Below are 57,671 nucleotides of genomic sequence, written 5' to 3'. Positions count from 1 at the left end.
GTGCAGGTTGGCGGCGAACACCGGCAGCAGGAATCCGCCCGAGGCGTGGTCGGGTGACAGGCCGGCGTGCAGCAGCCAGGGAGCCCACAGCCGGTCCACGTCCGGGCCGGTGAACTCCCGGCGGCACCAGGACCGGCCGCTGGTCGCCAGGTCCCGCAGCCGGGCCTCCGCGGCGGAGACCCCGGTGGAGCGCAGCAGCGCGAAGGCGGTCCGCGCAGCGGACAAGGACCACAGCTCCCCGGCCATGAGGGCGCCGATCTCGGCCCCGTGGTCCAGAGCCCACTGGACGTGCCGCCGGTATGCGCGGCCGTCCTCGACGCAGCCGAATCCCGCCGCGGTCTTGCGGACGCTGCGGTAGGCCATCGTGACGTCGCCGTCGTCGGTGACCGAGGCGCACAACGCGTCGTCGGTGTTGCGGTAGTCGAGACCGCACTCGTGCAGCGCCGGACCGAGGAGCGCGTACGCCCCGCCGGAGACGAACTGGGGATGCCACGACGAGTAGGTGTCGTGGAGGTACCCCGGCTCAGTGCGCTCCTCGGTGGCGATGAAGCCGCCGATCTGCTGGTTTCGCTCGATCAGCGCCACCGTCCAGCCACCGAGTGCCAGTTCCGCCGTGGCGACCATCCCGTTGATGCCGGAACCGATCACCACCGCGTCGAACGACCGCTGCATTCGTGGCCTCCTGTTCTCCCCGCGGTCGGTACGTGCGACCTCGCGGGACTTCGTCCGCCGGCATCACGGTGGACCGGCGACCGCGGCGAGCGCACCCGCGCACCGCGGGGATCGAGCTGCAGCAGCTGCGGTCCGACGGTCGGGTGCTGCGGGGACGGACCATGGCGACCAGGCCGGCGGATGACCCGACACCGAGGTGTCGGCGGAGCAGCTGCCGGTGCGAGTCCGGGAACCGCCGCCCCGCCACCCGGTCGCCCACGGCGAGATGAGCCTTCAGGAGCGCGCGTCCTGCGCTCTCCCGCAGCGGTTCCGCCGCGACGGCGGCCATCGCGACGTCGACGGCCTCAGCACAGCGGCCCATCGCGCACAGCCGGCGGGTGTGCGGCCTCGAGGTCGGGCCGCGACGTCGCACTCATGGGCGAACTCCTCGCTCGTCACAGCGTGACGACGGTAGACGGATCGACGTCACCGTTCCGTCACGTCGGCGAGGACGGGCCATCCGGGCCCGCCATCCCGAAGCCGGGAGGACGCCCTGCGGGGTGCGCAGCACGTCCGCGACGTCCCCGGACTCCCCCGCCGTCTCGCGGCGTCGCTCGCTGATGTCGGGGGTGAGCAGGACCCGGTACCGCAGGCGCACGCCCTCCCTCTGGACGCGCAGAGGCAGACCCCCGTCAGGGACGGCGTCACCGGATCGTGCGCCCACCGGCGTCCGTCGGGTCGTCCCATCGGAACCGTCCCCGTGTCTGATCCGGTCCCCCGGTTCGGTCACGGTGCCCGGTACCGGCCGCGCTCGTCGCGGTAGGGCTGGCGTGCCGTCCCACGCCGGGGAGGACGACGCCGACGGTCCTCTCCCTCGGCCCCGCTCGGCGGCGTCCCCCCGTAGCCCGGCTCGGGACGAGGTTCCGGTTCGGGCTCCGGCTCGGCGCCGGGGCCCGGCCCGGTCTCGTACTGCTGGGAGGGCCGCTCGCCGTACCCCTCGGGGGGTCGCTCGCCGTAGGGCTGCGGGGGCCGTCCGCCGTAGGGCTGCGGGGGCCGCTCCCCCTGCCCCTCGGGGGGTTGCTCGCCGTAGGGCTGCGGGGGCCGCTCGCCGTACCCCTCGGGGGGTTGCTCGCCGTAGGGCTGCGGGGGCCGCTCGCCCTGCCCCTCGGGGGGTTGCTCGCCGTAGGGCTGCGGGGGCCGCTCGCCGTACCCCGCCGGGGGTTGCTCGCCGTACTGGCTGGCCGGCTGTCCGCCGGAGTACTCGCCCGCCTCGCCCTCGCCGTCCTCACCGCACAACCGGATGTACTCGGCGAGCACCTCCGCGACCGTGTCGGTCGCCAGCCGGTTGCAGGCCTGCTGCCACGCGGCCCGGTGGCAGGCGTGGATGGCGGCCTTGCGTGTCAGCTCAGCGATCGCCGCGTGCCCCTTGACCATGCAGGTCAGCGTCGCAGCGAGGCAGTCCATGTAGTCGTTCACGGTCCGGAATCCGCGGTAGACGCCCTTGAGGCGCCGGCGGGCGACGAGGATCCGGGCGTACAGCTCGATGGGGTCGGTGGCGCCGGCGTCGATGGCCGCCACGATGTCGTCCACCTCGGCCCGCCGGGCGGTGACCCGGTCGGGCAGGGCCGGAGCCGGCTCCTTGATGAGGTCGGCGAAGCAGGCGGCGGCGTCCTGGGTGCGCCGGCTGATGTCGGCGATGAGGCCGGCGACCTCGTCGGGCTCGCAGCGGTGGACGTCGTCGTCGTAGTCGCACTCGCCCTCCCAGCAGCAGCCCTCGTTGTCGCCGCACCTCCTCAGCCGGTCCGCGACCCGGTCGTACGCGCGGGCGAGGCAGTCCCGGTCGGCCTCGTCGATCCGGCACGTCACGCGGTCGACGCACTCCTCGAGCTTGTCCCGGGCCTGCTGGACCAGTGGTTCGGCGGTGGCGCGGGCGGCGCTGTAGGCGGCACGGGCCTGGTCGTAGGCCGCCTGGGCCTCGTCCAGCGCCGGGCCTTGGGCCTTGTTGTAGTCGGCCTGGGCCTGGACGCCCTGGGCCTGGCACTTCAGGTCGTCGAGCAGGTCGCGGCTGCCGCCGCGAGCCCGGCGGGGGCGGTCGGCGGAGGCGGAGCGCGCGGCAGTGGTCATGGTGTCCTCCCTGGGTGGCTGGCTGCATCCTCGGGCGGGACTGTCACCGCACCGTTACCCGCGAGCCGGGCCAGGAGGGCCTGCGCCTCACCGGCGTGGGCACCGTCGGCGACGAGGCGCTGCAGCTCGTCCGTGGCTTCCTCGAGGGCGCCCACGAGGACGTGCAGGACGGCGAGGTGGTAGCGGGCGTCGGGATCGCCCGGCTCGAGGTCCAAGGCGGTGAGCAGTGCCTCCCCCGCGGTGCCGTGGTCCTGGCGGACGAGGGAGACGACGCCCAGCTGGGTCCAGGCCCGCGCCGAGGCGGGCGCGAGAGCGGTCGCCCGGTGCAGGACCCGCACCGCCTCACCGGTCCGGTTCTGCGCGGCCAGCGCGGTCGCGAGCGCGATGTGCAGGTCGGCGTCCTCCGGCCGGGCAGCCACCGCGGCCGCCCACGCGACCTCGGCCTCGTCAGCGCGTCCGAGGGCCAGCAGGGTGCGGCCCATGGCGTCCCAGGCCCAGTGGTTGCCGGGATCGAGGCGGACGGCGCTGCAGAGTGCAGCGAGCCCGTCCTCGACGTCCCCGGCGGCGATCTGCGCCATCCCGCGGTGCGCCCAGGGGGCGCTGCGCTGCGGCTCCAGGGCGATCGCCCGCTCCGACTCGGCGATCGATTCGGCGTGCCGGCCGGTGGCCGCCAGCAGGTAGCCGAGGTTGGCGTGAGCCGTCGCGTTGTCCGGATCGAGCGCCGCAGCCCGGCGGAAGAGGTCCTCGGCCTCGGCGACGTCGCCGCGGGCCAGCGCCAGGCTCCCGCGGTTGACCAGCGGCTTGGCCGGCGATTCGGGAGAGGTGAACACCGGCGTCCTCCTAACCGACCAGTTGCTTCATCAGGCCGCCCAGGACGTCGCCCGGGTTGATCTGCGGATAGGTCCACTGGATCTGGTCGAACGACAGGTCGAACGGCTTGCCGGACTCGTAGTGCAGCGGGAACGCGAGCCCGAACCGGAGGTTGGACCCGTACTCGAAACCCGCGAGCTTCCACGTCCTGCGGTAGAGCTCGACCTCGGTCACCAGCAGGTCGGCCGAGACGTCGACGAAGGCGTCGATCCCGAAGCGGAACTTGGGCTCCACGAAGAGCTCGCCGCGGGCGTCGAGGACGATGCCGGTGCGCGGGGTCCAGTTGATCGCGGCGCCGGCGGAGGCCGCGCCGGCCACGCCGACCTCGCCGTAGACGGACACCCCTGCGGTTGCACTGACCACTGGGATGCCCGCCCCGATCCCGCCGTCGACCTGCAGCCGCATGCCGGCGCGGGCCGGCACCACGAACGTCCCGGACCCGGCGACGGTCGTGTCGTCGGGACGGGCGGGGTTGTAGGTGACCTCCAGCGCGACGTCCCGCAGCTGGCCCGGCCCCACGCCGGCGCTGACGGTGACCCCGCCCCTGATGGTGGCGAAGATGCCGATCCGCTGGCCGGCGACGGCGACCCCCACGATGGGGATGTCGATCCCGACGGACAGGATCTGCCGCTCGACCAGCTTCTCGGGGAAGACGTCGAACTGCGGCGGCAGCGCCACCTTGCCGCTGACCTCGATCTCGCCCTTCGGCGTCAGCCGCAGGCCCACGGTGCCCTGCAGCCAGGGGGTGATCGCCAGGGTCACGGTGCCGCTGCCGTAGGCGGTGAGCGAGCCGTCCCTGGCGATCTCCCCGGTCGGCCGGCCTTCGGCATCGAGCGTGCGGTTGGTGAGCCCCGCCTTGACCGTGCCCTTGGCCTGGCCCCGCTCGTAGCCGAGGTCGGCCTCGACGCTGAACGCCCCGTCGGCGTAGCTGCCGGTGACGGTGCCGGTCAGTCCGGGGACGTCGGGCTCGGCGGTGACCGCGCCGGCCAGCGACCAGCCCTCGGTGCCTTCCTTGACCGTGGCCGCGAGCTTGCCGCCCTTGATCCCGGGGATGCCCTTGCCGAGCAGGATCTCGCCGGTGATCGCCATGCCTGTGGCGGGGTCGTAGGTGAAGCCGAGGGTCCCCTTGTCGACGCCCTTGAGGCTGGTCTCGAACTCGCCGGTGGCGGTGACCGTCTCATCGGTGACCGTGACGTCGACCGAGGCGCGCTTGATCCCCTTGACCTTGTCCGGGCCGACGCCGAGCCGCCCCTTCAGATCCCAAGCCCCCTTGGCGTACGACCCACGGATCTGCGCGTCGCTGAAGATCTTCTTGTCGAAGTCGAGCCCCGCCTCCAGGGCGAAGTCCGTGCTCGTCGCGGCCTTCGCGCGCAGGAATCCGGTCGCGAGCCTCTGGATCTCGAAGAAGACCTGTCCCTCGACGGACAGGCCGGAGAACCCCGCGCTCAAGGTCAGTGATCCGCCGGAGATGGTGAACGGGCCCGGGAGCTTGAGGTCTCCCCCGGCCATAACCGCTTCCAGCCGGAGGTCACCGTCGAGGACCGCAGCGATCTCCACGTTCTCCAGGAGCTTCAGCGAGGGTTTGGGGATCACTCCGCGGCCGACGAAGCCCTTGGCGATGTCGAACTCGAGCTCGGGGAAGGTCATGGGGCTGAAGACCTTGGCCCGCCAGTGGTCGATGCGCCCAGGGGTGACCGCTCCGCCCCAGGGCACCCCGCGGATCCGCTTGATCGGCACGTGGAAGTCGGCCTGCTCGGCCAGGGCGTGGTCCTTGAACGCGATGCCGTTCAGCTGCCCCTGACCCTTGCCGGCCGCATTTTCCTCGGTGAACGTGATGCTGGTGAAGTCGAACAGCGGGCTCTTGGCGGCCGGCGGGGTGTGCCAGTCGGCGATCGGGCTCGTGTCGTCGGTTCGGGGAAGCCGCCGCAGCCCGCCGCCCAGCACCCGGTCGTAGACGGACAGTTGCTCCTTGCTGCCACGCAGCCTCTCGACGTCCTTGGGTGGTGCCAGCCGGAGCGGCGCGACGAGTTCCTTCGTGCCGCCTTTGACGTCCTGCTCGCTCCAATAGTCCTCGTCGGTGACGTCGGCCCCCGTCCCCTTGACGTCCCGGAACGTGATCTTCCAGCTCTTGCGCGCCGTGGCCTCCGATGGCACGTCGGCCGGGTCGACCTGCTTGGGTGCCGTGTTGGCCAGGAATCCGCGCAGGGCGGCGTCGATGTTCTGCCGGATCGTGGAACCCGCGGACCGGTTCTTGGTGCTGTCGAGCAACCAGAGGTTCGGATCCGGGTCCTCGTCCTTGCCGCCGAGTTGCGCCTCGCGCATGTGGTCGATGTCGAAGGAGTGCAGATTCCCCTTCTTGTCCCATGGGGGGATGCGCAGGTCGTTGGCGATCGACTCCGGTGTTCCGATCACGAAGTGCTGCTTGGTGCCCAGCTGCAGATACCAGACCGGGTCCCCGGTCTGGGTCGCGTCGGGCCCGGACAGCTCCTGGATCCGTGCGGTGATGAGCTTCTGGAGCGGCTCCTTGGCTCGCCGACGCCAGACCTGGGCCTGCTTCGTGGGGTTCTCCTCGCGGGTCCCCTCACGCAGCTCGAACGGCTTGGTCCCCATCCGCCCGGCCTTGAAGGTGGGCACGGTGAGGTGGTCGATGGTGATGGTCTTGGCGTCCTTGTCGATCGTCCCCGGCACGGCTGCGGGCTTCTTGTCCGTGGCGGTGCCGGCCGCTGCCGGGGCACGGCGGACGACGGCGCCACCGAGGCCGGGCGTCGTGCGGTTCACACCCGGCCGCTGCTGGACGACGTGCGCCAGCTCGTGCGCGAGCAGGCGCTTGCCCTCCGGGCCGACCGGGTCGTAGGCGCCGGCACGGAAGTAGATGTCGTTGCCGCGGGTGAAGGCCAGCGCACCGATGGCGCGGGCCGCCTCGTCGGCGCTCCGGTCGTCGTGCAGCCGGACGTCGTCGAGCGGGCGCCCGTAGGCGGTCTCGAACGCCCGCCGCGACGCCTCGGGCAGCGGTGACCCCTTGCCGCGGCTGGCCTCCAGGTAGTCCTGGACCTCGTTCGGGACCCGCGGTGTCTCGCGCGCGGGCGCCTCCCCCTCCGGCGCGGGGGGTTCCGGCTCCGGCGCCGGGGTGCCGGACTCCACCGGCCCCGGGCCGGACGGCACCGACGGGGCCACGACCGGGGCCTCCCCCGCGGGCGTCGGCACCTCGGCCATCACCGAGTCCGCGGCCGGCGGGGCTCCGGCGGCCGCCGGGGTGGCCACCGGTCCGGGATGCCCGGCGGGCGTCGTGGTGTCCGGGACGACGCCGGCGCCCGGACGCCCGCCGCCCGAGCGGGTCGGCGTCGCCACCGGCGCGCCCGGCAACCGCTGCTCGGCCGCCGGGTCCACCGCTCGCCGCACCGGCTGGACGGTCCCGGGAGCAGGTGCCGGGGCGGGGGCCGGCGCGGGTCCGGTCGCCGCGACCGCCCGCAGCACCCGGTCCGCCGCCGAGTCGGCTGCTCGCTCGGCGGGGTCGTCGACCGCGCCGAGCGCGGCGTTGCCGGGTGCGGCCTTGGCCCGCAGCTGCCGAGCGCCGAGCCCGCCGGAGGGGGCGGCCGCCGCCGCGGCCTCGCCGTCCGCCTTCTCCTCGAGGGCCTTCGGCCGACCGTCCGGTTCGCGCTCGGTGTCGGCCGAGGCCACGTCCGTCGCCATGGCTCACTCGATCGGCCGTGGGAGGACGACGAGGTAGAGCCGGCCGACGGGGTCCTCCTCGCCGCGCTCGAACCCGACCACGCGCGCCGGCTCGTCCAGCTCGAGGTCCTGCAGCTCCACCTCCGCGCGGAGCAGGGTGACGACCCGCTCGGCCAGCTCGTGCACCGCCGTCCGGTCCGCGTCGGGGAGGGACTCGTGCACCCACTCGACGGCCCGCAGCCGCCTGTTCGACCCGACGTCCTCCCGGAACAGGAAGGAGCGCGCCTCCTCCGCGATGCGCGCGAAGGCCTCGTCGGCGGATCCGGCGTGGACGGTGTTCAGCGCGGCGAAGGAGTCCTGCTCCTCCTGCACCGTGGCCGCGGTGCCCTCGGTGATCGCCTCGTACACCGGGTCGTCGACCGCCTCGAAGCGCGCCATGCGGACGTCGAGCAGCTGCTGCACCTCCGGATCGGGGTCCACCGTCACCAGGAACGCGCTCCCGTCCGTCCCCAGGAGCAGGCGCGGTCCGGGCGGGTTCTGCGCGAGGTCCGCGGCTCCGGCCGGCGGTCCGGTCACCTCCGGGGCCAGCGCCTGCGCGAGCGCCGCCAGCCGGCCCAGGCCGGGGGCGGCCGCCGGTTGCGCGGCGGGAGCGGGGGCGTAGCGGGCCAGCACGATCACCGTGCCGCCGCCGGCCTCCACGTAGCGGTTCCGCCAGACGGCGTCCGGCGTGAGCAGCGCGGCGGCGCCGTCGGCGAACACCACGTCGACCCGCTCCCAGCCCTCGTCGGGCCAGGAGCCGCCCGCGATCCCGGCGGCGAGCTCGGCCGCCTCGTCCTCGGAGCCGGCCCGGAGGACCCACACCGTGACCGGGTCGACCACTGCCGGGGGGACGACGTCGCCCTCGCACTCCTCCCGGCGCCGGCGGCGGAACAGCACCCAGTCCGTGGTCGCCTGCACCGCACCGGTGCGTGGCTGCTCGGGCGGGAAGAGCAGGCCGATCTGCGTCTCCGCGTAGCCGGCGTCCGGCACGTGTGCCCCGGAGAGGATGGTCAGCGCGTCGACGGCCGCGTCGTGGGAGGCGTTCCCCGGCCGGACGACGTCGGTGACCTCCAGGGCGTGCGCGGTCGCCACGGGGGTCAGGCCGGTGAAGAACTCCGGCAGCTCGCCGCCGGCCGGATTGCCGCCGTCCCCGCCGTCCCCGCCGTCCTCGGCCGGCGACCGGAGCCCGAGCACCGCCCGGGCGTCGACGACGGGGTCCTCCCGCCAGGTGAGGGCCAGGGCCGCCGCCCCGCCGGGATCGCGGATGGTCAGCAGCCGGCGACCGTCCTCGGCGTCGAGGCGGCCCAGCACGACCGGGCCCTCGACCAGCTGCGCACCCGTGCCGTTCTCGTACAGCCGGGCCTCCAGTCGGAAGGCGCCCTCCCCGGTCCCGAGCGAGGCCGGGTCCGCGTCCGGATCCGGCCGGAGCGCGACCCTGACCCGCCGCCGCGCGACCACGTCCAGCGGGGTCTCCAGCTCCGTCTCCCTCCGCGGGTGGAACGCCTCCACCGTGAGTTCGGCCGAGGCCTCGTCCCCGCCGCTCAGCTCGAACGGGTTCCCGCTGACCGACAGCTCCAGCGACAGCGCCACGCTCTGCGCCGCCGCCGCCTTGTGCAGGTGGACCGGTCCGGGTTGGCTCGCCGCCCGCAGCGCCGCCGCCTCGGCTCGCACCGCACCGGCCACGGTGTCGAGCACCTCCGGGACGGCGCTGCCGGTGGGCGCCAGCTCGGTCAGCCGTGCCACGGCGGCGTCCACGGCGACCCGGCCCTCGACCACGTCGGCGAGGAGGTCCACGAGCCGGGCGGCGTCCTTCGCCCCCGTCGGCGGTGCCGCGAGGGTCCCGGCCACGGCGAGGCGGGCGGTCAGCGGCGGGCCGAACCCGAGCCGCCCGGCACCGGTCAGGGTCACGCCCGGCCCGGGGCCGGACGCCCTGCGGCGCAGCAGCACCTGCCCGCCCGGCGTCCCGATGCTGAGGTCCACGGCGAACGCGAGGCCGGTGCGCTCCTCCGCGGTCGCCTCGGTGAGCCCGTCGGGGACGAGGACGTCCACCCGCTCGAGCGCACCCGGATCGGCCAGCCCGCGCAGCAGCGAGATGCGGTCCATGTGCTGGGCGCGCGCGAGTTCGTGCGGGATCTGGTCGCGGCGCACCGCGCACAGCCGCAGCTCCACCCCCGGCCCGACGAGGTCCTGCACCTGCGCGCGCAGGTCACCCCCACCGGGGTCCACGGGCAGGTAGCCGGCCGCAGGCAGCTCGACGAACCCCCGCTCGACGAGCTCGCGGGCCGGCACGGTGGCCGGCGCCGCGGGGGCCGCCGCGAGCTGGGCCTGGAACTGCAGCACCTGGGCCAGGAACACCGGCCACGGCCGCTGCTCGACCCGCCCCGCCCAGTACACGCGCGGCGGGGGCTCCATCCGCTCCCGGCGCGCCGTCCACTGGTCCAGCAGGGTGATCGCGGCGCCGTCCCAGCCGAGCACGCCGATGGGCAGCACGTCGTCGCCGGCCAGGCTGGGCGCCCCGGCGCCCCACAGGCCGGTCCCGAGGCCCGCCGCCGAGAGCGCGGACCCGGACCGGGCGCGCTCCTGCGCGAAGTACGCCGCCGCCACCTGCGAGCACAGGTGGACCTCCGGCCGCGTCACCCCCGGCAGGGAGAACGGCGCGACGTCGAGCTGCAGCGGCCGCAGGAGGACCGTCACGCCGTCGACGACGTAGGGCCGGTCGGCCGCCGTGACGCACCCGCCGTCGCAGAGCCGGCCGAGGACCTCGGCGTGCCCGCACAGGCCGGTGGCATGGGCCAGGCAGATCGTGTACAGCGCCGTGCCGGGGACCACTGCGGCCGCCGGGCCCCCCTCCTCGGCGACGCAGGGCTCGAACCCGGTGGCCGCCTGCTGCCCGGCCGGCGGCGGCGCGCCACGCCCGGGCAGCAGGTCGGCCACCTCGACCTGCACGGCGGCCGGCAGGTGCAGCAGCTGCCCCTTCGGCGCGACGCCCAGCCCCGCTGACACGCCGAGGACCGGCCCGCCGGCGCCGGACGGCTCGAAGCCCCACAGCAGGCCCGGGCCGCCGGCCTGGTTGGAGTACTCGACGTAGCGGCGCTGCCCGCGCCGTTCGAGGTTGAGGTCGTCGGCCCGCAGCGCGCGGCCGTCGTAGTAGTTGAGCCCGATCAGGGGCGTCGCGCCGGGCACGAAGGTGCGCCCCCCGAGGCTGCTCCGCAGCTCGACGGTGCCCGCCCCGATCGGGGACGCAGGCTCAGTACTGGTCATGGGGAGCTCCTCGGTCCGGGAGTCGGCGGGCGACGTCCGTCCCCTGCCCGCGGGTCCCCGGTGGGCCGCCCACGACGCCGGCGAGCGGCACGGGCCGCCCGTCGACGAGCCCGACCAGCGGGGTGGGGCCGGTGCCGCGCAGCAGCACGCGGTAGGTGACCTCGTCGGTCGGGGGCGCGGGCAGGTCGAAGGTCACCCGGTCCGCGGTGGTCTCCGGGGTCAGCTCGAGCGGATCGCTCCAGCCGTCCTGGACGTCGAAGCGGCGCACGTCGAGGGCCTGGGGCACGGTGGAGGCGACGATCGGCCCGGTGAACCGGATGGTCACGGTCCGACCGGAGAGCTCGATGGGCGGGTCCACGCGGGGGCCGCCGGCGTCGGCGCGGCACAGCTCGCCGAACGTGCCGTCGAGCAGCTCGCCGATCAGCTCGGACAGCAGCCAGGTGGGCACGTGGCAGCGCCGCACCGACAGGTCGACGACGGGGACGTCGAGCCGCGGACCCCCGGAGCCCCCGGGGAGGAGGGCCATGCCCGGCAGGTCGGCCAGCACGACCTCGCCCGGCTCGTCCTCCGGGAACAGCCGGGTCCGCTGCTCGGGTCGCGGCGGCAGCAGCCCGGGCGGGCCGAGGCCGCACACCTCGCGGGCGGCGACCGCCCGGAAGCCGGCCAGCCGGCCCGGCGGATGCGGCCACCCGGGCGGCACGGTGCCGTCGCGGACGTAGCGGCGCAGCGCCGGGAAGGCGGCGTCCCGGTCGTCGTCCGGGGCCGGGGACGGGCGGGGCCGCAGCTCCAGGTGGGCCAGCTCCAGCACGCGCGAGTACCCGGCGGTCGGCTCGCCCTGCCCGCACGACGACGCCACGGTCGGCACCGGCCGGGACAGGCAGGCCTCGTGCCGGGCGACCAGCCGGGCGTCGAAACGACCGTCGTCGCGCGGCTTCAGGGCTCCGGCCGCCACCTGCTCGTCGAACCAGGCGCGGACGTCGAGGCACATGCCGACAGCCGAGGAGACCTCCCGCCCCAGGCCGTCGGTGCACAGCCCGGGCCCGACCTCCAGCTCGGCGGATTCGACGTGGACGGTGACCGGGAACCCCCACACGACCGCCTTGCCGTGCAGCCAGGCCTGGTGCAGCGCCGCCTTGCCCCGGGGACCCGCGGCCAGCACCTGGAAGTCGGAGACCCCCAGCAGCATGCCGAAGTGCACGGCCAGCGAGGTGAAGGGATCGACCTCCAGCGCCGCGGCCAGGGGCGCCGGACGAGGGGCGGTCACGTCAGCCCGTCCAGGCGGAGCAGCAGCGGTCGCCGCTGCGCCGCCGTGGCCTGGTGGACGGTGGTCTCGGTCCGGGCGGCCTCGACCGCGGCCGCGGCGTCGTCCACGGCGCGCTGCGCGGCCAGCTGCGCGGTGAGGGCCTGGGCGTGGGCGGTCTCGGCCGACTCCAGCCGCTGGCGCAGCTGCGCAGCGTCCAGTCCCCGCAGCCGTGCCAGGGTGGCGCCGGCCTCGGGCAGGGCGACGGCGAGCTCGGTCACCGCGGCCGGCAGCGCCGCCGCCCACTTCTCCAGCGGCTCCCCGCCCTCGTCTCCCACCGCGGCGGCCAGGGCGTCGATGTCCGCCTGCTCGGCGAGGTCGGGGAAGTCGATGAGCAGCGTCAGGACGGTCCGGGCCCGCTCGAGGTCGCCGGGTGCGGTCTCGACGGCGTCCTGGACGGCCCGGCGCGCCTGGTCCAGTGCCTCCCGGGTGGCGGCGACGGCGCCGTCCACGGGTGAGCGGGCCGTCTGCGCGGCCCGGTGGCGCTGCAGGGCCTCGGCGAGGGCCGCGGTGCGCGCCGCGTCGGCGGCGAGCGTGGCGGACACCCGGGCGCGGGTGCGCTCGAGCATCCGCCGGCCGCCGAGCAGCGTGGCGAGCCGCTCGCCGGCCGTCGTCTCCTCGTCCGCGAGGTCCGCGGCGGCGGCACGGAGCTCCGCGACGGCGTCCGGCAGGTCCGCGACCGTGGCCGCGGTGGTCCCGGCGTCCACCCCGGCGCGCCGCGCCTCGTCCTGGACCCGGGCCAGGTCGCCGCGCATCCGTGCCAGCAGGGCGGTCTCGCGGGCCGTCTGCGCCTGCGCGCGGGCCAGGTCGTCCGTGGCGGTCAGCTTCCGGTGCAGCGCCCGGCCCTGCGCGACGGCGTTGGCCTCGAGCAGCAGCTCGACGCGGTGCCGGGCCGGCCGGGAGGTGGCGGCGGTGAGCTGCTGGTGCAGCGTCGAGGCCTCCTGCTGCAGGGCCGCCAGCTCCGCGGTGGCCGAGTTCAGCGCGTCCTGCCGGGCGCGGACGTCCTCCTCGAGGCCCTCGATGCGGTCCTCGGCGGCCTCGATCGCGCCCTCCAGCCGGGTCACCTCGGCCGCGAGCACCTGCGCGACCGTGGTGGGGGCCGGCGCGGTGGGTGGTGCGGTTCCCGTGGTCGTCGCAGTCGTCACGGTGCTCCCCTTCCCGTGGGTGGATCGGCCGCGGTGCCCGGCGGCGCACCGGGATACGGCAGTCCTGCCTTGAGGTGTTCTCGGCGGATGGCGTGCGCCAGATGCGCCGTGCCGATCGAGCGGCGCGCGGGCGCTGGTTCGGCCGCGGCGAGGAAGGCCGCGGCCATCGCGGCGTTGCGGATCAGCGCGCCCGGCAGCTCGTAGAAGGCGGCGAGGACGGCGAGGTCGACGTCGGCGGCCAGTGGGGCGGGAGCCGGCAGGTGGTGCCGCCACAGCGCCAGCCGGGCAGCCTCGTCCGGCGGGTCGAACGGCACGACGAAGTCGATGCGGCGGGCGAACGCGGGATCGAGGTTCTGCCGGAGGTTGGTGGCCAGGACGGCGACGCCGTCGAAGCGCTCGAGCCGGGTGAGCAGGTACGCCGTCTCCAGGTTGGCGTAGCGGTCGCGCGCGTCGCCGACCTCGGTGCGCTTGCCGAACAGCGCGTCGGCCTCGTCGAACAGGAGCGCGGCCCCGCCCCGCTCGGCCGCGTCGAACACCGCGGCGAGGTTCTTCTCGGTCTCCCCGATCCACTTCGAGACCAGCCGGGACAGGTCGACGACCAGCAGGTCGCGGCCCAGCGCGCCGGCGAGGACCTCCGCGGCGAGCGACTTGCCCGTCCCCGGTGGACCGGTGAACAGCATCCGCAGGCCACGCCGTCCGCGGCGGCCGCGCAGCAGCCCCCACTCGTCCAGCACCCGGGCCTGCCCGCGCACGCGGTCGACCGCCTCCCGCAGCTGCGCCGACTGCTCGTCCGGCAGCACCAGGTCGTCCCAGCCGGCCTCGGGGTGGACCAGCACCGCGCCCGGTGGCACCGCGTCGGCGGCGCGCGCGTCGACGCGGGCGCTGACCGCGTCCCAGCCGACCTCCTCCGGCACCAGCGCGGCGCGCAGCCGCACGTCCGCGGCGGCCGTCGCCACCTCGTCGGGCTCGAGGGTGGCCGGCCCGACGGGTCCGGGTGGCCGGCCCAGCTCGGGCAGCGCGGCGGCCAGCGCCGCGCACCGGTCGGCTGCCGGGTGCGGGTCGGCCGGCAGCGCGAGCACCGGCCGCGGCCAGGTGCGCACGTCCGGGGCCGGCGTGGCGAGCAGCAGCGGCAGCGGCAGGTCCGGCACGGGCGGCCGCAGCGGCGGGGGCCGGGCCTCGCCCCACAGCACGGGGACGACGTCGCGGGCCAGCGCGAGCAGCAGGGCGGCGCGCACCGAGGCGCCGTCCCAGACGGCGGCCTGCAGCACGACCGGGGTGCGGCCAGCGGCCCGGACCAGCGCGGCCAGCCGGCCGGCCAGCCGCCCCGGCCGGTCCCCGGGCAGGAGCACGGTCACCGGCGCGGCCCGCTCGACCGCCGTCCGGGCACCGACGACGGCGGGCCGTGCCAGCCAGCCCCGGGGCGCCGCGGACGGGTCCGGGCGGGGATCCGGGGAGAGCCCGTCGGGCCAGCCGGGCAGCCCGGCGAGGGCCTCGAACAGCGCCGACGCCGGCCGCAGCGACCGCTCGGGGTAGGGCACGTCGGCGCCGTCGACGACCACGGCGCCGGCGTCCAGCAGCCGGGTCAGCGCCACTCGCAGCTGCGCCCGGCCGCCGCCCGGCAGGGCACCCGCGTCGGCCAGCGTCCCGGCCAGCCCGATCGTCGGCCACGGCGCCCCGAGCGGGTGCAGCCCCCGGAGGACAGCGGCCACCCCCTCGTGCGCGTGGGCCACCAGCGCGAGCAGCAGCAGGTCGCACTCGGCGGTCCCCAGGCCCAGTCCGGCGACCAGCCGGTCGACCGGCTGCGCAGACCCGGCGGGCAGTTCCAGGCAGCCGCCGTCCGGAGCCGCCGGGGCGGCCGCTCCCGGCAGCCCGCGCAGGAACCGGGCGCCGGGTTCGTCGCCGACGACGTCCAGCGCCGCGGCGAGGCGCCCGGCCATGCGGGCGAGCGCCGCGTCGAGGCGGTCGGGCGCCGGCACGGGCAGCGGCAGCAGCGCGGGCTCAGCCATAACGGAACCTCACGACGCAGCCCAGCCAGGGCACGTATCCCGGATCCAGGTCCAGGCCGGCCCGCCGGACGTCGACGTCGACCTCCTCCGGGTCCAGCTCGACGTCGATCCAGCCGGGATCGGCGGCGACCACCGCCCGCCGGCGGCACACCGCCAGGAGGAGCTCGGCCGCCGCCCGGTCGCCGCCCCATGCCGTGCGGGGCACCCGCTCCGCCAGGGTCGCGGCGACCGCGTCGACCTCCGGGTCGAGACGCAGGTCCGCCCGCACGGGCCGCGGCGGGGGCGCGGTCGGCGGCAGGCCGGCGAACGCGAGCACGGCCGGGTCGTCCGCGGCGGCCGGGTGCCCGTCGGGGTCGGCGCGGGCAACGACCGTGCGGGCGAGCTCGTGCAGCACCGGCCGCAGCGCCGGGCCGAACCGCCGGGGATCGTCCGCCACGCGCTGCGGCAGCGCCAGGTCCTCGACGACCGGCAGCAGGAACAGCAGCCCACCCCAGACCGTGGCTCCGGCCGTCGCCCGGTGAGCCGTCGCCTCCGCCGGCCCGGCGGGCGCCGGGTCGCCCGGCGCGGTGGGCGGCGCCGGAGCCACGGCGGGACCGGTCCCCGCTCCTCCGGCCGGCGGCGCACCGGGGGCGCCGGAACCGGCCGGGTGCGACGGCGGCTCCCACGGGCCCGGCCGGACCTCCCGGCCGGGCGCCGTCGGGTGCGGCCGCGGCCGCTCCGGCGGCGCGGCGGTGCCCGGTGCGCCGGCCAGGCGTGCCATGAGCGCGGCGCGCAGCGGCCGGGCCCCGGGCCGGCCGGCCAGTGCGGGCTCCACCTCGAGCACGGCGGCCGCGGCCAGGGCCGGCAGCAGGACGCCACGAGACCGGGCCGGGAACGCGCCGGCCGGCGCCCGCGCGACCTCGGAGCGGTCCAGGAGGTAGGTGCACAGCTCGTCGTCGGCGGCCCCCGGTGCCCGGACCGGTCCGCTGCCGACGGTCCCGGGAGCGACCGGGGACCCGCCGGGTGGCGGCGCGCCCGCGGGCGGGCCGCCGGCGGCCTGCCACGCCCGCTCCACCAGGCCGGCCACGACCTCGGCGCCGGCCGCGGCGACCAGCTGCGGCAGAAGCCGCGCCTGCGCGACGGCGACGAGCAGCCCCGGCACTGCAGAGGGCTCGTCCCGCCCGAGCTCGAGCAGGACGCGGTGGAGCACCTCCACGGTCCCGTCCGCACCGCCGGCCGGCCACAGCCCCAGCAGCCGCCAGGCCCACTCCCGGGCACGGTCCCCCCGCAGCAACGCGGTGACCAGGTCCTGCCGGGCGGCGGGCCGGCTCCGGAAGCGCACGACGTCCTCGCCGCCGGCATCGACCGCGCCCTCCACCGCCGCGCGCAGGGCGGTCGCCCACCCGGCGACGAGGTTGTCGTCGGCGCCGTCCCACTGCATGCGGTGCACCGGCACGACGACGCGGCGCACGCAGGTGGGGGCGCCGCCGTCGGACGAGGGCGCCAGGCCGCCGTCGAGCCCGCCGGCCACGAGCGCGGCGACCAGCCGGTCGAGCCGGGCGGAGCCCGCGGGATCGAGGTCGGCGTCCGGGCGCCAGGTCACGGCCAGCCGCCCCACGCTGTCGCCGGTCATCCGTCGACCACCACCCCGCCGCCGGCGTGCCCGGCCCCGACCCGGAGACCCGCGCGGCCGCGCCCCAGCACGGAGTCCGCGGTCAGCTCGCCGCCGACCCGCAGGGGTGCCACTCCCGAGCCCGGCCCGACGACGGTGGAGATCTCCACGTGCAGCCCGATGCCGGCCCGCATGCCCTGGCCGACCGTGCACACCTCGACCAGGGTGTGCGCCGGCCGTGCCACCTCCAGCAGGTCGCGGACGACGGCGAGCTCCGCGTCGTCGACCTCGCGGGTGAGCAGCACGGTGAAGCGGTGCGCGGAGGAGCGGAACGGATCCCCGTCGCCGGGCTCCGCTCCTCCCCCGACCCGCAGCGCGGTGCCCACCACGGCCGGGCTGCCGTCCTCCCCGCCGAGCGCCGCCGTCGCCGCGCGCAGCCGGAACGCCTCGAGGACAACCACGGGTGCGCCGAGGTAGATCTCCAGCACCCGCCGCAGCCCGGCCGGCGTCCCGCGGCGGCGGAACAGGGCGACGGCCTCGGCCAGCAGGGTGCGGCGGGCCCGCTCGGGCCAGCGGGCGTCGAGCGAGAGGCCGACGAGCGACCCGAGCCAGCTCAGCAACTCGGTCGGCGCGCCCCAGGGGTCGAGCAGCAGGTCGCGGTGCACCGCCCGGCTCTCCAGGTCGCCGAGCTGGCCGTCGACGAGCGCGAGGTAGCGCCGCAGGAAGTCCGCCGCGCCGGGGTCCGTGCGGTACGCGCGCGGCAGCCGCTCCACCAGCCCGGTGGCGGGGAACTCCGCGCGCAGGGCGCGGATCCGCGGCGTCGTCGTCCCGGCGCCGGCCAGCCGCAGCCGCAGCCGCAGGAACCGGCCGGGCTCGGCGCGCACCGGCGCCTCGTAGACCGCGTACCGGTCCCCCGGGGGCAGCGGGGACCACGGCACCTCCCGGCCGGTCTCGCGCCGGTGCAGCGGGTACAGCCGTGCCCGGGCGAGGGCCGCGCCGTCGGGCGCGTCGTCGCCGCCGGCCGTCGCGACGGCGAGCTGGGTCCCCGGCGGCACGCACGCCTCCACGAACACCCGACCCCACTGCTGCCGGTAGGACCGGCTGTCCAGCGCGGCGGTGTCGACCGTGCCCTGGCAGCCGTAGCGGACGCGCTCCCGGACGGCGGCCCGGAAGCCGGTGCCGGTCGAGAAGCCGATCCGCCCGTCCGGGGTGCGCACCAGGCCGCGGCCGTCGTAGCCGCGGGCGCGCAGCGGGATGCCGGGGGTCAGCGCGTCGCGGCCCGCTGCCCACGTCACCAGGTCCCCGCCGGGCGGGCCGGCGACGACGACGCGCCCGGCACCGTCGATCTCCAGCTCGGTGCCGCCGGACACCCGCAGCGGCGCCGGACGCGGCGTCCCGAGCGACACGATCCAGGCGTCGGCGTCCTGGCGCAGCAGCAGCCACGGCGTGCCGTCCGGCGCGACGGCCAGCCGGGACGGCCGGGCGCCGGGCGGGATCCCGGCCAGCGCGCCGGGCGGCAGCGGCCGGCCGACCGGCGCGCCGATCGCGTCCAGGTGGGCGATCGGGGTCCCGCGCGACCCGGTCAGCACGAGGACGGTGCCATCGGCACCGACGGCGAGGTCCACCGGGAGCCGGTCGAGGACGACGGTGCGCAGCAGGTGCCCGTCGGCCAGGTCGAGGACGGCGACGGTGCCGGTGCCGCCGTCGAGCACGAACAGGTGGTCGTCGCGGTCGGCGGCCAGCGCCCAGGCCCGCAACGGGCGCCGGGGGTCCGCGCCGCTCGCGACGAAGCGGCCCCGTCCGGGCGGGGCCACGGTCACCTGAGCCGGACCCTCCAGCAGGTCCACCGGGGGCTGCCGGTCGGGCCAGGGGACGCGCTGGACCTGTCCCCGCTCCGGGACCCCGCGGTACAGGCACCCCCGCGCGTCGAACGCCAGGCCGGCCCGCTCCGGCGCGGCCGCGGGCACCGGGGCGGGCGCCGGAGGGCAGCCCGCCGCGCCGCCGGCCGGTGCGGTCGCCCAGGCGGGCGGGCCGCTCACGGGCTGCCGCTCGAGGACGACCTCGCCGGTCTCGTCGTCGATCTCGGTGCCGGAGTGACCGCTGCGCCGCCAGTCCGGGCCGGACACCGGCGCCCACCGCCGGAGGCGACCCGGCGGTGCGAGGTCCGGCGACGGCGTGGACATCAGCACTCGTCCCTGGGCACGGGGACGGGCACCGGGGCAGGAGCCTGCGGCGAGGGCGGCGGCAGCGGCCCGGGCGGGCCCGAGCCCGCGGCCGGCGGGGGGCCGACCACCACGGTCACCGAGCGCAGCTCGGGCACCTCCCAGCCGGCCAGCGCGACGGTGCCCGGCACCGGCGCGTCTCCGGCCAGGTCGGCGACCAGCAGGTCCTCGACGAACTCGACGCCCTCGACCTGCAGCACGGCGGCCTCCAGCTCCGGCCCGTGCACCCGGCGCCCAAGCGGCCAGCCCCGCCCCTCGGGCCCGTAGGGCGGCAGCGGCGAGAGGTACTGCCGCAGCACCAGCTCCACCCAGCGGCGCACCCCGATCTCGCTGGAGCCGCGCTTCACGGCCAGCCCGACCGAGACCGCCACCGGGTGGTAGGTGGGGGGCACGACGTAGAGCTCGGTGGTGACCAGGCGCCGCGCGTCGAGGCGCTCGCACACCGCGCGCAGCAGGGTGGCGTCCGCCGACGGCGCGTCCGGGTGCCGGGGGTCCTCGGCCGGCCACACGACGACGGTGACCACGCCCGCCGCGCCCGTCGCGCGGCTGGGCGGGTGGAACCGGGGCAGGCACTCCGCGCGGCCGACCCCGGGGACGGTCGCCAGCTCGCGGAAGTCCTCGGCGACGACCGCCCGGTCCTGCCGGGCCAGCTCCCCGGGGATGCGCTCGAGAGCGCGGGTGATCGTCTCCGCCTCCTCGCCCCCGGACGTCGGCAGCGGGTTGCCGACCTGCACCGCCGGCACGTCGACCACCCGGTCGATGGCCCTGGGTGCGACGTTGCCGACCCGGCCGCCGCCGTGGTGGTAGCCGGCCGCACGCACCGCGGCGCCGAGCGGCAGGACCCGGCCGCGGACGGCGTCCCCGCAGCGCAGCCGGCCGGCCACCGGGTCGAGCGCGAGCACCCGGTCCCCCGGGCCGGCCGCTGCGAGGGAGTCGACCACCTCCCAGGGCACCCAGGTCCCGTCGTCCTCGAGGACCTCGACCCGCAGCGTGCCGGGCACGACCGGCGCGTTGGCCAGGGGCAGCTCCTGGGCGCTCAGGCCGTGACCGGTCCCGAGCAGCTCCGGCGGCGCCTGCGCCACCTGCTCGACCTCGGCGGCGTTCAGGCCCACCCACAGCAGCCGGCCGATGTCCGGCACGCCCTCGCGGGGGAAGGCCCGCAGCCAGAAGAGCGGCTCGGGCCGGTCGCCCAGCGCCGGAGGCGCGTCGCCCACCCCGGCCAGGTCCGGGTCGTCCGGCTCGGCGGGACCGATCTCGGCCAGCCGCGCCGTCGGCAGCTGCAGCGCGACGACCCCACTGCCCCGCAGCCCGTCGGTGGTGTCGCGCACGACAGCGGCGGCGGCGTAGCCCCCGTCGGTGACGCCGACCTGCCACACCAGGCTGGAGTCGACCCGGTCGGCCGGGCCGCCGGGGCGCTCGGCCCCGGGCGCCACGGTCGATCCGGTCCCGGCGAACCCGGGCTCGCCGGGGCAGGGGCCGACGTCGTCGATGGTCGGGCGGTGGGTGTCGATGCCGATGCCCAGGACCAGCGGCCGGCGGGCCAGCGCCCCCTGGGGGTCGAGCAGGGCGCGGCGCTGCTCCTCCGGGGTGCCCGGGGCGCCCTCGGACGCGGAGACCGCCACCCACAGACAGCGGTCGGCGGCGACGCTGACGTCCAGCGGCTCGAACCCGGCGACGGAGGGGTCGGGTTCGAGCACCACCGCCTCGTAGGGCTGCGCGCTGGCGAGGTCGAGGCCGGCGGCGTCCAGGACGGCGTCGAGCTCGTCGCGGAGGATCGGGTCCTCCGGAACGGGCGCGATGGCCTTGACGACGCCGGTGGCGGTCACCGGGAACACCGTCACGTCGTTGCCCACGCGGAACGGCACCGCCCCGGCCCGGACCTCCGAGCCCAGCGGCACCTGCGCCGGGGTGCCGTCGGCCCGCTCGGCCCGGAAGGCGACCAGGCCGGTGGCCCGCCGCGGCGGGTACGGCGGCACCTGCAGCAGCCGCAGCAGCCACAGCCGGGTCTGGTCGGGGATCTGGTTGAAGCGGAACAGCAGCGTCTCGCCGAGGTGGGCGACCAGCTCCAGCAGCGTGATCCCCGGGTCGCTGGGTCCCAGGTCGCTCCACTCCGGCGCGTAGACGGGGATCCGCGACCGCAGCTCGGCCAGCAGCTGGTCGTAGTCGCGGTCGTCGAGCACCGGGAGCGGCAGCGTCACGTCACCCTCCGGCCAGCGTCAGGGGCACCGACAGGCCGCCCGGGCTCTGGTCGCGCACGTGCGCGTAGGAGATGGTCACCAGGACGGTCGCGAGGTCGTCGGTGGGGACGACGTCGACCTCCCGCAGCTCGATCCGCGGCTCCCACGTCCTCAGCGCGGCGTCGACGTCGCGGGCGATCGCGGCGCGGGTGGCCGGGTTGTTGGGCTCCATCAGGTGACGACGCAGCCCGCAGCCGAACTCCGGGCGCATGACCCGCTCGCCCGGCTCGGTGTCGAGGATCAGCAGGATCGACTGGCGGACCAGCGCGGGACCGGAGCGCATCGACAGCGCGGCGTTCTCGGGCACCGGGGGGAACGCCCACCCCCGGCCCAGCGGATCGGGTGACGCGGTCACGGGCGCACCACCTCGGCCCGGGTGACGCGGGGGACGAAGCGGGCGACCTGCGGCGGCGCGGGGGTCTGCCGCAGCGCGCCGCGGCCGATCCCGGCCAGGGTCGAGGCGTCGAGCGTGTCCGGCGGCGGCGCGCCGCGCGCCTGCTGCAGGGCGGCTGCCAGCGACCGGCCACCGGACCGGGTGCCGCCGAACAGGGCGGCGAGGGCCGCGGTGAAGCCCGGCCGGGCGACCACGTTCCCGGCCAGGCCGGCGTCGATGTCCAGCCCGCCGCCGAGCGCCTCGAAGTCGGCGACCAGCCCGGCGTCGATGGTCACGTCCGGGGGCAGGCAGAACCGCAGCGTCAGGAGGAACCACAGCTGGAAGACGAAGACGACGATCGGCAGGAACAGCTGCAGCACGAAGAACGCCACGATGGTGATCAGCGGGATCGCGAACGAGCAGACCTGGAAGCGGTCGTTGCTCATGGCGCCGGGGGCCCTGGCCGCCTCCAGGTCGTCGGTGGTGAAGGACAGCTCGGAGTTCGGCGGGGTCCGGAAGCGCACCCCGCCGGCCCCGCCGGGCCCCAGCCGGAACGCGTCGGCCTGCAGTTGGCGCAGGTCGGGCATCTGCACGGTGACCGGTCGGTTGCTGCTGCCCTCCAGGTCGAAGTGGCCGGCGAGGCGGTAGGGCTCGGTGGGCTCCGACCAGGTGACCGGGCACTCGCAGTGCCGCCCGTCCCGAGGGCACTCCGGCCGGTGCCGACGGGCGAAGCAGCGGATCTCGTACTCCTGCTCGTCGTCGAAGCGCGCGGCGCCGGTGAGGTCCACGTCGGCGGACCCGGTGGGGACGACGCCGAAGTAGACGACCTCGCCCGCCGCGTCGTGGTCCGGGCGGGTGGGGTCGGGCACGAGCGGGACCAGCGGATGGGCGACCTCGGTGACGTCCAGGGGCAGCTCCTCGACCGGGACCCACGCACCGCGGCCGGCGAGAGGGGTCCGCTCGTCGGCGGGCTCGGTCATCGGCGCCGGCCCGCCGGCGGCGTCCGCACCGACCGGCACCCAGCCGTGCAGCCGGCGGATCGGCCCCGCGGCCAGCGCCGCGGTCGCGTGCTCGCGCACGGCCCGCTCCGCGCTCGCCGCGCTCGCCGCCGCCGCCACGAGCCGGCGCTCGAGCACGCTCCGGCGCAGCGGTCCGGTGCTGCCCCGCAGCCGCTGCTCGAGGGCCCGCCGCCGGCGCCGGGCCACCGCCCACGCGCGCAGCGCCGTCGCGGCCGGACCGCCCGGGCCGCCCGGCAGGCTGCCCGTCCGGTGGCGGACGACGAACCCGGCCTCGCACACGTCCTCGCGGCGCACCCGCGGCAGGCCCGCGCCGTCGCAGTGCAGCGAGCAGACGACCAGGTAGTGCCGGTGGTGGCTGGGCAGGTACAGCTTGCGCGGGCCGTCGGGCACGCGGGTGGGCAGCGTGCCGAGCCCCTCCCCGGACAGCCGGGCGATCCGGTCGGTGGCGTCGACGAACTCCAGCCGCTGCTGCGGATCGGCGAGGAAGGTGTTGACCAGGTCGGGGCCGTCGTACTTCTGCAACACCGGGGCGCTGACCCGCACGGCCCGGCGGTCGGCCGGGTCGCCCGGCGGCGCGGCACCGTCGAGCCGGGGCCAGTGCCACCAGGGCGCGATGATCCGCCACTCCTGGGCGGTGCGGGTCTCGACGGTGGTCACCAGACGTTCCCCGCTCCCGGGCTGTAGCTGGGGGACACCACGGCCACCGAGGTGACGACGTTGGTGCAGGAGATCATCCCGTCGAACACCGCCGTCGGCGCGTGCACGTTGAGCGCCGCCGCGGTCACCTCGACCGTGGCGTTGGCGCGCAGCGAGATCTGCCCGCTGGGGGTGAAGGTCACGGTGGAGCCGTCGGAGTGGGTCACCTGCAGGCTGCGTCCGCCGTCGTCGAGCACCACCCGGTGGCCGTCGCGGCTGACCAGGGTCACCTTCGGGGCGGCGGCGTTGTCGTCGAACTCCAGCACCGCGCCGGTGCGGGACTTCAGGACCCGCTTGTCGTTGGGCCGGGTCGGCGTCACCGGCATCATCTCCCGGCCGTTCCAGCAGGACCCCACCACGTACGGCCGGCGCAGGTCGCCCGCCTCGAAGCCCACGACCACCTGCGTGCCGACGGCGGGCAGCGCCACGAAGCCCTGGTCGTCGTCGGCGTAGGGGCTGAGCAGGGTGGCCCAGGAACGCACGTCGGCCCCGGCGTCGCCCAGCCACGGGAAGCGCACCTGGACGCGGCCCAGGCGGTCGGGGTCGACGATGTCGGTAACCAGGGCGGGGTACAGCCCGAAGAAGCTCGACCCGGTCCAGTGCGGGGGGTGCGCGGCGCTGTCGAGCATCTGAGTCCTCCGGTCAGCCGGCGTTGACGGTGGGGCGCTCGGCCGCGAACCGCGTGCGCAGGCCGCGGGTCAGGTCGAAGCTGTGGTGGAAGCGGGTGACGTAGTAGCCGCCGCCGTCGAACGGCCGCCCGCAGCGGGCGAGGGTGACCCGGCTGCCGACGACGAGCTGCGGCGTGCCGGTGGTCGTGCCCTGCAGCTGCACGAACCGCCGGGACCGGCGCAGCATCTCGGCGCGAGCGAGGGCGCGGGCCTCGGCCTCCAGGAGCGGGACGTCGCGGACCCGTCGTCCGGCCACGTCGCCGAACGCGCGGCGCAGGGTCTGCGGGCCGGTGCGGCCCCCGGTGGTCTCGGCCTCGACCGTGGACGCCGGGGCCTCGGTCTCGATCGCCGAGCGGGTGGTGGCGTCGTAGCCGGAGACGTGCACGGAGGAGCACTGCTCGGCGAGGTCCGCGCGGGCGGTGACGTCGATGAGGTCGCTCCCCCGGGTCAGGGTGACGCGCGACCCGGGCCGCCGGTCGCGGGTGGCCAGGTGCAGCTCCCGGTCCCCGGCCCACAGCTCGGCCTGGATCCGGCGCGCCCGCTCGCGCAGGAACGCCAGGTCGCTCTGGTTCAGCTGCTGCACCACGTCGTAGGTGGGGCCGGCCGCCGCCAGCCGCGGCGCGAGGCCGTGCCGGCGGGCCACCGCGGCCGCCACGTCCTCGTCCGAGGACCGCAGGTAGGTCACGCTGCGCTGGCTGAACCGCAGCCGCATGAGGTCGTCCTCGGCGAACACCCGGACGGCGGGGACGTCCCCCTCGGTGAACCGGATCTCCAGCGCGGAGATCGAGCCGGTGAAGACGACGCGCTCGTTGCCCGGCGGGCCGAGCGAGACCTGCAGCCGCGCGCCGAAGTCCAGCACGTCACCGTCGAGGTACTCGACGACGTCGGTGCTGGACCGGCGCCGGGGAGCAGCGGCCAGCAGGTGCGCGCTCAGCGTCCGCAGGCCCTCGGCGTCCTCCTCGACGTCGAGGCGCACCAGGTCGCGGGCCAGCTCCGGCTGGCGGGTGCCGCCGACCGTGAAGACCGGGAACGCAGAGGCGAAGGCCGGCTCAGCCATCGAAGCCACCGCCGGCGGTGCGGGCCCGGATCCGGGCCTCGTCCTCGGCGAGCTCGCGGTGCCGCTGCCGCTCGTCCCAGCCCGCCGGGCGGTCCGGCCCCGCCGGCGCCGGCCGCTGGGGGGGCACGCCCTGCAGCTCCACCGAGCTGCTGACCTCGCCGACGTGGACGGTCATCGGGGGCCTCCACAGCAGCTCCGCGGCCCCGCGGCGGCGGGGCCGGCGTCGGGCGGCAGCGCCCGCCACCGCGGCACGGTCGGGTCGTCCGTCTCCGGCGGGTGCAGCCCCCCGGCCGCGCGCCCGGTGGCCCCGGGTGGTGCCGTGCCCCGCCCCGCCCCGGTCGTGACCAGCGCCCGGCGGGCGACTCGCCCGGCGCCCAGCCGCGGCCGCAGCGGCACCCCGAAGCCGTACCCCAGCGCCCGCGGATCCGGCGCCGGCCGGGCCGGGACCGGGCTGCCCGGATCGGCGGGCGGGAGGGCCGGGTCGGGACCGGGCGCGAAGGCGGACCGGGTGGCCGTGGCAGCCGCCGCGGCGTTGGCGGCGGCGGCCCGGTCCAGCACCACCGCCACCCCGCCTGCCGCGGCCAGCGCCGGCCCGTCGACACCGACCGCCGGGGGGACGGCCGCAGCGGGCGGCCCGGCCGGGGGCGCGGCCGGCGGCGCGGCGACGGCGACGCCGAGGCCGGCGGCCGGGGTGAGGGCCGCGGCGAAGTCGATCCGCAGCCCCGCGGGCAGCTCCCGGGGGTCGGTGATGCCCTGCAGCCCCTTCCAGGCGCGCGGGTCGAGCCCCATCCGGCCGGCGAAGTCCGGCGCGCTCTCCCCGGCGACGGCGGTGCCGGTGCGGTCCGGCGGCGGGAGCGGCGCCCCTCCCCCGGCGCCCGGCACCGCGGACCCTCCGGGGGGCACCGGCGGCACGGCTCCGGCGCCCGTGTTCGCGCCCGGCCCGGCCAGGGTCGCGTCGAACTCCGGCTTCTGCTCCTTGATCGTCACCGCGCACTTGGCCCGCAGCGGGACGCCGTTGGCGGCGAAGAAGTCGAAGTCCTGGTTGAGCCCGGTCATCACGCCGATCACGGAGAACGAGCCGTAGGTGAAGCGCAGCCGAGGCGGCACGGCCTTCGGCTGCTTCATCGCGGGGAGCACGAACCGCTCCAGCCGACGGGTGCGGGCGCGCACGTCGACCGGCTGCTCGGTGGTGCCCTCGTCGGCCGTGTCGAAGACGAGGTCGAAGGAGAGGGTCGACGTCGACCCCTGGTACTGGACCTTCTGCCGGCCGGTGTCCTTGCCGAAGTCGACGGTGCTGGCCATCTGCAGGCGCAGCGTGGCCGGGTTGATCTGGACGACGATCGGGTCCCCGACCCGGGCCGGCGCGGCGTCCGGCTTGGTCGTGACCTCCTCGATGGTGGCCTTGACGAACTCCATCACCGCAGCTCCAGCCGCAGGCCCTCGTGGGCGATCTGCAGTTCCTCGACGGCCACCTCGCCGGTGCGGGCGTTGAGCTGGGGACCGACCACCTTGGCCGGCAGCCCGCGCACGAACGTCCAGGTGGCGACGGCGGCCCGGTCCTCGTCGAGCACCTCGACGGTGCCGTCGTAGCGGCGCAGCGGCCGCACCCCGTCCACGACGTCCTGGAACCAGCGCCACAGGGCGGGATCGACCGACCCGCCGGCGGGGTGCAGCATGCCGCGGCGCAGGACGATGCGGGCGACCTTCGCCCGGCCGGCCCGCTGGACCACGCCGTTGTTGCGGCCGCCCTCCACGTACTCCCCGACGTCCATCTCCAGGTCCAGGCCCGAGCACTCCTGGAAGGCGCCGTTGCCCAGCGGCGGGCCAGCTGCCGGCGCCGGCCGGGCACCGGGCGGCGGCGGCACCGGCGGCGACGGCGAGAGGGTCACCCGGAAGCGGAAAGTGCGCGCGAACAGGTCGGTCACGTCGGCACCCCCTGTCCCCGGCCCACGTCCAGGTCGGCCTCGATCGCTCCCCGGGCGTCGAGGACGACCCGGAGCACGAGGAACTCCAGGGGCTCGGACGGCGCGACGCCGACCCGCACCAGCAGCCGGCCCGGCCCCTCGGCCTCCGGGTGGCCGACGTCGACGAACCACGACTCCTGCGGGGTCGCACCGGCGAACGCACCGCCGTCCGCGAGGTCGCCGAGCAGCTGCTCGAGGTGCCGGCGCAGACCGGCGCGCAGCGCGTCCCCCATCGGCTCGAACACCGTCCACGCCAGCTGCCGTCGCACCGTCCGCTGCAGCATCGACAGCAGCCGGCGGACCGTCAGCTGGCGCAGCCGCGGATCCGCCGACAGCGTCCGCGCGCCGGTCAGCCACACGCCACCGGGCCCGACCCGGAAGACGTCGACGCCGGCGCGGTGCAGCTCCCCGTGGGCCGGCTCCTCGACCCGGTCGAGCACGTCCACGACGCCGGCAGCGAGCTCGTTGGCCGGCCCACGGCTGATCCCGGCCCGCAGCTCGCAGCGCGCGAGGATGCCCGCGGCGACGGCGGACGGCGGCAGCCGCTCCAGCGGGCCGGCCGGGTCCGGGCCGGGCACGCGCAGCCAGGGGTGGTAGCCCGCGGCGTACGACGAGTCGAACGCCGACCGCCACCGCAGCACCTCGGGGGCCCGCACGCCCGGCGGGACGTCGAGCAGGGCGACCAGCCCGAGCCGCTCGGCCACCTCGACCAGCCGGCCCTGGCGGCGCACCACCTGCTCGAACCCCGCGCAGGTGGTCGGGTCCAGGGCCAGCCCGTCCAGCCGGCGCAGGTCCCGGCGGGTCGGGGCGGGTGCGGGCGGACGGCCGGCGGTGTCGCCGCAGACCCGGAAGTCCGGGCTGCCCGGCACGGGTGGCGGCGCCACGCGGACCGGCGCATCCGCCGGGGCGTAGAGGTCCGGGACGACGACGCTGGCCGGCTCGGGGACGTCGAGCAGTGCCTCGACCCCCTCGGTGCCCGCGGTCTCCTCGCCGCGGGCGCCGGCGAAGAGGTCCTCCTCCCGGACGAAGCGCCAACGGTCCCGCCCCCGCACCTCGGGGGGGCCACTCGCCCAGTCCCCCAGGTCCGGCGCCGGCTCGTAGCCCCGCGGCGTGCCGGGCAGCGGCGCGAGCAGCCGCGACTCCCGCTCGACGACGTCGGGCAGGAACCTCGGGTGCGCCGGCTGCAGCCCCAGCCCGGCGAAGCGCTCGCGACGGGGGCGCTCGGGGTCGCCGTCGAGCACGGTCAGCTCCCCCTCGACGAGCTCCACGACCGCGGCCGCCGCCGCGTCGTCGTCGCCGGGGGGCGCGACGACCCGGTCGAGCACCGCGACCAGGTCGCGGCCGCCGGTCCCCGGCCGCGGCACCCGTTCCAGGCGGGCCACCACGGCGAGGGCGTCGGCCCGGCCGGGCACGCGGAGCCGGAGCAGGGCACCGACCGGGACCGCGGAGCCCGGTGCCGGCACCACGACGGCGCCGGGGACCGCGTGCCGGGGCAGGCGGGCGCCGGGCCGGATCCGGGCGGCGAGCGTCCGCGGGACGAAGCGCAGCCGGATGGCCAGCCGGTTGCCCCAGGTCCCCTCGTTGCGCGAACGCAGCGCCAGCCCCCCCGGCAGCAGATAACGCGCGCAGCCCGGTGGGCGCGCCACCCGGCCGCGCGGCACACGGCGGACGATGCGCACCACGTAGGCGCGCCGTGCGCCCTGCGCGAAGTACGCGGCGACCGCGTGCGGCAGCAGCCCGGGACCGTCGAACCCGCCGAAGAGCTCCTGGTACTCGTCCCAGCTGTCCACGGGGACGGCGACCGACGGCGCGAGGCGGACCCCCTCGCCGACCAGCGACGGATCGCTCACCGGTTCGTAGGCCGGCCCGCGCGGGGCCACGCCGACGAAGGCGGCGACGTCCATCGGCTCCGTGGCCGTCCGCGGCTGCGGCACCGGCGGGGCCAGGTAGACCCCGGGGGCGCCGAGCACCACTCCGGCGATGCTCATCGGTACTCGATGCCCTCGTGGACCAGGTGCAGCTCCTCCATCGCGACCTCGCCGCCCCCCTTGGCCGCGAGCGTCGGACCGAGCCACTTCTTCGGCTGCGCCCGGGTGAGGACGATCTCCAGCGCGGGGTCGCCGGCCTCGTCGAACACCACGATCGTCACCGACCGCGGCTGGTACCGGCCCTCCCGCACGGCCTTGATCCAGGCGAAGATCTCGGTCGACCCGACCAGGCCGCGCTTGAGCGTGACCTCGTCCAGCTTGAACGTGTTGGGGATCTTGCGGACGGTGTTGGGCAGGTCGGTGCCCTCCCGGTACTCCGAGTAGTTGATCTCGTTGCCGAGGCCGGAGACGTCCGAGAAGCCGGCGTTGATCGCACCGCCGCCGTCCACAGGACCGAACTCGACCTTGAACTTGAAGGCGCCGTACGGGTTCTGGCGCACGATCGCGGGCATGTCCTGCTCCTCTGCCTTCGCTCGCCGGTCAGCCGCGGGCGTCGGCGGTGAACTGACCGATGCGGAAGATCACGAATTCGGCGGGCTTGACCGGGGCCACGCCGATCAGGCAGATCAGCCGCCCGTTGTCGAGGTCGTTCTGCGTCATCGTGGAGCGGTCGCAGCGCACGAAGTAGGCCTGCTCGGGCGTGCTGCCCAGCAGCGCGCCGTTGCGCCACTGCACGTCCAGGAAGTCCTCCACGGTGCGGGTGATGATGCGCCAGAGGGCCTCGCCGTTCGGTTCGAACACCGCCCACTGGGTGGCCAGGTCGATCGAGTGCTCGAGGAAGATGAACAGCCGGCGGACGTTGACGTAGAGCCACTCGGGGTCCGAGCTCAGCGTCCGCGCGCCCCACACCCTGTTGCCGCGGCCGGGGAAGAACCGCAGGGCGTTGATGTTCTCGGGGTTGAGCACCTCCTGGCGCCGCTGGTTGATCGTCGACTCGAACCGGGTCAGGCCGAAGACGACCTCGTTGGCCGGCGCCTTGTACACGCCCCGGGTGACGTCGTTGCGCGCGTAGATCCCGGCCACGAAGCCCGACGGCGGCAGGAGCAGCTTCTCCGTGGGCACCCCCGGAGCCACCGGGCCGCGGGGGTCGAGCACCTCGATCCACGGGTGGTAGAGGGCGGCGTACTTGCTGTCGTAGTTGCCGCGGAACGCCCGGATCTCGTTCATGGAGGCGTTGCGCGGACCGTCCACCACCGCGATGCGGTACCGCGTCGCCTCGGCGTGCAGGATGAGGTTCTGCGTGGCGACGAAGCGCTCGTCCTCCTCGGCGATGCCCCCGACGTCGGGCGCGGCGACGATGGCGACGTCGTCGACCTCGGCCAGCGCCGCGAGGCCGGTGGCCTTGGCCGTGGCGACGTCCGGGTCGGCCTCGCGGCCCAGCAGCCCCTCCGCGGTGAGCGGGCGGCCGTCGCTGCCACCGGTGAGCCGGAACCGCCGGCGTGGCTTCTCCTCGCCCACCAGCCCGCGCAGGACCTCGATCGGCGTGGCGCCGGTGGCGGTGTCCCGGTCGAACCAGACGACGCAGTTCTCGTCGAGGGGGTCGTCCCGGTGCAGCACGCGGTCGATGGCCCGCGTGCCGTCGGGGGCGAGACCGAGCCTGGGGTAGCTGTCGGTGCGCTCGTCGTCGACGTGGACGTCGACGGTCACCTCCACGGGCAGCAGCCAGTCGGCGACCGCGGGCGGGCGAGGGTCGCCCCCCTGGTCGATGAAGGTCTGGGTGCCGTCCGGGGCGATGCTGACCAGCCGCAGGGAGGCCGGGTCGATCGGGGCGTCCGGCTCGGGCTGCTGTCCCGGCGGGACCACCTGGAGCAGGGCGCCGTTCCGGACGGCGGAACTGACCTGGGCGACCGGTTCCCGGTGCAGGCCCACGTCCCCGCCCCGGACCGCGGAGACCTCCACGGTGACGTCGCCGTCGACGCCGGGCCACCGCGCGACGAACAGCGCTCGCCGGGGCTGGGTCTCCGTGGGCACGGTGATCTCGGCGCGGGACACCCCGGTGGAGTCGTCGCCCCGCTCGTAGACGCGGGAGACGTAGAGCCGCTGCCCGCCGTTGAGGAAGAACGCCCGGGCGGCGTGTGCCAGGTACGGGAGGTTGCCGTCGGAGAACGGCGCCAGCCCGCCGTAGACCCGCTCGAACTCGGGATAGCTGGTCACCAGGCGGGGCTCGGTGGAGAGCGGCCCGTCCGGGTGGCGCACCGGCCCGTATCGGGTGCGGCCGGCGAAGCCGGTGGTCGAGGTGGGCACCCCCGCGATGGACTTCGCGCGGTAGCTGACCTCTTCGACGAAGACGCCGGGAGCCAGGTACTCGGGCATGGCCGCCTCTCTCGGTCGCGGTCAGGGCAGGAGGAACGGATCGGCGCGGACGACGGACCCCCGGCGGCAGCGCACGGTGCCGGTGGTCGTCGTCGTGTAACCGGGCGGGAGGGCGGTCCCGGCCGTCACCGGGTCCCCGGCGAGGTCGGTCACCCGCTCCACGGGGAGCAGCCACAACGGGTCGACGCGGGAGCCGGTGGGCGAGTCGACGGGCTCGCCCTCCCCTGGCCGGGTCCGGGCGTGCACGCTCAGGTCGACGTCGACGACGCCGGACAGGGAGATCGCCTGCAGGCGGTCCAGCGGACCGATGACCAGCAGGAACTCCCCGCGGTCGTCCCCGTGCGCCCACCAGGTGGTGGTCGGCGCGCCGGCCGAGCGGCCCTCCACCCGCACCCACTGGGCAGGAGCGCCGTCGGCCTGCCAGAACGCCTGGCCCCGGATGGCGGTCGCACCGGGGGCGGTGCCGTAGGTGACCGACGGGAACAGCGCCGGGCGGCATCCGCGGGCGGGGAGGGCGCCCGCCGCCTCGCCGGCGAGCACCGTGCCGAGGTCCGGTGCGGGAAGGGACAGCCGGCGCGGCACCTGACGGCGGGACCGGTCGACGATGCGCACCACCAGGCGGTCCGGCCGGTCGGTCGCGGGCGCGCCGAACGCGACGGCGAAGCGGCCGGTCGGGCTGCGCCGCAGCGCCGGCAGCCCGACGTCGTCGGGGACCCGGCCGGTGTGGTCCACGCCCCGCGGCAGGGGGTGCGGGCGCGGCACGTGCTCCAGGTGCACCGCGGTGCCGGGCGGGCGTCCGCGCGCCCCCGGCTCCGGGTCGAGCGCGTCGACGGGCTCGATCCCCAGGCGCAGCCGCACCACGCCCTCGGCCCAGACCGGCGGCAGGAACGTGTTCACGGCCCCGCTCCCGGACGCGCGCCGCGGATGGAGGTGAGCACGTCGCCGTCCGGCGAGCCCCCGCGCGTGGAGACGACGACGACGCGGGCGAGGTAGGGGATGCTCAGCCGGAACTCGCAGCGCAGGCTGTCGAAGGTCCGCATCAGGTCGTCGGTCGGCATGTCCTCGAGGTACAGCTGCACGGACTCCGCGACCGACCAGTCGCCCCCCACCTGCAGCTGTGGCCCGGTCAGGCCGCCCAGCTCCTCCAGGATCTGCATGGACCGGCCGATCACCCGGTGCTCGTCCTCGGCGTTGTCCCCCCACGCGGTCAGCAGGTAGTGCAGGTCCAGCGGCAGGTGGACGTTCCCGTCCGCGGCGCTGGCGACCGCCCACGCCGGTCGCAGGGCCTTGGTGAAGTCCACCCGGTAGAGCAGCAGCGACAGCCCGGGGCGGGTGACCGACGGCGCCGGCGGGTCGAGGTCCTCGGTGCGCACGAGCCGCGACTTGGTGTTCGAGCCCGGGACCGGCTCCTGCACGGCGTACCCGGCGTTGAGCACCGATTCGATGCTCTTGCCCACTGCGGCGATGCCGCCGAATCCCGCCACGCCGCCGAGACTGGCGGAGGGATGTCACCCGGCCGTCACTGGCTCCGCCGGCATCGTCAGCCCACGGCCAGGGTGGGGAGAACGGCAGGTGTGCGGGAGCACCACCCGGACGTGACCGGCCCGCACGAGGCGGCGTCCGACCACGCCGCCCTCTGGGCCGACGTCGACGTCCGGGCGCACTGACCGGGGACCGCCGCACCGACCGGCTCAGGGGACACGGCGTCGGCAGCTCGCCACGTCCCACCGGCGGCGGGGCTCAGCCCGGGCTCGTGTCGAGCGTGGCGTACACCACGACGTTGCTCAGGTAGGTGCGCCGGTCCCGGTCGAAGTCCCCTCCGCAGGTGACCAGCCGGAGCACCGGCTCGACCGTCGGGCCGTAGACCGCCTCCGTCGGGAACTCGCTCTTCGGATGGGTGCGCACCGACTCCACGACGAAGACGACCGTCGTCCCGTCCTCCCGTCGGACGGCGATGTCGTTCCCGCTCTCCAGGGCGCTGAGCCGGGAGAAGACCGCAGGTCCCTGGTGCCTGTCGACGTGCCCGAGCAGCACGGCCGGTCCCGGTTCCCCCGGGGGGACCCCGAACCGGTACCAGCCCGCGGGGGCAGCCGGGTCCGCCGGCGGCACCGTCACGGTCCCGTCCGCGTTCAGGCCCACGGGGACCACCGGGGTGTCCACCCCGATCCGGGGGATCACGAGCCGGACGGGAGCCGGGGCGAGCGGGCCTCCGGTACCCGGCTCCGCGGGCGAGCCCGTCCCACCCGGCGTCGGCACGGACACCGCGGCCGCCGACGCGGAGAACGGGGTCGTCTCGGGCGCGCGGACACCGATCATGAGCAGGCCCACGCCGACCCCGGCGAGGGCGGCGGCGCACCCGGCGGCTGCCCGGGCGGAGACGGTGCCGGATCCCTGGAGGCACCCTGTGGGTGACGACCGGGCCGCGAGGCCCGGAACGGTCCCCCGGCCCGGACGGCCCTCACCCACGTCGGGCCGGTCGCCGTCCCGCGGCGTATCCGGCGCACCCGGACGCCACGAGGAGGACGGTGCCACCAGCCACGACCAGGACGACGTCGACACCTCCCGGTGCCGCCCCGACCCCGGTCTGCGGAGCCCCGACGGGGGTGGGGTCCGCCGGGCTCTCCTGGTACGGGCTCCCCGTTCCGCCGGCTCCGGCCGCTCCGGGTGGGCCACTGGGACCGGCAGGTCCGGGAGGACCGCTGGGCCCAGCCGGGCCGGGGGGACCCGGCTCACCGGCAGGACCCTGCTCACCAGCTGGTCCCCGCTCACCCTGCGGACCGCTGGACCCGCCGACAGCCGGCATGATCAACGCGAGGAGCACTGCCAGGATCGACAGGACGAGCGCCAGGGCGGCGAGGAGACCCGAGTTGGCCTTCGCCCGCCAACCGGAATGGCCAGGCCCTGGCGGTGCCGGTGGGGTGACACCCCCGGGGTTCGGCATGCCGGGTCTCCTTCCTGGAGAGCCTGGACCGCCTCGCGTCGACGGCCCGGGGACGTCGCCGACCTGACCCAGCCGTCCGCTGTCCGGCCGGTGGTTCGTGTGCCCGATCGTCGCCGGGCGGCGTCACGCCCTCGTCACGAGGTGCGATCCTCCGCGTGGGCAGGCCCCGACGCCCCGTCGTCGGTCGACTACCCGGCGAGCCCGAGCAGGTACCCGACCAGCGTGGCGACCAGCAGGAGCCCGGCCAGGATCGCCACGACCGCGAACGTCCAGGCCGACACGGTCTCCCGTCGGCGGCCCGACGCGCCGCCGTCGGCTCCCTGGTCCGGCGCGGCGGCGGCCGACGGCTCGTGCACGAAGGGGATGCTGGCCAGGATGTCCTGGTACTGCTGAGCGGCGTCCTGGACCGACAACCGGCCGAACTCGAGCCGGGTGCGCAACCCGTCCAGCATGACGCCGGCCGCCTCCGCCGCGCCGATCCGGGACCTCAGGTCCTGCGCCTTGTTGAGGTTCGCGGAGACCGCCGCGGTCACGGACACCACGACCGCGCCCAGGCACAGCACTCGCCACACGGTCGACGACTGGCCGAGGTCCAGTCCCCCCTGCACCCTCTCGGCGAAGGTCGGGCCGCCGGCCGCCGGGCCCAGCGTCAGGGCCGCCGCCATCGAACTGCTGATGATGCTGATCGTGGACAGCCGCGTGCTCGCCGGCTCCTTCTCGTGGACGTAGGCCTCGATGGCGCGACGCCGGTCCCGGATCGTGTCGATCAGTCCCGCCCGCGTGTCAGTTGCCACGTCTCCCACCTCTCCAGGACCTGCACCGTCGAGCGCACCTCCCGGGGCGCCCGGTCCGGCCGACGGACGCCCAGCGCCGTGGTGCCGCCCGGACCCGGAGGCGGAGGCACGAGACCTCGCCCGGCGGGCTCGGCCCGCTCGGTGTGGGCGCCCACCAGCGCCGCGAGATCCCGCCCAGGGCGCAGGCCCAGTTCCCCCGCCAGGATCGAGCGGTAGGCCTCGAAGCAGCGTCGTGCGGCGGGGACGTCGCCGGCAGCCAGGAGCGCCTCCACCAACACCCGCTGCGCGGTCTCGCGCAACGGGTCGACGGCGACCGTGGTCCCCGCGACCTCGACGGCCTCCGTCCAGCGCCCGGCCCGGACCAGGAGCCTGCTCAGCGCCTCCAGCCCGTGCAGCGATCTCTGGCGCAGTCGTTCCCGCTGGAAGACCACCCACTCCTCGTGCCAGCCGGGGAGGAGCTCCCCGGAACAGCACCGCCACGCGGCGGTCCGCAGATCGTCGTCCCGTGGCCGGCCCTCGATCAGCCGCGCGGCCCAGTCCGAGACGACCCGGACGTCGACGACCGTGCCCTCCCTCATGCGCAGGTAGTCCTGGTCGGCCTCGATGAGGTCGATCCCCGCGCCTCTGAGGCGCCAGAGCGCCGAACGCAGGTTGCCGCCGGCCCGGACGTCGTCGCCGACCGGCCACAGCGTCCCTGCGGCCACCCGGCGGTGGACCGGTCCCCCGTGCAGCGCCACGAGGACGATCAGGTGTCTGCTGCCCTCCGGCAGCTCCCTCCGCTGTCCGCGGACCACGACGTAGGGACCGTCGATCAGGTGCAACGAGGGAGCGTCACCGGCTCCCCGGGACGCCGCCCGTCCTGTGGTCCGTCCTGAGGTCATGTGCTCCCCCGTCCGACGGCCGGATGCACCCCGACCGTAGGAGCGCGGGCGTCACCGTCTCGTCACGGGCCGGTGACCCGGGGTCCCGCTGCTGCGCGCGACTCAGCTCCCCTGCCGGACGAACGCCTCGAGGAAGTCGTGGACGCGCCCGACCGCGGTCGCGATGCTCGTCGTCACGGCCCTCCGCTCGCCGAGCTGGTCCTCGACGTCGACACGCGCCGTCACGGTGATCCGCAGCCCGGTGGCCCCGTCGGCCTCCGCGCGGACGATGCACACCCCCGTCCGCACCTCCTCGGGTGCCGTCACGTCCCTCACGTCCCACCTCCAGGAAGCCCGAGGGCGATGACCACGGCCGCCCGCGCGGCGTCGGACGACGAACGGACCCGACGGACCTCCAGCCGGTCGGCCGGGTGCTCGATGCCCGCGTCGGCCGTGCCGGCTCGGTCGAGGTCCGTGCGCCCGGCCACCACGCGGCGCCCCACCGCTGCCAGCGCTCGGTATCCGGCCACGTCGAGGATGCTCGCAGGCCGCCGTCACCCGGCCGTTGCGGGGTGACCGCGCCACCGGGCGGTCACCGGGACGGCTGTGCAGCCACCCGCGGCCGCCCGGCCGGTCCGCCGGTGCCACCGCTCGGGAGATCCGAGGCCGGCCGCGGCCGGGGCAGGTCCACCGCGCGCCGCCGGCTCTGGGTCGCCACCAGCGCGGCGAGGCCCCGGCCGGGCCGGACCCCGAGCTCGCGGCCCAGCAGCCGGCGGTAGGTCTCGAAGGCGCGCACCGCCTCGGCGGGGTTCCCCTCCGCGAGATGGGCCTCGCAGAGGACGTGCCGGGCGCTCTCCCGCAACGGGTCGACCTCGACCGCCGCGAGACCCGCCTCCACCGCCTCCGCATAGCGGCGGGCGCGGACGAGCAGCCGGCAGAGCGCCTCCAGCCCGTGCACCTGCCGCTGTCGCAGCCGTTCCCGCTCGAAGACGACCCAGTCCTCGTCCCACCCGGGCAGCAGGTCAGGGGGGCTGGTGCGCCATCCACCGGTCCGCAGGTCGTCCTCACCGGCCCGGCCCTCGGTGAGCCGCGTCGCCCAGTCGGAGAGCACCTGCAGGTCCACGACGGTCCCCGCCCTGAGCCGCAGCGTGCACGGGTCCGCGTCGACCAGGTCGACCCCCGCACCTCGCAGCCGCCAGAGGGCCGACCGCAGGTTGCCGGCCGCCCGCACGGCGTCGCACTCCGGCCACAGCGTCCCGGCCAGGGCCCGCCGGGAGACGTCCCCGCGGTGCAGTGCCACGAACACGAGCATGCGCTTGCTGCCGTCCGGCAGCTCCCTGCGCCGACCCTCGACCGTCACGTACGGACCGGCCAGCAGGTGCAGCACCGCGTCCTGCCGTGCCGGCGGTCCCTCCCGCGCGACCACCCGCTGCACGCTCATGTCGACCCTTCGCCTCCGGCGGTCCCGGAACCTAGGGATGGCTGCGTCACCGGTCCGTCACGGGCGCGGCGACCCGGGCGACTCCGCGCCCCCGTCCGGTCCGGAGCCGTGACGCCCCGGTGACAGGGCCGGCGTCACCGTGTCCCCGGCCGGGTGGACGCACCGTCCGACGGAGCGCGGCCGGCAGGTGGGACGCCCGCGGGCGGCCTGCAGTCGCGCGCGGACCCTGGCACGGGAGGTCGGAATGGCGGACCCACTCGCCCGGCGCGGCGTCCGGGGATCCGCGGGGGGACGGGCGCTGCCCGGCTGGGGACGGTCGGGCGTCGCGGAGGGCTCGACGTGACCGCTCCGGGCGACGGGCCGCGCACCGGGTCAGGGTCGACCTCCGCCCGCCGGCCGGTCCACCCCGCCTGGCGGGAGGGGACGTGGACCCGCGCCAAGGAGATCGAGTCGCTGTGCGCGTGGATCCGGCAGCGCACCGACCGGGACGGCTCGGACGTGCTGCTCGCGTCCATCGGCGTCCACCTGCGGGCGGCGGAGGAGGCGGCCCTCCCGCCGCCGCGTCGCCGGATGCGGGACCAGGCCCTCCTCGAGCGGGCGATGAGCAACCTGGACGCGGCCGAGGCCCTGCTGCTCGACGTCGCTCCCCCCGAGTACGTCCTGGGCCGGCTCCCCGGCGTGCTCAACGACGCGGTGCGGCACCTGGGTCCCACGGACGTCCGGCGTCTCCACCTGGAGCACATCGCCCGACGGGCGGGCATCGGGAACACCACCACGCCGCTCTCCGACGACACGTCCACGCCCAGCGTGGAGGACGCCCTGCGCCTGGTCGAGCAGGAGCGGCTGACCATCGCGACGGCCTACCGCGCCGCCAGCTCGGCCGCCCTCCGCGAGCAGCTCCGGGTCCGCAGCTTCCGGAACGTCCTGCTCGTCACCACCGCGCTGCTCACCGTGCTCGCCGTCGCCCTGGCCGTGGCCGGTTTCGTCGCCCGGACCGCCATCCCGGTGTGCTTCGAGCCGCAGGTGGACGGACGGACCGTGGTGGTCTGCCCGACGGCCCAGTCGCAACTGCTGCCCACCGGGATCGAGGGGGGGCCAGCGTCGCCGGACATCGACGACGCCGTCCGCGACACCGCTCAACGGGCGGACATCCTCATCATCGAGCTGATCGGACTGGCCGCCGCCGCAGTGGCGGCGGCAGCGGCGATCCGCGGCATCCGCGGGTCCTCCGAACCGCACAACCTCCCCGTCGCGCTCGCGCTGCTCAAACTGCCCACCGGGGCGCTGACGGCCGTGCTCGGGTTGCTGCTCATGCGCGGCCAGTTCATCCCGGGGTTGACCGCCCTGGACTCCTCGGCGCAGATCCTCGCGTGGGCACTGGTGTTCGGGTACGGCCAGCAGCTGTTCACCCGGCTGGTGGACCAGCAGGCGCACACCGTGCTGAACCGGGTGCGCAGCGGAGGGCTCGGCGACCACCCCACCCCGCAGGGTGAGGCGAGGACGTCGTCCCCACGGTGAGGTCTCGCCGGACCGGCACCCGCTCCCCGCCCGGCCGACCTGGGTCGACGACGTCCGGCCGGTGCTCATCCGGCGCCGCCCTGCAGGTGCGCGAACCGCTCGCGCTGCTCCGGGGTGAGCAGCGCCAGGAGCCGTGCGGAGCCGGCCACGTCGGCGTCCCTCGCGCGGTCCAGGAGCCCGGACGAGTCGCGGCTGCGCCCCGCCCCGCGGCCCCGCACCGCGCTGTACTCGGCCAGCACGCGGGCGTACTCGGCCTCGTTCTCCTCCGCCACCGTGGCCACCGCCCGCCGTTGGTCCTCCGTGAGGTCGAGGACGTCGGCCAGGGCCTCGTCCAGGAGCGCGTCACCACCCCTGACCCGCCACGACAGGCGGCGCAGACGGGCCGCTCGCTCGCTCCCGAGCAGTCGTCGGACCTCCCGTTCGACCTCGTCCCGCGCCCGCTGCGCGGCGGGGTCGACGGACGGCGGACGCCACCCGCCACTCGCGTAGACGTGCCTGAGGACCTCGCGGTAGCGCCGGTCGATCTCCGCCGCCCCGGCCACCTCCTCCCCGGACATCCCGAGGAGGAGGTGCACGTCCGGGCTGACGAGCAGGGTCACCACCTCACCGGCCGCGGCGTAGCCGTCGCCCGTCACCCGCAGCTCCCCCGCCTCGGGGTCGTCGACGCGCAGCTCGCCGGCTCGGTAGGCCATGCCGTCCGGTCCCGTCAGAAGTCGCCCGTCTCGAAGTCGATCCCCGCTCGCGCGGAGTCCGCGGCATCGGCGAGGCCGGCACCGAGCAGGTCGGGCCGGTAGAGGGTGACGTGTTCCCGGATCCGGGTGACCTGACCCGCGGAGAACTCCGTCATCCCGGCGTCGTCGGTGTAGTCCATGTAGTTGGTGGTCGGGTCGTTCCCGCTGTCGTTCGGGCACGTGTCGCGCCCCGGGGCGGCGGGCCCGATGTTGGGGCTGGCCTCGAACGGCGTGTCCGCGATCTCGTCGCCCGGCGGCGTGCAGCCACCCTGGAACGTGTGGTAGAGGCCGAGCCAGTGGCCGACCTCGTGGACGGCGGTCAGGCCGAGGTCGTACGGGCTCGACGAGCCGCCCGGGAGGGTCGAGTAGAGGACCACGACGCCGTCCCTGACCGGGTCGCCCGCGAAGTCGGTGGGGAACGTGGCCCACCCGAGCAGGTTCTCGCCGATGCCCGCGGTGTAGAAGTTCAGCGCCCGGTGCTGGTCCTTGCCCAGTGCGGTCTTCGCCTTCCGCTCGGCCGCGCTGTTCATCGTCATCCGGAACCACACCGGGTCGTCGGTGCGGTCCACCGACGCCCGGGTGAAGACGATGTCGTGCGGCTTGAACCGGTCGTTGAGCACGTTGAGCTGGGCCTCCAGCTCCTGGTCCGTGAGGGCGCCCGTCCCGCCGTCGTGGATCACGTGGAAGTGGACCGGGATCTCGACACGGGTCACGGCGGCGGCGTCCATGCCGTTCGCCCGGGCGGTGCGGAGGTGCGCGCGGACGCGCTCCCTCTGGAACTCGTTGAGCTCCGGCGTCCCGCAGCGCCGCCCGCTGCGGACGAACGCCTCCTGGCTGTCGAACTCGCGTTGTCCGATCACCAGCTTCTGCATGACTCTCCTCCTCGGCTCGGACGTACCGGAGGCAGGCGACGTGCACCCGTCCGGGCGAGGGGTCTGTCCCCGGCACATCCCGTGGTGGTGGAGGAGAGGCTCGCGGTCGGCCCGTCACTCCCGCGTCACCCCCGCATCATGCGCGCGGTCGGAGCCCTGCGTCCGCTGCGGTGCCGGGCACCGTCCCGGGTGGCAGCGGCCCGTACGGGGTGCCGCCGTGACGCCGTGGTGATGCCGTGCGGACAGGCTGCCCTCGGTCGGGGCGCCGGCAGGGGCGGAGGGCGTACCACCGAGCCGCGGACGGAGGTCGACGTTGTTCCGTACCCGAGGCGACGTCGCTGACCCCGACGCCGGCGACGCCGGCCGTTCCCCGCCCGTGCCGCGCGTCGACCACGCGGCCCCGTCCCGCCCCAGGTGGATGCCATGACCGCTCCCTCCCCGCGCTCCCTGGCCGGCGGCGCCGCCGCCTACTCCGTGGACGTCGGCCGCGTGCCGAACCCGCAGGGGCCGCCGCCGCCGTTGCCGGACGGGCTCCCGTTCCTGGCCCGCGACCACCGCGCCGGCCTGGGCGACGCGAGCGACAGCGGACCGATCACCCCGACCCGCACGCTGCGGGGTGGCTGCTACTACGTGCGCTACACCCCCCTCCAGGCCTCACCCACCCGCCCCGGCGCGATCCACTACCTGGGGACGCTCCGGGTCCAGCGCGTGGGGACCACCCTCACCATCAGCGGTGACCTGTACCTCCGCCACGTGTCCAGCGTCCCCCCGGCGGACCCTGCGGGTGAGCCGGACCCGGCCGACGGCATCCCGGTCTTCCCCCGCGCCGACTACCGGTACTACGTGCGGGCGACCGGGGTGTCTGACTCCCCCGGCGCACGGGAGAGCTTCACCCTGACGTTCGAGCTGTTCCGGTTCAACGCGGCGATCACCGCATGGACCAACGAGGGCGTCTCCACGGTCCGGCTGTCGTGGACGACCGCGCCGCCGGGCTACCCCTCCGGCGCCGACTACCTCACCGGGGACGTCGAGAACGCGTCCGGCTCGGTGACCGGGGCGCTCTCGCTCGGGTGGGTCTCCCCCTTCCTCCGCCGCTCCACCCTGGAGGTCGACCGGGTCCCGGGAGGTGTGGCGCCGAGGACGAACGGCTCCGACGGCTACGGCTGGCGGCAGGTCTTCGAGCCGGTGGGATGGGACCTCACCGTGGCGGAGAGCGATGACACGGTCGCCGAGCCGAGTGGCGAGTCGTGGGGTGACGCCGAGATGCACGCGGCCATGCTCGAGTACCGCGACCGACGGGAGGCCCTGCTCGACGTGGAGTGGCGCTACCACCTGCTGTGCGTGCGGCGCCTCGACGAGACCGAGCGCGGCATCATGTACGACAGCGCGGCCGTCGACCTGAACAGCACGGCCCGGGAGGGTGTCGGGATCGCCTCCGACTGGGTGTACGAGCAGGACGAGCCCACCTGGGGAGCCCTCCGGGGCACCCGGTTCGGGGACGACCCGACCACCTACTTCCGGACCGCCGTCCACGAGCTCGGCCACGCCATGGGGCTCTACCACAACGCGTCGGACAACGGCTTCATGAACACGACCGACGTGATCGCCCGACGCGCGCACTCCGGACGCCCGTTCCCGCAGAACATCCGGTGGGCGTTCCACCCGGACGACGAGAAGCGGCTCCGTCACATGCCCGACGTCTGGGTGCGCCCCGGTGGCATCCAGTTCGGCGAGGACTACTCCGTGGCGCCGATCGCCGCCGACGACCTCGTCGAGCGGCCCCCGGGGTTGCGACTCGAGGTGCGTCCCGTCGAGGAACTGCTGCCGCTCGGCGCACCGGCGCGCGTCGAGTTCGCTCTGGTCAACGGGTCGACGGCGGCGGTGCGCGTGCCTGCGTCCCTCGGCCTGCGCGGGGGCACCGTGCGGGGGAAGGTGATCGACCCGGCCGGGACCGTGCGCACGTTCCTCCCGCTCGTCCCGTGCGTCGAGAGCCAGCCCCTGCGCGTGCTCGAGCCGGGAGAGCAGGTGTCCTCCTCGGCGACCGTCACGCACGGGCCACAGGGCGCGCTCCTCCCCAGCGCCGGGCTGCACCGCATCCTCGTGGAGGTCCGGTGGGACGACGGGGGTGTACCGCGTGCGCTCAGCGGCTCGGCCACGCTCCTCGTGACGGCGGCGGCATCGGTCGGGCAGGAGCGGGCGGCGTACGGGATCCTGTCGACCCCCGACACGCTGCTGGCCATCGCCGCGACCGCCGACGTGGGCGGCGGTTTCACGGCGATCGAGCAGGCGGCGGCGGACCCGACGCTGGGCCCCCACTACGCCTGGCTCGACGCGAAGCGCGCGCTCCGGCGTGGGGCGACGACCGACGAGCCGTACCGGCGGGCGCTCGAGCGGCTCGCCGGCGGCGACGTGGTCGTGAGCTCCGCCGAGCGCCGCCGCGCCGTCGAGGCGCTCGGCCGCGTCGAGGTGCGGTGTGCGGTGCACGAGGAGGCCGTCCGGCGGGACGAGGCGACCGGGACGGACGACGCGCCGGACGTCGGATCGCTGCGGCAACTCGCCGCGGCCGCTCGTCGGCGGATGGCCGACGGGGGACGGCCGCGGTGACCGGCGCCGGATGGCCCAGACTCTCCCCGTGAGCGGCACCGGCGTCACCCTCGGCGAGCTGGTCGGGCGGTGGGGCATGGTCGACGACGGCGGGTCGACGGCCCCCTTCCCGCGGGAGATCGAGTTCTTCCCGGACCGCACCTACCGCGCCACCGGCGACGGGGTGCGCCGGCCGGTCTGGGACGAGGCGTCGTTCGACGTCCTGCGCGACGGGTCGGTGCGCATCCGGACGGCGGACGACCGCAGGGAGACGTACGCGGCGAGCCTCACGGGCGGACTGCTCACCCTCTCCGCCGGCGACGACCGGGTGACCTTCCGACGGGTTCGGTCCCGGCCGCACGACCGCTGAGCTGCCGGCGCGCGCTGCACCACGGTCACCGCAGGTCGGCGCACGCGGGCGCTCGGACCACGGGCCGCACCGCCGCGTCTCCCCGGACCCACGGGCAGCTCTCGAAGGCGGTACCGAGCGCTCGGCGCCCGACCACGGTCCTGCCCCGGCCCGGAGCGGTGACGTTCCGGTGACGCCGCAGCGGAACGCTGGGTCGTGACGTCGGTCGGACCGCCAGGGGGTGCCATGCCGAGCTGCTCCCCGTCGTGGGGCTCCCGTGCTCCGGTGGCCGTATACCCGGCCGCGCCCGTCAGGGCGGTCCCGAGGGCGGGCGGCGGTCGTGGGGACGTCGCCGCTCCACACGTCGTCACCTCTGCCGCTGGAGGTTCCTGTGGTGTTCCGACACGCCCCCGCCGTCCGGGACGACGTCCTCGACGAGCGGGCGCTGCAGCGCATGGACAACCGGGAACTGGACCTGCTGTTCCGGAGCAGTCCCGCGGGGGACATCCCGCGCGGACGCCTGCCCGGGACGGGGTTGCTGTTCCCGGGGACCCCCGTCTGCCCGCCCCTGGCCCGGCTGGTCCACCTGCTGGTCTGGCAGGGCAAGGAGACCGAGGCCTCGGGCCGGTCGCTGCGGAACCTGGTCTCGCCGTTGCGGATGCGGTCGATCCGTGCGCTGCTCTCCCACGACCGCAGCTGGGTCGACGGCGAGGAGTGCGTCCTCATCGACTACTCGAGGACGTCCGTCGTGGCGCGGATGGTCCGCGACGAGATCCGTCTCGTCGCCCCCGGCCTGTACCTCGGCGTCGTCTGGTTGTGGAGGCGCCGGGCCGGGTGGTTCACCCTGCGCCAGCCGTAGCCGTGGCGGCACCACCCGACGTCGGCCGCGGGCCGGCGACGGCTCCTCCTCCTCGCCGATCGACGGCCACACCTCCGCCCCGACCTCCTGATGCGCGGGCCGTGTCGTGAACCCCGCAGGCCCGTTCACGTACTTCGTCCTCCGCCCGCTCAGCGACCTGTTCCTCTGGGCCTGGCGGCTGGAGCGGCGTCTGGAGTTCCTGTACCGGGCGCAGTTCGACCGGTGGCTGCGCCCACCGCTGTTCGCCCTGCTGCAGGGCCTGCAGAACCGCCTGCGCGAGGACGAGCACCTCGCCCTGGCGCAGGAGAAACCGCTGCCGGACGAGGAGCGGTACACCCAGGAGATCATCGACGAGATCAGCGCGTTCACCCGCGAGAACTGGCTGCCGGGCGCGGCTCAGCGGTTCGGCAACACCAAGACCTTCGGGGTGCTCCGGGGTGAGTTCACCGTCCTGCCCGACCTGCCGGAGCACCTGCGGCAGGGGCTGTTCGCCGCGCCGCGCAGGTATCCCGCGTGGGTCCGCTTCTCGGGGCCCGGCCCCTTCGCGCCACCCGACCTCGAGGACCTGGGCCAGTGTTCGGTCGCGATCAAGGTCATGGGCGTGGACGGCCCGAAGCTCATGCCCGACGAGGAGCGGACGCAGGACCTGATCCTGGTCTCGCCCGCGAGCTTCGTCACGCCGGACATCCGGGAGAACTCACGGATGCAGAGGTGGGTGCGCGCCAAGGCCCCCCTGGGCTACCTGCTCGACCCCCCGGGCCGCCACCTGATCCACCTGGCGATGCAGCTGCTGTACAGCCCCATGCACGCCAACCCGCTGGAGGTCCAGTACTACAGCAACGTGCCGTTCCTCCTCGGGGAGGGCCGCGCCGTCGAGTACTCCCTGAAGCCCCGGCAGAGGGGGCGGACCAGGATCCCGGCCCACCCGACCGAGAACTACCTGCGGGAGGCCATGGTCCGCACCCTGGCCCGGGGCGACTGGGAGATGGACTTCATGGTGCAGGTGCAGACCGACCCGCACCGGATGCCGATCGAGGACGCCACGGTCAAGTGGCCGGAGCGGCTCTCCCCGTACGTCCCCGTGGCGCGGCTGCGGCTCCCGGCCCAGCGCTTCGACTCCGACGCCCAGCTGGCCTTCGCCGACGTCCTCCGCTACAACCCGTGGCACAGCCTGCCGGAGCACCGGCCCCTCGGGAACTCCAACCGGGCGCGGCGCCGGATGTACGCGGAGCTGGCCCAGCTGCGCCAGTCGATGAACGCCGTCCCCCACGTCGAACCCGACGGCAGCGAGGTGTTCCCCGACGGCGACCGGCGGCCGGAGCGGCAGCGCCGGGCCACCGTCGCCGATCACCGCGCCGTCTCCGAAGGCTGATCGGAGGACCCCGTGCCCGAGCAGTCCGCGGTGACCGTCCTCGCACCGGTACCGGCCGAGCACCACGACCGTGCGGCGGCCGCCCTGGCGGACCTGGCCGGCCCCGACCGGGCGATCCTGGCCTTCGACCGGCTCGTCGGCCTGCACTTCGCCCGGCTGATGCTGCTGGAGGACGCCGTGAGCCCGTCCGGCACGAGGGTCGGGCCCAGCATGCTCTACACCGCCGACCTCGACGGCCCGGCAGACGCCCACCTCCGAGCGCTGGCCGACGTCTCCGGGCCCGGCCTGGACCGCGCGTTCTCCTGCTGCACCGACTACCCGACGCGGCCGGATCCGGCCGGCCGGACGGCGTGGCTGCGGGCACACCGTGTCCCCGAGGCCGCCTTCTACGTGAACACCGTGGGACGCGGTGTGTCGCAGGTGCGGACGGAGGCCCGGCTGCGGAGCGGTCTGGAGGCGTACCTGGACGAGCACCGGGAGGATCTCGTCGACCTCTCGCCGGCGCAGATCCACGCGGTCCTGCGCCGGCACGCGCTCACCGACCCGGACCTGCGGGCCGGGGTCGTCCCCGCGCGGCGTCCTCCGCTGTGGTGGCGGGCCAGGGAGCTCGCCCACCTGGTGGCGGTCCCGGCGGTCCTCCTGCCGCTGCTCCCGCTCGTCGTCCTGGCCCTGCCGTTCGTGGCCGTCGTCCTGCTCCTCCACGAGCTGCGGGACGTGCCCGACCGGCAGCGCCCCGACCCGGCCGCGGTGGAGCGCCTCCGGGCCGGTGAGGACCACGTCGCGCACAACCCGTTCGCCGCCGTCGGGTTCCTCAAGCCCGGGCCCTTCCGGGCCGCCCTCACGCGGACCGTCCTGTTCGCCATCAGCTACGCCGTCCGGCACGTGCTCAACCGCGGCAGCCTCGCCGGGGTCACGACCATCCACTTCGCCCGGTGGGTCTACCTCTCCCCCGAGCGGATGGTCTTCCTCAGCACCTACGACGGCAGCCTCGAGAGCTACATGGACGACTTCATCGACAAGGTCGCCTGGGGTCTCAACGCCATCTTCAGCAACGGCCTGGGCTATCCCCGGACCGTCCTGCTCCTCTGGCGCGGCGCACGGGACGAGGAGCAGTTCAAGAACCACCTGCGCAACCACCAGGCCCTCAGCCACGTCTGGTGGTCGGCCTACGAGGACCTCACCGCGCTCAACGTCGGCTCCAACGCCGCGATCCGCCGGGGGCTGGCCCGCCGGACGATGTCCGACGACGAGGCACGCGACTGGCTCGCCCTGCTCTGACGACCGCAGCACCCGCACCTCCGGAGGGAACGGACATGGCACCGACCCGCAGCGCGGCGCCTCCCCGGCTCGACCGCGGCGCCCGGGGACCGGCCGCGCCCGCCCCCGGCCCCGCTGGCCGCAGCGGGCGCGGCGTCGACCAGGCCGACGTCCAGGGGATCGTGGGGAGCGGGTACGGGCGGCTCCCGGAGGCGGTGTTCCTGGGCCTGCGCGTGGACGACGGCGCCGCAGGACGCGCCTTCCTCGCCGACCTCCTCCCCCTGGTGACCAGCATGGCCGCCGACCACAGCACCCGGGCCCTCAACGTCGCCCTCAGCCACCGCGGCCTGGCCCGGCTGGGGCTGGCGCAGGCGGTGCTCGACCAGTTCTCCCTCGAGTTCGCCGGCGGGATGACCACCCCCACCCGCAGCGCCTTCCTGGGGGACGAGGGCGAGCACGCGCCCTCGACCTGGGCGTGGGGCGGCCCCACCAACCCCCGCGTCGACGTCCTGCTCCTCCTCTACGCGGCATCCGACGTAGAGCTCCGAGCGCACACCGAGGCGGTCCGCCGGCTGGTCCCGGCCGACGGGGTCGAGGAGGTCGTCGCGCTCCCGACCACCACCCTGGCCCCGCGGGACCACCTCGGTTTCGCCGACGGGATCTCCCAGCCCGCGATCGCCGGCCTGCACGGCAGAGGCGCCGCCGGCGACGTGGCCCTGGGCGAGTTCCTGCTCGGGTACCCCAACGCCTACGGCAGGCGCACCGGCCGCCCCCTCCTGCCCGCGGCGGCCGACCCCGGCCGGCTGCTGCCCCCCGCCCCCGACGCCGAGACGCCCAGCGTCGACCTCGGGCGCAACGGCACGTACCTGGTGGCCCGGACCCTCACGCTGGACGTCGCCGCCTTCTGGGACCACACCCGCCGGTGGGCGGCCCGGACCGGGCTGCCGGCCGAGCAGGTCGCGGCCAAGATGGTGGGACGGTGGCCGAGCGGCACGTCCCTGACCGTCAGCCCCGACCACGACATCGAGGACCGGCCGGTCGACAACGCCTTCCGCTACCACCGGGACGGCGACGCGCTCGGACTCGGGTGCCCGATCGCGGCGCACGTCCGCCGGGCCAACCCGCGGGACTCCCTGGACCCGCGCCCCGGCTCGGCGGCCTCCGTCCGGGTCAACGACCGGCACCGGCTCCTGCGCCGCGGCCGGCAGTACGACGTCCTGCCGCGGGACCGGGACGCCGGCGACGGGGCGGAGGCGCACGCCGAGCGCGGGCTGCACTTCCTCTGCGTGAACGCCAACCTCAGCCGCCAGTTCGAGTTCGTGCAGCACACCTGGCTGAACAACTCGGCGTTCGCGGGCCTGCAGGACAGCCCGGACCCGATCGCGGGGAACCACGCCCCGGACGGCGGTGTGTTCCCCCTCCCGGCCGACCCGGTCCGCCACCGCCTGCTCGACCTGCCCCGGTTCGTGCGGCTCCGCGGCGGCGGCTACTTCTTCCTCCCCGGCGTCCGCGCCCTCCACTACATCGCCGCCGCACCCTCGGCCGACACGGAGGTCCCCCGATGACGTCGAGCGCCGACCTCCCCCGCGTGCTGCTCGCGGGGGTCCGCCTGACGATGGGGACGGCGGGCCTGCTCGCCCCCGGTCTCGTCATCCGCCGGCTGGCCATCGACCCGGCCACCCAGCCAGGCATGCGCTATCCGCTGCGGATGTTCGGCATCCGGACCGTGCTGATCGGCGCCGAGCTGCTCGACGGCAACCCCCGCCGACGGGAGCGTGCCGAGCAGCTGGCCCCCGTCGTCCACGGCAGCGACACGGTCTCGGCGTTCCTCGCCTGGCGCCGGGGCGACCTGCCCCGGCGCGCCGGGGCGATGACCACCGCCATCTCCGCGGTGAACCTCGTGCTGGCGCTGGCCAACCTGGGCCTCCGGCGGCGCCGCCCGCCGCGCCGACCGTTCCGTTCCCGCTGACCCGCCCCCGGCCCGCCGCACGCCCCGGCGCGGTCCGAGAGAAGCCCAGGAGGCGCACATGGAAGCGCAGGTCCAGGACGCCGTCATCGCGCGGGTCGACGTCGGCCGGATCGACGTCGGCCGGGTGTCGCTGGGCGACATCGTCGTGGGGCAGCTCCGGGTGGACGACACGCAGGTCGCCATCCGGTCCGGCCAGGCCCTGCTGCGGGACGTGGTGGTCACGATGCGCCTGGAGATCAGCGTGGACTGGTTCGTCGACGTCGGGCTGTTCAGCGATTCGGGCACCGAGGAGCTGGAGATCGTGACCATCCCCTTCGCCCTCGGCGACTTCGAGATCCCGGGCCTCCGGGACATCGACCTCGACATCGCGACGCTGACCGGCTCGAACGTGCAGACCCGCGCCGACCCGATCCCCAACCTCCGGATCGGCGGGCTCGCCGCGGAGGACGTGCGGGCCACCGGCGTGGTCCTGCCGACCGACGGGTTCACGCTGGCCGGTCTCGACCTGACCTCGCTCACCGTGGCCGATGTCGACGTCCCGGCCGCCGCGGTCGACCGGGCCACCGTCGGCCGGGTGAGCGGCGACCCGATCACCCTGCCGAGCCTGCGGCTGCGGGGACTCGCGCTGCCGGGTGCCGCAGCCGGCGACATCCGCAGCGGTGCCGTGGACATCCCGCTGCAGCGGCGGGAACGGATCCCGCTGGGGGGCTTCAGCCTCGGGTTCGTCGGCATCGAGGTCTTCGCGCGCCCAGCGGTGGGGACGCAGGTCTCGCAGATGCACCTGACCGGCGTGCGGGCCTCCCTGGCCGCCGGCCTGGTCGAGCTCGGCACCGTGACCGTCCCCTACACCGTGCACAACCTCACGCTCGCCGACCTCGGCGTCCACACCATCGACATCCCGACGATCACGGTGGCCCAGCCATGAGCGGAGAACCGGTCGACCTCACCACGCCCCAGCCGCCGGTCTCCAGGGAGCGCCCCGCCGCTCCTCCACGACCACTCGGGGAGCTGGGCTTCCAGGGCCTGCTGGACCGCATCGCCACGTCGGCCACCGCGCGCGCCGCAGGAGCCCGGGACGCCGACGAGGCGCAGAAGCTCGAACGCGTGGCGCGGTCGGCGCGCGAGCTCGCCGACGCGCTGTCCGACGTGGGGGTGAGCCGTGGACCCGGCGGATCCGGGCCGGCGTAGCGAGCCCACCCCGCAGCGGGTGGGGATGGTGGTCGCCGGTGCGGGCGCCCGGGGCGCCTACGAGGCCGGCGCCCTGTCCGTCATCGTCCCGCGGCTGGCCGCGGCCGGGGCTCGGCCGCGGGTGTTCGTCGGCACGAGCGCCGGAGCGATCAACGCCACCCTCCTGGCCGCCGGCGCGCACCTGCCGGCCGACGAGCAGGCCGCGGCGCTGCTCAGGGTGTGGCGCCGGATCGGCCCACGCGACGTGTTCGCCCCCTTGCTGGTCTCCACCCCGCGGACGGCCGGGACGTGGCTCGCGCAACGGCTCGGCATCGGGGGCGTGCGGCTGGCCGGCCTCGTGGACACCACGCCGCTGTCCCGCACCGCCGACGCGGCCGTCGACTGGGGGCAGCTGCGCACCAACGTCGATGGCGGGGACTGCCAGGCGCTGGCCGTCGTCGCCACGTCCGGCCGCACCGGCCGCACGGTCGTCTTCACCGACCTGGCGCCCGGCTCGACGCTGCCGCCGACCGACGAGGACCGGGCGCTGGACTACGTGGCCGCCCCGGTCGGCAGCTCGCACGTGCGGGCCTCGGCGGCCATCCCCGTCATCTTCCCTCCCGTACAGGTGACCGAGCCGCCGGAGCGGACCGGGTGGTACCTCGACGGCGGGGTCCGTCTCAACGCCCCGCTCAAGCCGGCCCTCGACCTCGGCTGTGACGCCGTGGTGGTGGCCGCGACCCACCCGGACACGTACGCCGTCGACCCCGGCACCGCCCACCACGACCGGCCCGACGTCGACGACGCGCTCGTCATGCTGCTGGACGCCGCCTTCGTCGACCGCATGGTCGAGGACCTGCGGACGCTGACCAGGGTCAACGAGCTCGTGGCCGCTGGTGGCCGACGCAGCAGCAGCGGACGGCCGCAGTCCGTGGTGCCGCACCTCTTCGCCGGTCCACCGGAACGGGCCACCCTCAGCCGGCTGGCCGCCGACGTGTACCGGGACCACTTCACGGGGCTCCGGGGCGCGCTGCGCACCCTGTGGGAGCCCGACCTCCCGCTGCTGGCCCAGCTCCTCGGCGGGGACGGGCCCCGCCGCGGGGACGTGCTGAGCTACCTGCTCTTCGACCCCGAGTTCATCGACCGGGCGATCGCGCTCGGCCAGGAGCACGCCACCGCGCTGTTCGCGGACACCCCGACGACGCGGGTGCCGTGGCGCACCGAGCCGGGGGCGCCACCGACGGACCCGGCGCCTCCCGGCGGACGGACCGCGGACGCCGGCGCCGGGGACGAGGGCCCCGTCCCACAGCCGCGACCGGCACGGGCCGGCGCACCGACACGCCCTGGAGGTGCCACGTGAAGGCCTCGCTCCCCTCTGCATCGGTCGCCACCCTCTCCGTCGGCTCGGTCGACGTCCGGGAGGTGGCGGTGGGTCCGCTCGAGGTGGGGCGGCTCGTCCTGGACGCCGTGCACGTGGACCTCAGCACCGGCGCGGCGGTCTTCCGCGACCTGCGCGTGACCGTCGACCTGGACCTGCAGCTGGACTGGCGGGTGACGGTCACGATCCCGCTGGCCGGCAGCTACAGCTGGGACGGCACCGTGAAGATGGGCAGCCACTCGCTGACCGTCGGGCTGGGGGACGTCGAGGTCCCCGGCCTCCGCTCGGCCGACCTGGTCCTGCCGACGACGACGGTGGAGCGGGTCCGCGCCGTGGTCGGGCCGCTCCGGGACGTGCGGCTCGGGCCTCTGGTGGCCGAGCGGCTGCGCCTGCGGGAGGTCACCGTCCCCGTCCCCGACTTCACCCTCACCGGCCTGGGGGTCGGCCGGATCGGCCTCACCGGCCTCGGCGTCCCGGGCGCCACGTCGGCCGACGCGACGGTCGAGCGCCTGCACGGCCAGGCGCTGCCCCTCGGCCAGGTGACGATCCCCGACCTGCGGGTCCCCGAGGCGTCGGCCGGACGGGTCACCAGCGGGCCGGTCGACGCCTTCGGCACCTCGAACCCGGTCCGCTTCGTCGCGGACGCGGGCGTGCTGACGCTGACCCTCCGCGCCGTCCCGGCGGCGCGCATCCGGGTGCGGGAGCTGGTACTCGACAACCTGCGCACGGGCCTGTCGATCGGAGCCGTCGAGCTGCACGACGTCGTGCTGCCGTACGACCTCCTCGGCCTGACGCTGTCCGACCTCGGCATCGACCGCATCGACGTACCGACCATCGAGGTGGTGTGACATGACCGGACCGGACCAGCCGGACGGCGACGTCGTCCGCGTACCGACCGAGCAGGTGGACGCCGTCATCAGCCTGCAGGACGTCCTCGACCGGGTCCGCGACGGGGCCGCGGCGCGCGCCGCGCAGGCCGACGAAACCGGCGCCGCGAACCAGGACGCGCTCTCGCGTATCAGCGACCTGGCCGCCCAGCTCTCCCAGGAGCTGGCTCGGCTCGGCCCGCTGGACCAGTGAGACACCACGGCACCGCACGAGGGAACCGCGCACGCCCCGAGGAGGCCCCCATGACCGAGACGTCCACGACCGAGCCACCCCGGAGCGGGATCACCGGCGACGGAGCACCCCGCACGACGGCGCAGCCCGGCGCCGTCACGTCCGGGAAGGGCTACCGGCCGGGCCTGCCGTGGCGGGTCTACCGCGGGGCGGCCCAGGCGCTGGACCGGGTGGTCGGCTGGGACCGGCTGCCGGTGCCGCTGGGGCTGGCGGTGCTCGCCGGCCTCCGTGACGCGCTACGCCGGCACAACCTGCACGACACCGGCGCGCTGCCGACCACGCAACGCCCGGCCGTCCCGCCGTTCGACCCGCAGGTCCTGACCTCGCGAACGGTGGACGGCAGCTACAACGACCTCGCTGTCCCGTCCGCGGGGACGTCCGGCTCACGGTTCGGGCGCAACGTCCCGCTCGTCGCGGCCGGCCGGCCGGCACCGGCCGAGGTCGTCGAGCCGAGCCCCCGCGAGGTCAGCCGGCAGCTGATGACCCGGAACGAGCTCATCCCCGCGACGTCGGTCAACGCGCTGGTCGCCCCGTGGCTGCAGTGGATGATCCGTGACTGGTTCAGCCACGGGAAGAGCCCCACCGAGAACCCCTGGCGGGTCGAACTGGCCGACGACGACCCGTGGCCCGAGCGCCCCATGCTGATCATGCGCACCCCCGAGGACCCGACCCGCCCGGACACCTCCTCACCGCGGACGTCGGTGAACACCTGCACCCACTGGTGGGACGCCTCGCAGATCTACGGCGTCACCGCCGAGCAGCAGCGGGAGTCCCGGACGTTCGAGGGCGGCAAGCTGCGCGTCGAGGCCAGCGGGATGCTGCCGACGCCGAGGAGCAACCACCCGACGCTCGAGGAACCGGGGTTCTGGCTCGGCCTGGTCCCGATGCAGACCCTCTTCACCCGCGAGCACAACGCCGTCTGCGACATGCTGGCCGACGAGTTCCCCACGTGGGGTGACGAGGAGCTGTTCCAGCGCGCCCGGCTGGTGGTCGCCGCGCTGACCGCCAAGATCCACACCACCGAGTGGACCCCCGCCGTCATCAGCCACCCCACCACGGTCACCGCGCTGCGGGCCAACTGGTGGGGCCTGGCCGGAGAGCGCCTCAGCACGCTGTTCGGCCGGCTCAGCGACAGCGAGCTGGTCAGCGGCATCCCGGGGTCGCCGACGCGGGACTACGGCGTCCCCTACTCCCTGACCGAGGAGTTCACCGCCGTCTACCGCATGCACCCGCTCGTGCCGGACCTGTTCGACCTGCGCTCGCACGAGGACGACCGGCGGTACCGGGCGGAGCCCTACAGCCTGCGCGAGCTGGCCGGCCCGAAGTCCCTGGCCCTGCTGGACACCGTGCCGGTGGCCGACCTCCTGTACTCCTTCGGCACGGAGCACCCCGGGGTGGTGACCCTGCACAACTTCCCGAGGTTCCTGCAGGAGTTCGTCCGGCCGGACGGGCAGGTCATGGACCTCGCCGCCGTCGACATCCTGCGCCACCGCGAGCTCGGCGTCCCCCGGTACTGCGAGTTCCGGCGGCTGCTGCGGCTGCGGGCGCCCGCCGGGTTCGAGGAGCTGACCGGCGACCCCGAGCTCGCGCGGCAGATGTCCCAGCTCTACGGCGGGGACGTCGAGAAGGTCGACCTCATGGTCGGGCTGTACGCCGAGCGTCTCCCCGAGGGGTTCGCGTTCAGCGACACCGCGTTCCGGATCTTCATCCTCATGGCCTCGCGCCGGCTCAACAGCGACCGGTTCCTGGCCGAGGACTTCACCCCGGCGGTGTACACGGTGCCCGGCATGCGCTGGCTCGCGGACAACACCATGGCCTCGGTGATCCTGCGGCACTACCCGCAACTGCGACCGGCGATGCGCTCGGTGTCCAACGCCTTCCTGCCGTGGCAGCGTCCCGGCGTCCGGAGCTGAGGAGGGCACCGCCATGGTGATGACCGGCGTGGACGACCGGCTGCGCGCGATCCGGGAGCGGTGGGAGGCCAGCGGGGACCAGCGCGCGGCCGCCCGCAGGGCGGTCGACCGACGGGACCTGAGCCTGGTCAACCCACCCGAGGACCTCCGGAAGCGCCGGGACCGGCTTCAGCAACGGCACCTGCGGCTGGAGGGCATCGTCGACCAGGACGACTCCGTCTGGCTGAGCTTCTTCGACTGCGGGCTCCGCGCGGCCCGTTCGGTGGGTCGGGTCATCGAGACGCCGCGGCGCCAGCCGGTCGTGCCCATCGGCACGGGCTCGCTGGTCACCGACCGCCTCCTGCTGACCAACCACCACGTCATCCGGACGCCGGACGAGGCAGCGGGGATGGCCGTGGAGTTCGCCTACGAGTACGACGAGGACGGCGAGTCCCGGGACGAGGACCGGTGGCCGCTGGCCCCGGGCGACTGCTTCGTCACCGATCCCGACCTCGACTTCACCGTCGTCGCGGTCGCCCTGCGGGACGGCCGGCCGCCCGGCGAGACGTACGGCTCCATCCCGCTCATCGGACAGACGGGCAAGGCCGTCATCGGCGAGGTGCTCAACGTGATCCACCACCCCGCGGGGGAGCGCAAGCGGGTCAGCCTCCGGTTCAACCGCATGGTCGCCGAGGACGAGCACTGGCTGCGCTACGAGAGCGACACCCGGGAGGGCTCCTCGGGCGCGCCGGTCTTCAACGACCAGTGGGAGATGGTCGCGCTGCACCACGGCGGGGTCGCCGCGACCGACGACGAGGGCTTCGAGCTGACCCGCGACGGGCAGCGCTGGACACCCGACATGGGGGAGGACGCGGTCGCCTACGTCGGCAACGAGGGGGCCCGGGTCAGCCGGATCGTCCGCAGCCTCCGCGGCGCCGACGTCCCGCCGGAGCAGCGACGCCTGCTGACCCCGATCCTCGGTGAGGAGCAGTGAGATGGGCGCACCCACGCTGGTCTTCCTGCACGGCCGCGGACAGGAGTTCAAGAAGCCGGAGCACCTGCTCCGCCGGTGGCTGGCGGCCCTGAACGCCGGGCTCACCGCGGCCGACGCCGACCCGTTGCCCGCCGACCGCGTGGTCCTGCCGTTCTACGGCAACGTCCTGTACCAGGTCACCGCGGCGTCGGCGGGCAAGGCCCTCCGGCTGGAGTCGACGCGGTCGACGGACGAACCGGGGCCGTTCTCCCCCGCCACTCCGCCGGAGACCGGCGCGCTCGAGCGGGAGCTGCTCCTCGACATGGCCCGGGCCGCCGGGATGGCGGTCCCCGACCCTGACGAGCCGCCACCGCCGGTCGAGCGGACGGGGGGCAGGGGGCGGCTGCGCGAGGAGGGCCTGCGCGACCGGATCCTCTCCTGGGGCCCGGCGCGCGAGCTCCTCGTCTCGCTCGCCAAGCGGTCGCGGGTCGACCAGCTGGTGATCACCGCGCAGCTGCGCGACGTCGCCCTCTACCTCAGCGACGGCCGGGACGAGGTCCTGCAGGTGGTCCGGGAGGGCGTCCCCGCGGAGGGGCCGCTGGTGCTCGTCTCGCACAGCCTGGGCACGGTGGTGGCCCGGGACCTGCTGCACGACGACGACGTCCGCGAGCGGACGGCCCTGTGGGTGACCGCGGGGTCACCGCTCGGCCTGGAGGCGGTGCAGAAGAACCTCATCGATCCGGGCCACAGGCACCCCGGGGTCGAGTGGCTGACCGCCTACGACGTCAACGACGTGGTCGCTCTGGGACACCCCCTGGAGAAGTCCTGGGGAGCGCCGCTCACCGACCTCGAGGTGGAGAACGACACCGACCCCCACTCGATCTCGCGCTACCTGGCGCAGGCGGGGGTCGCCGGCCCCATCGGGACCGCGGCGGCCCGCTCGCACTGACGCAGCCGCCGGCCGTCCGCCCCGGGACGGCTCCGCCGCACGGTGGCCCCGGTCCACCGCGGGCCCTCGAGCAGCCCACCCGCCCCGCCGGCGTCGTCGTCGAGGGACCGGCTCGTCGCCGTTGACGGCTCGGTGACGCCGGCCGTGGTGTGCTGCTGCGGAGGCGGTCCGCGCCTGGCGACGTCGCGCCGCCCGCCGGATGTGCGCACGGGAGGACCGGTGTCACCCGTCGGCGAGCCGCCTCCGAGCAGAAGGGGCTCGCGCATGCCCGGAGCGTCCGTCCGCCTCCGCCGGATCCGGCAGACGGGCACGAGCCGCGCCGACGGCGGTCCCACGGGGCCGGGCCACCGGGCTCTCAGGGGTGTGACGTGACGGACGGCGGGGGATCCGGCCGGTCCTCTGCCGCCTCGACGGCGCCCGGCGGCCACCGCCTCGGGCTCGTGCCCGCCGAGCCGACGGGGTGCGACGGGCAGCGCGTCGAGCACCCCGAGGGCCGGTCGACGCACCCGGCCCGGACGCCTCCAGGGCCGGGTGGGCACCGGGCTGGGAGCCGGCCGGACCCATCGCGCGGCCCCGGTGTCGCGGGCGCCGGTCCGGCCCTCCCCGACCTGACCCGGACCCACGGTCCACTCCCCGATCGGTCAGCCGGCGTGCTCGGTGCGCGCGTAGCTGCGCGCCCCCCACCAGCCCCACTCCTCCTCGTTGGGCGGCGTGCCCATGCGCGCGTCCACCACCCAGCCGTAGAGGCGGAACAGGAACCACTTGATGTCGTGGGCGTAGCCGGCGAGGTTGGCCGGCCGGTTCACGACGTCGTAGGAGACCCACCACAGCCGGTCGAGGTCGTCGGCGGCGGCGAACTCCCGGACGGCGTCCGCAGTCGCGTAGTGGTCGGGGTGGTCCGCGGGGTTGAGGGCGCGGTCGTGGTCGGCGGTGTTGACCCACGGGCGCATCGTTCCCCGCTCCGCGGCGACGATCCCTCGGACGGTGGTGACCAGGTCGTCCCAGCTGTCGTAGCCGGTCGACCCGTCGATGGCCGCCAGCGCGGGGATCTCCCCGCGCTGCAGCTTGCCCAGGGTGCGGAGGCCGGTGGACTGGAAACCCTCGCCGGTGACGTTGCCGTCGGGGAGCCGGAGGGCGTACAGGGCCCAGGTCGGCCCGGTGTGGCGCTGGATCGGGTGCCCGTTGACGGTCACCCGGTCCGACGCCGGCGTGCCGGGGGTGAGCGTGCCGGCCAGCGACTCGATGCACGCCGCCTCGTGCGCCTCCCACCAGCCGTCGGTCCGGCCGGCGTCATCCGCGGTGAGCAGGACCTGCACCGTCGTCACGCCCACGGTGTGCAGGTCGGTGAACAGCCCCTCGCCACGGAAGAGCAGAGCGTCGTCGGTGTGGGCGGTCACGTAGAAGACCACGTCGGACACGGCCGCCTCCTCCGTTCGGGCCCCTCCTCGGAGACC

Annotated in this window: 48 protein-coding genes and 1 pseudogene (1 of these 49 running past the window's edge); 16 read left to right on the top strand and 33 right to left on the bottom strand. The window is 75.8% G+C overall.

The genetic code is table 11. The annotated features are described in order from the left end of the window. From ACI78Z_RS01530 to ACI78Z_RS01385, 30 genes and pseudogenes are all read right to left on the bottom strand, one after another. On the bottom strand, window positions 1-672 hold the start of the coding sequence (locus tag ACI78Z_RS01530; protein ID WP_457034747.1) for a phytoene desaturase family protein. It extends 972 nt beyond the left edge of the window; only the first 672 of its 1,644 coding nucleotides appear in the window; the start codon lies at window positions 670-672; the stop codon falls past the left edge of the window. 172 nt (window positions 673-844) lie between these two features. Next, window positions 845-1,033: pseudogene (locus tag ACI78Z_RS01525) on the bottom strand (BTAD domain-containing putative transcriptional regulator); the annotation flags it as partial. A 404-nt stretch (window positions 1,034-1,437) separates the two neighbouring features. After that, a complete protein-coding gene (locus tag ACI78Z_RS01520) occupies window positions 1,438-2,775 on the bottom strand; it encodes a proline-rich domain-containing protein (RefSeq protein WP_457034746.1) in 1,338 nt (445 codons plus the stop codon). Then, window positions 2,772-3,605 (bottom strand): tetratricopeptide repeat protein, encoded by an 834-nt coding sequence (locus tag ACI78Z_RS01515; protein ID WP_457034745.1) that lies wholly within the window; start codon window positions 3,603-3,605, stop codon window positions 2,772-2,774. The genes ACI78Z_RS01520 and ACI78Z_RS01515 overlap by 4 nt, the downstream gene beginning before the upstream one ends. A 10-nt stretch (window positions 3,606-3,615) precedes the next feature. Continuing rightward, window positions 3,616-7,335 carry an eCIS core domain-containing protein gene (locus tag ACI78Z_RS01510; protein WP_457034744.1) on the bottom strand — a complete coding sequence of 1,240 codons (3,720 nt, stop codon included), beginning with the start codon at window positions 7,333-7,335 and terminating at the stop codon, window positions 3,616-3,618. A 3-nt stretch (window positions 7,336-7,338) separates the two neighbouring features. Beyond that, window positions 7,339-10,614 (bottom strand): hypothetical protein, encoded by a 3,276-nt coding sequence (locus ACI78Z_RS01505; protein ID WP_457034743.1) that lies wholly within the window; start codon window positions 10,612-10,614, stop codon window positions 7,339-7,341. Next, on the bottom strand, window positions 10,601-11,878 hold the full coding sequence (locus ACI78Z_RS01500) for a hypothetical protein (RefSeq protein WP_457034742.1): 1,278 nt from the start codon (window positions 11,876-11,878) through the stop codon (window positions 10,601-10,603). Before ACI78Z_RS01500 ends, ACI78Z_RS01505 begins: the two co-directional genes overlap by 14 nt. Further along, window positions 11,875-13,059 (bottom strand): hypothetical protein, encoded by a 1,185-nt coding sequence (locus ACI78Z_RS01495; protein ID WP_457034741.1) that lies wholly within the window; start codon window positions 13,057-13,059, stop codon window positions 11,875-11,877. The genes ACI78Z_RS01500 and ACI78Z_RS01495 overlap by 4 nt, the downstream gene beginning before the upstream one ends. After that, window positions 13,056-15,065: an ATP-binding protein gene (locus ACI78Z_RS01490; RefSeq protein ID WP_457034740.1), complete on the bottom strand. Its 2,010-nt coding sequence runs from the start codon at window positions 15,063-15,065 to the stop codon at window positions 13,056-13,058. The genes ACI78Z_RS01495 and ACI78Z_RS01490 overlap by 4 nt, the downstream gene beginning before the upstream one ends. Next, the gene (locus tag ACI78Z_RS01485) at window positions 15,058-16,677 is read right to left on the bottom strand and encodes a hypothetical protein (RefSeq protein ID WP_457034739.1); all 1,620 of its coding nucleotides are present in this window, start codon (window positions 16,675-16,677) and stop codon (window positions 15,058-15,060) included. The genes ACI78Z_RS01490 and ACI78Z_RS01485 overlap by 8 nt, the downstream gene beginning before the upstream one ends. After that, window positions 16,674-18,839 (bottom strand): phage tail protein, encoded by a 2,166-nt coding sequence (locus ACI78Z_RS01480; RefSeq protein WP_457034738.1) that lies wholly within the window; start codon window positions 18,837-18,839, stop codon window positions 16,674-16,676. Before ACI78Z_RS01480 ends, ACI78Z_RS01485 begins: the two co-directional genes overlap by 4 nt. Then, window positions 18,839-21,076, bottom strand: coding sequence for a putative baseplate assembly protein (locus tag ACI78Z_RS01475; protein WP_457034737.1), 2,238 nt, complete (start codon window positions 21,074-21,076; stop codon window positions 18,839-18,841). Before ACI78Z_RS01475 ends, ACI78Z_RS01480 begins: the two co-directional genes overlap by 1 nt. Window position 21,077: 1 nt before the next feature. Further along, a complete protein-coding gene (locus ACI78Z_RS01470; protein WP_457034736.1) occupies window positions 21,078-21,470 on the bottom strand; it encodes a GPW/gp25 family protein in 393 nt (130 codons plus the stop codon). Then, window positions 21,467-23,164 carry a hypothetical protein gene (locus tag ACI78Z_RS01465; RefSeq protein ID WP_457034735.1) on the bottom strand — a complete coding sequence of 566 codons (1,698 nt, stop codon included), beginning with the start codon at window positions 23,162-23,164 and terminating at the stop codon, window positions 21,467-21,469. Before ACI78Z_RS01465 ends, ACI78Z_RS01470 begins: the two co-directional genes overlap by 4 nt. After that, window positions 23,161-23,832, bottom strand: a complete 672-nt coding sequence (locus ACI78Z_RS01460; RefSeq protein WP_457034734.1) for a phage baseplate assembly protein V — start codon at window positions 23,830-23,832, stop codon at window positions 23,161-23,163. The genes ACI78Z_RS01465 and ACI78Z_RS01460 overlap by 4 nt, the downstream gene beginning before the upstream one ends. Before the next feature lie 13 nt (window positions 23,833-23,845). Continuing rightward, window positions 23,846-24,928 (bottom strand): phage late control D family protein, encoded by a 1,083-nt coding sequence (locus tag ACI78Z_RS01455; RefSeq protein WP_457034733.1) that lies wholly within the window; start codon window positions 24,926-24,928, stop codon window positions 23,846-23,848. Next, a complete protein-coding gene (locus tag ACI78Z_RS01450; RefSeq protein ID WP_457034732.1) occupies window positions 24,921-25,103 on the bottom strand; it encodes a hypothetical protein in 183 nt (60 codons plus the stop codon). The genes ACI78Z_RS01455 and ACI78Z_RS01450 overlap by 8 nt, the downstream gene beginning before the upstream one ends. Then, the gene (locus tag ACI78Z_RS01445) at window positions 25,100-26,344 is read right to left on the bottom strand and encodes a CIS tube protein (protein WP_457034731.1); all 1,245 of its coding nucleotides are present in this window, start codon (window positions 26,342-26,344) and stop codon (window positions 25,100-25,102) included. Before ACI78Z_RS01445 ends, ACI78Z_RS01450 begins: the two co-directional genes overlap by 4 nt. After that, window positions 26,344-26,853: a phage tail protein gene (locus ACI78Z_RS01440; RefSeq protein WP_457034730.1), complete on the bottom strand. Its 510-nt coding sequence runs from the start codon at window positions 26,851-26,853 to the stop codon at window positions 26,344-26,346. Before ACI78Z_RS01440 ends, ACI78Z_RS01445 begins: the two co-directional genes overlap by 1 nt. Next, on the bottom strand, window positions 26,850-28,880 hold the full coding sequence (locus tag ACI78Z_RS01435) for a phage tail sheath C-terminal domain-containing protein (protein ID WP_457034729.1): 2,031 nt from the start codon (window positions 28,878-28,880) through the stop codon (window positions 26,850-26,852). Before ACI78Z_RS01435 ends, ACI78Z_RS01440 begins: the two co-directional genes overlap by 4 nt. Beyond that, window positions 28,877-29,332 carry a phage tail protein gene (locus ACI78Z_RS01430; RefSeq protein ID WP_457034728.1) on the bottom strand — a complete coding sequence of 152 codons (456 nt, stop codon included), beginning with the start codon at window positions 29,330-29,332 and terminating at the stop codon, window positions 28,877-28,879. Before ACI78Z_RS01430 ends, ACI78Z_RS01435 begins: the two co-directional genes overlap by 4 nt. A gap of 28 nt (window positions 29,333-29,360) precedes the next feature. Continuing rightward, window positions 29,361-31,193, bottom strand: coding sequence for a phage tail sheath family protein (locus tag ACI78Z_RS01425; protein WP_457034727.1), 1,833 nt, complete (start codon window positions 31,191-31,193; stop codon window positions 29,361-29,363). Between the two features lie 21 nt (window positions 31,194-31,214). Beyond that, window positions 31,215-32,090: a hypothetical protein gene (locus tag ACI78Z_RS01420; RefSeq protein WP_457034726.1), complete on the bottom strand. Its 876-nt coding sequence runs from the start codon at window positions 32,088-32,090 to the stop codon at window positions 31,215-31,217. Then, a complete protein-coding gene (locus tag ACI78Z_RS01415; protein WP_457034725.1) occupies window positions 32,087-32,677 on the bottom strand; it encodes a DUF4255 domain-containing protein in 591 nt (196 codons plus the stop codon). The genes ACI78Z_RS01420 and ACI78Z_RS01415 overlap by 4 nt, the downstream gene beginning before the upstream one ends. A 256-nt stretch (window positions 32,678-32,933) precedes the next feature. Further along, window positions 32,934-33,509, bottom strand: coding sequence for a class F sortase (locus tag ACI78Z_RS01410; RefSeq protein ID WP_457034763.1), 576 nt, complete (start codon window positions 33,507-33,509; stop codon window positions 32,934-32,936). 813 nt (window positions 33,510-34,322) lie between these two features. Beyond that, window positions 34,323-34,928, bottom strand: a complete 606-nt coding sequence (locus ACI78Z_RS01405; RefSeq protein ID WP_457034724.1) for a hypothetical protein — start codon at window positions 34,926-34,928, stop codon at window positions 34,323-34,325. After that, window positions 34,901-35,749: an AfsR/SARP family transcriptional regulator gene (locus ACI78Z_RS01400; RefSeq protein ID WP_457034723.1), complete on the bottom strand. Its 849-nt coding sequence runs from the start codon at window positions 35,747-35,749 to the stop codon at window positions 34,901-34,903. Before ACI78Z_RS01400 ends, ACI78Z_RS01405 begins: the two co-directional genes overlap by 28 nt. Before the next feature lie 162 nt (window positions 35,750-35,911). Next, the gene (locus ACI78Z_RS01395) at window positions 35,912-36,115 is read right to left on the bottom strand and encodes a hypothetical protein (protein ID WP_457034722.1); all 204 of its coding nucleotides are present in this window, start codon (window positions 36,113-36,115) and stop codon (window positions 35,912-35,914) included. 5 nt (window positions 36,116-36,120) lie between these two features. Further along, window positions 36,121-36,318 (bottom strand): hypothetical protein, encoded by a 198-nt coding sequence (locus tag ACI78Z_RS01390; protein ID WP_457034721.1) that lies wholly within the window; start codon window positions 36,316-36,318, stop codon window positions 36,121-36,123. A gap of 62 nt (window positions 36,319-36,380) precedes the next feature. After that, window positions 36,381-37,229 (bottom strand): AfsR/SARP family transcriptional regulator, encoded by an 849-nt coding sequence (locus ACI78Z_RS01385; protein ID WP_457034720.1) that lies wholly within the window; start codon window positions 37,227-37,229, stop codon window positions 36,381-36,383. A gap of 339 nt (window positions 37,230-37,568) precedes the next feature. Here ACI78Z_RS01385 and ACI78Z_RS01380 point away from each other — a divergent pair, with 339 nt between their 5' ends. Continuing rightward, entirely contained in the window at window positions 37,569-38,747 is a 1,179-nt protein-coding gene (locus tag ACI78Z_RS01380; RefSeq protein WP_457034719.1) for a hypothetical protein, read from the top strand. A gap of 65 nt (window positions 38,748-38,812) precedes the next feature. On the opposite strand, the gene ACI78Z_RS01375 is transcribed toward ACI78Z_RS01380, so the two are convergent. Next, complete coding sequence (locus ACI78Z_RS01375) at window positions 38,813-39,439, bottom strand: hypothetical protein (protein ID WP_457034718.1); 627 nt, start codon at window positions 39,437-39,439, stop codon at window positions 38,813-38,815. Between the two features lie 14 nt (window positions 39,440-39,453). Continuing rightward, complete coding sequence (locus ACI78Z_RS01370; protein WP_457034717.1) at window positions 39,454-40,350, bottom strand: zinc metalloprotease; 897 nt, start codon at window positions 40,348-40,350, stop codon at window positions 39,454-39,456. 423 nt (window positions 40,351-40,773) lie between these two features. Between ACI78Z_RS01370 and ACI78Z_RS01365 the strand changes: the two genes are divergently transcribed. From ACI78Z_RS01365 to ACI78Z_RS01295, 15 genes are all read left to right on the top strand, one after another. After that, complete coding sequence (locus ACI78Z_RS01365) at window positions 40,774-42,954, top strand: hypothetical protein (RefSeq protein ID WP_457034716.1); 2,181 nt, start codon at window positions 40,774-40,776, stop codon at window positions 42,952-42,954. Between the two features lie 28 nt (window positions 42,955-42,982). Next, window positions 42,983-43,303 carry a hypothetical protein gene (locus tag ACI78Z_RS01360; protein WP_457034715.1) on the top strand — a complete coding sequence of 107 codons (321 nt, stop codon included), beginning with the start codon at window positions 42,983-42,985 and terminating at the stop codon, window positions 43,301-43,303. 373 nt (window positions 43,304-43,676) lie between these two features. Then, window positions 43,677-44,141, top strand: a complete 465-nt coding sequence (locus ACI78Z_RS01355; protein WP_457034714.1) for a hypothetical protein — start codon at window positions 43,677-43,679, stop codon at window positions 44,139-44,141. A gap of 106 nt (window positions 44,142-44,247) precedes the next feature. Then, entirely contained in the window at window positions 44,248-45,513 is a 1,266-nt protein-coding gene (locus tag ACI78Z_RS01350; protein ID WP_457034713.1) for a catalase family protein, read from the top strand. Window positions 45,514-45,525: 12 nt separating this feature from the next. Further along, window positions 45,526-46,791, top strand: a complete 1,266-nt coding sequence (locus ACI78Z_RS01345) for a hypothetical protein (protein ID WP_457034712.1) — start codon at window positions 45,526-45,528, stop codon at window positions 46,789-46,791. A 35-nt stretch (window positions 46,792-46,826) separates the two neighbouring features. Further along, window positions 46,827-48,335: a Dyp-type peroxidase gene (locus ACI78Z_RS01340; RefSeq protein WP_457034711.1), complete on the top strand. Its 1,509-nt coding sequence runs from the start codon at window positions 46,827-46,829 to the stop codon at window positions 48,333-48,335. After that, a complete protein-coding gene (locus tag ACI78Z_RS01335; protein ID WP_457034710.1) occupies window positions 48,332-48,739 on the top strand; it encodes a hypothetical protein in 408 nt (135 codons plus the stop codon). The genes ACI78Z_RS01340 and ACI78Z_RS01335 overlap by 4 nt, the downstream gene beginning before the upstream one ends. A 58-nt stretch (window positions 48,740-48,797) precedes the next feature. Next, window positions 48,798-49,664, top strand: a complete 867-nt coding sequence (locus ACI78Z_RS01330; RefSeq protein WP_457034709.1) for a hypothetical protein — start codon at window positions 48,798-48,800, stop codon at window positions 49,662-49,664. Further along, the gene (locus ACI78Z_RS01325; RefSeq protein WP_457034708.1) at window positions 49,661-49,927 is read left to right on the top strand and encodes a hypothetical protein; all 267 of its coding nucleotides are present in this window, start codon (window positions 49,661-49,663) and stop codon (window positions 49,925-49,927) included. The genes ACI78Z_RS01330 and ACI78Z_RS01325 overlap by 4 nt, the downstream gene beginning before the upstream one ends. A gap of 25 nt (window positions 49,928-49,952) precedes the next feature. Then, window positions 49,953-51,266, top strand: coding sequence for a patatin-like phospholipase family protein (locus tag ACI78Z_RS01320; RefSeq protein ID WP_457034762.1), 1,314 nt, complete (start codon window positions 49,953-49,955; stop codon window positions 51,264-51,266). Beyond that, the gene (locus tag ACI78Z_RS01315; RefSeq protein WP_457034707.1) at window positions 51,263-52,132 is read left to right on the top strand and encodes a hypothetical protein; all 870 of its coding nucleotides are present in this window, start codon (window positions 51,263-51,265) and stop codon (window positions 52,130-52,132) included. The genes ACI78Z_RS01320 and ACI78Z_RS01315 overlap by 4 nt, the downstream gene beginning before the upstream one ends. Before the next feature lies 1 nt (window position 52,133). After that, window positions 52,134-52,364: a hypothetical protein gene (locus ACI78Z_RS01310; RefSeq protein ID WP_457034706.1), complete on the top strand. Its 231-nt coding sequence runs from the start codon at window positions 52,134-52,136 to the stop codon at window positions 52,362-52,364. Window positions 52,365-52,414: 50 nt separating this feature from the next. Continuing rightward, entirely contained in the window at window positions 52,415-54,316 is a 1,902-nt protein-coding gene (locus ACI78Z_RS01305; RefSeq protein WP_457034705.1) for a peroxidase family protein, read from the top strand. A 13-nt stretch (window positions 54,317-54,329) separates the two neighbouring features. After that, a complete protein-coding gene (locus ACI78Z_RS01300) occupies window positions 54,330-55,289 on the top strand; it encodes a trypsin-like serine peptidase (RefSeq protein WP_457034704.1) in 960 nt (319 codons plus the stop codon). A 1-nt stretch (window position 55,290) separates the two neighbouring features. Then, complete coding sequence (locus ACI78Z_RS01295) at window positions 55,291-56,217, top strand: hypothetical protein (RefSeq protein ID WP_457034703.1); 927 nt, start codon at window positions 55,291-55,293, stop codon at window positions 56,215-56,217. Window positions 56,218-56,858: 641 nt separating this feature from the next. Here the strand turns inward: ACI78Z_RS01295 and ACI78Z_RS01290 are convergent. Beyond that, complete coding sequence (locus tag ACI78Z_RS01290) at window positions 56,859-57,635, bottom strand: hypothetical protein (protein ID WP_457034702.1); 777 nt, start codon at window positions 57,633-57,635, stop codon at window positions 56,859-56,861. Window positions 57,636-57,671 lie beyond the last annotated feature (36 nt).

Source organism: Geodermatophilus sp. SYSU D01176 (genome assembly GCF_054050015.1).
The sequence above is the reverse complement of the archived record's forward strand: the minus strand, read 5'-3'. Positions and strand labels throughout refer to the sequence as shown.

Excerpts from the sequence above, each read along its gene's own strand:
- ACI78Z_RS01300 (WP_457034704.1), top strand. The coding sequence starts at position 54,330 with ATGGTGATGACCGGCGTGGACGACCGGCTGCGCGCGATCCGGGAGCGG.
- ACI78Z_RS01490 (WP_457034740.1), bottom strand. The coding sequence starts at position 15,065 with ATGGCTGAGCCCGCGCTGCTGCCGCTGCCCGTGCCGGCGCCCGACCGC.
- ACI78Z_RS01445 (WP_457034731.1), bottom strand. The coding sequence starts at position 26,344 with ATGGAGTTCGTCAAGGCCACCATCGAGGAGGTCACGACCAAGCCGGAC.
- ACI78Z_RS01485 (WP_457034739.1), bottom strand. The coding sequence starts at position 16,677 with ATGACCGGCGACAGCGTGGGGCGGCTGGCCGTGACCTGGCGCCCGGAC.
- ACI78Z_RS01455 (WP_457034733.1), bottom strand. The coding sequence starts at position 24,928 with ATGGCTGAGCCGGCCTTCGCCTCTGCGTTCCCGGTCTTCACGGTCGGC.
- ACI78Z_RS01320 (WP_457034762.1), top strand. The coding sequence starts at position 49,953 with ATGGTGGTCGCCGGTGCGGGCGCCCGGGGCGCCTACGAGGCCGGCGCC.
- ACI78Z_RS01425 (WP_457034727.1), bottom strand. The coding sequence starts at position 31,193 with ATGCCCGAGTACCTGGCTCCCGGCGTCTTCGTCGAAGAGGTCAGCTAC.
- ACI78Z_RS01430 (WP_457034728.1), bottom strand. The coding sequence starts at position 29,332 with ATGCCCGCGATCGTGCGCCAGAACCCGTACGGCGCCTTCAAGTTCAAG.
- ACI78Z_RS01340 (WP_457034711.1), top strand. The coding sequence starts at position 46,827 with ATGGCACCGACCCGCAGCGCGGCGCCTCCCCGGCTCGACCGCGGCGCC.
- ACI78Z_RS01305 (WP_457034705.1), top strand. The coding sequence starts at position 52,415 with ATGACCGAGACGTCCACGACCGAGCCACCCCGGAGCGGGATCACCGGC.
- ACI78Z_RS01510 (WP_457034744.1), bottom strand. The coding sequence starts at position 7,335 with ATGGCGACGGACGTGGCCTCGGCCGACACCGAGCGCGAACCGGACGGT.
- ACI78Z_RS01505 (WP_457034743.1), bottom strand. The coding sequence starts at position 10,614 with ATGACCAGTACTGAGCCTGCGTCCCCGATCGGGGCGGGCACCGTCGAG.
- ACI78Z_RS01375 (WP_457034718.1), bottom strand. The coding sequence starts at position 39,439 with ATGGCCTACCGAGCCGGCGAGCTGCGCGTCGACGACCCCGAGGCGGGG.
- ACI78Z_RS01365 (WP_457034716.1), top strand. The coding sequence starts at position 40,774 with ATGACCGCTCCCTCCCCGCGCTCCCTGGCCGGCGGCGCCGCCGCCTAC.
- ACI78Z_RS01435 (WP_457034729.1), bottom strand. The coding sequence starts at position 28,880 with ATGAGCATCGCCGGAGTGGTGCTCGGCGCCCCCGGGGTCTACCTGGCC.
- ACI78Z_RS01295 (WP_457034703.1), top strand. The coding sequence starts at position 55,291 with ATGGGCGCACCCACGCTGGTCTTCCTGCACGGCCGCGGACAGGAGTTC.
- ACI78Z_RS01410 (WP_457034763.1), bottom strand. The coding sequence starts at position 33,509 with ATGATCGGTGTCCGCGCGCCCGAGACGACCCCGTTCTCCGCGTCGGCG.
- ACI78Z_RS01370 (WP_457034717.1), bottom strand. The coding sequence starts at position 40,350 with ATGCAGAAGCTGGTGATCGGACAACGCGAGTTCGACAGCCAGGAGGCG.
- ACI78Z_RS01450 (WP_457034732.1), bottom strand. The coding sequence starts at position 25,103 with ATGACCGTCCACGTCGGCGAGGTCAGCAGCTCGGTGGAGCTGCAGGGC.
- ACI78Z_RS01520 (WP_457034746.1), bottom strand. The coding sequence starts at position 2,775 with ATGACCACTGCCGCGCGCTCCGCCTCCGCCGACCGCCCCCGCCGGGCT.
- ACI78Z_RS01460 (WP_457034734.1), bottom strand. The coding sequence starts at position 23,832 with ATGCTCGACAGCGCCGCGCACCCCCCGCACTGGACCGGGTCGAGCTTC.
- ACI78Z_RS01480 (WP_457034738.1), bottom strand. The coding sequence starts at position 18,839 with ATGTCCACGCCGTCGCCGGACCTCGCACCGCCGGGTCGCCTCCGGCGG.
- ACI78Z_RS01335 (WP_457034710.1), top strand. The coding sequence starts at position 48,332 with ATGACGTCGAGCGCCGACCTCCCCCGCGTGCTGCTCGCGGGGGTCCGC.
- ACI78Z_RS01310 (WP_457034706.1), top strand. The coding sequence starts at position 52,134 with ATGACCGGACCGGACCAGCCGGACGGCGACGTCGTCCGCGTACCGACC.
- ACI78Z_RS01325 (WP_457034708.1), top strand. The coding sequence starts at position 49,661 with ATGAGCGGAGAACCGGTCGACCTCACCACGCCCCAGCCGCCGGTCTCC.
- ACI78Z_RS01330 (WP_457034709.1), top strand. The coding sequence starts at position 48,798 with ATGGAAGCGCAGGTCCAGGACGCCGTCATCGCGCGGGTCGACGTCGGC.
- ACI78Z_RS01385 (WP_457034720.1), bottom strand. The coding sequence starts at position 37,229 with ATGAGCGTGCAGCGGGTGGTCGCGCGGGAGGGACCGCCGGCACGGCAG.